The organism is Streptomyces sp. ISL-100 (genome assembly GCF_018614615.1).
In the GTDB taxonomy this organism is placed as follows: domain Bacteria; phylum Actinomycetota; class Actinomycetes; order Streptomycetales; family Streptomycetaceae; genus Streptomyces.
In genome coordinates this window covers 1-43,243 of the sequence record NZ_JAGGOK010000141.1, presented here as the reverse complement: position 1 = coordinate 43,243, position 43,243 = coordinate 1, and the positions used below count along the sequence as shown (strand labels likewise).

The 43,243-nt window shown below is 68.6% G+C and carries 40 protein-coding genes and 4 pseudogenes; 23 read left to right on the top strand and 21 right to left on the bottom strand.

Translation table 11 applies throughout. The annotated features are described in order from the left end of the window. Window positions 1-51: 51 nt before the first annotated feature. Window positions 52-1,143 (top strand): IS630 family transposase, encoded by a 1,092-nt coding sequence (locus tag J7E89_RS39800; RefSeq protein ID WP_214981344.1) that lies wholly within the window; start codon window positions 52-54, stop codon window positions 1,141-1,143. A gap of 234 nt (window positions 1,144-1,377) precedes the next feature. On the opposite strand, the gene J7E89_RS39795 is transcribed toward J7E89_RS39800, so the two are convergent. From J7E89_RS39795 to J7E89_RS42595, 4 genes and pseudogenes are all read right to left on the bottom strand, one after another. Continuing rightward, window positions 1,378-2,994 carry a cation acetate symporter gene (locus tag J7E89_RS39795; protein WP_214981342.1) on the bottom strand — a complete coding sequence of 539 codons (1,617 nt, stop codon included), beginning with the start codon at window positions 2,992-2,994 and terminating at the stop codon, window positions 1,378-1,380. Then, a complete protein-coding gene (locus J7E89_RS39790; RefSeq protein WP_214981340.1) occupies window positions 2,991-3,515 on the bottom strand; it encodes a DUF485 domain-containing protein in 525 nt (174 codons plus the stop codon). Before J7E89_RS39790 ends, J7E89_RS39795 begins: the two co-directional genes overlap by 4 nt. A gap of 1,011 nt (window positions 3,516-4,526) precedes the next feature. Continuing rightward, window positions 4,527-4,880, bottom strand: coding sequence for a DUF1801 domain-containing protein (locus J7E89_RS39785; RefSeq protein WP_214981337.1), 354 nt, complete (start codon window positions 4,878-4,880; stop codon window positions 4,527-4,529). A gap of 17 nt (window positions 4,881-4,897) precedes the next feature. Then, window positions 4,898-5,098 (bottom strand): annotated as a pseudogene (locus J7E89_RS42595) (hypothetical protein); the annotation flags it as partial. A gap of 386 nt (window positions 5,099-5,484) precedes the next feature. On the opposite strand from J7E89_RS42595, the gene J7E89_RS39780 reads away from it, so the two are divergent. The 3 genes from J7E89_RS39780 to J7E89_RS39770 all read left to right on the top strand — a co-directional run bounded on the left by J7E89_RS39780 (window position 5,485) and on the right by J7E89_RS39770 (window position 8,216). Beyond that, complete coding sequence (locus tag J7E89_RS39780) at window positions 5,485-5,676, top strand: hypothetical protein (RefSeq protein WP_308315773.1); 192 nt, start codon at window positions 5,485-5,487, stop codon at window positions 5,674-5,676. A 1,006-nt stretch (window positions 5,677-6,682) separates the two neighbouring features. After that, window positions 6,683-7,357: a polysaccharide deacetylase family protein gene (locus J7E89_RS39775; RefSeq protein ID WP_374196996.1), complete on the top strand. Its 675-nt coding sequence runs from the start codon at window positions 6,683-6,685 to the stop codon at window positions 7,355-7,357. 391 nt (window positions 7,358-7,748) lie between these two features. Next, complete coding sequence (locus J7E89_RS39770) at window positions 7,749-8,216, top strand: DUF6083 domain-containing protein (protein WP_308315772.1); 468 nt, start codon at window positions 7,749-7,751, stop codon at window positions 8,214-8,216. Window positions 8,217-8,422: 206 nt separating this feature from the next. On the opposite strand, the gene J7E89_RS39765 is transcribed toward J7E89_RS39770, so the two are convergent. Beyond that, entirely contained in the window at window positions 8,423-9,283 is an 861-nt protein-coding gene (locus tag J7E89_RS39765) for a hypothetical protein (RefSeq protein WP_214981333.1), read from the bottom strand. 375 nt (window positions 9,284-9,658) lie between these two features. Here J7E89_RS39765 and J7E89_RS39760 point away from each other — a divergent pair, with 375 nt between their 5' ends. Next, window positions 9,659-9,892, top strand: coding sequence for a hypothetical protein (locus tag J7E89_RS39760; protein ID WP_214981332.1), 234 nt, complete (start codon window positions 9,659-9,661; stop codon window positions 9,890-9,892). 179 nt (window positions 9,893-10,071) lie between these two features. Here the strand turns inward: J7E89_RS39760 and J7E89_RS39755 are convergent, their stop codons facing one another. Beyond that, entirely contained in the window at window positions 10,072-11,058 is a 987-nt protein-coding gene (locus J7E89_RS39755; protein ID WP_214981331.1) for an LLM class flavin-dependent oxidoreductase, read from the bottom strand. A 351-nt stretch (window positions 11,059-11,409) separates the two neighbouring features. On the opposite strand from J7E89_RS39755, the gene J7E89_RS39750 reads away from it, so the two are divergent. The 4 genes from J7E89_RS39750 to J7E89_RS39735 all read left to right on the top strand — a co-directional run bounded on the left by J7E89_RS39750 (window position 11,410) and on the right by J7E89_RS39735 (window position 15,468). Beyond that, a complete protein-coding gene (locus tag J7E89_RS39750; protein ID WP_214981330.1) occupies window positions 11,410-12,132 on the top strand; it encodes a response regulator transcription factor in 723 nt (240 codons plus the stop codon). After that, window positions 12,116-14,212 (top strand): ATP-binding protein, encoded by a 2,097-nt coding sequence (locus tag J7E89_RS39745; protein WP_214981329.1) that lies wholly within the window; start codon window positions 12,116-12,118, stop codon window positions 14,210-14,212. Before J7E89_RS39750 ends, J7E89_RS39745 begins: the two co-directional genes overlap by 17 nt. A gap of 115 nt (window positions 14,213-14,327) precedes the next feature. Beyond that, window positions 14,328-14,747, top strand: coding sequence for a hypothetical protein (locus tag J7E89_RS39740; protein WP_214981328.1), 420 nt, complete (start codon window positions 14,328-14,330; stop codon window positions 14,745-14,747). Between the two features lie 85 nt (window positions 14,748-14,832). Continuing rightward, window positions 14,833-15,468, top strand: a complete 636-nt coding sequence (locus J7E89_RS39735) for a class F sortase (RefSeq protein WP_214981327.1) — start codon at window positions 14,833-14,835, stop codon at window positions 15,466-15,468. A 235-nt stretch (window positions 15,469-15,703) separates the two neighbouring features. Here the strand turns inward: J7E89_RS39735 and J7E89_RS39730 are convergent, their stop codons facing one another. Next, entirely contained in the window at window positions 15,704-15,949 is a 246-nt protein-coding gene (locus J7E89_RS39730; RefSeq protein ID WP_214981325.1) for a hypothetical protein, read from the bottom strand. A 203-nt stretch (window positions 15,950-16,152) separates the two neighbouring features. Here J7E89_RS39730 and J7E89_RS39725 point away from each other — a divergent pair, with 203 nt between their 5' ends. The 4 genes and pseudogenes from J7E89_RS39725 (at window position 16,153) to J7E89_RS39710 (ending at window position 22,452) form a co-directional block, all read left to right on the top strand. Then, complete coding sequence (locus J7E89_RS39725) at window positions 16,153-18,234, top strand: SpoIIE family protein phosphatase (RefSeq protein WP_214981324.1); 2,082 nt, start codon at window positions 16,153-16,155, stop codon at window positions 18,232-18,234. A gap of 530 nt (window positions 18,235-18,764) precedes the next feature. After that, entirely contained in the window at window positions 18,765-21,116 is a 2,352-nt protein-coding gene (locus tag J7E89_RS39720) for a collagenase (protein WP_308315771.1), read from the top strand. A 47-nt stretch (window positions 21,117-21,163) separates the two neighbouring features. Then, window positions 21,164-21,402: pseudogene (locus tag J7E89_RS39715) on the top strand (hypothetical protein); the annotation flags it as partial. Between the two features lie 342 nt (window positions 21,403-21,744). Further along, complete coding sequence (locus J7E89_RS39710) at window positions 21,745-22,452, top strand: GntR family transcriptional regulator (RefSeq protein ID WP_214981322.1); 708 nt, start codon at window positions 21,745-21,747, stop codon at window positions 22,450-22,452. A gap of 142 nt (window positions 22,453-22,594) precedes the next feature. On the opposite strand, the gene J7E89_RS39705 is transcribed toward J7E89_RS39710, so the two are convergent. Next, window positions 22,595-22,846, bottom strand: coding sequence for a hypothetical protein (locus tag J7E89_RS39705; protein WP_214981321.1), 252 nt, complete (start codon window positions 22,844-22,846; stop codon window positions 22,595-22,597). 175 nt (window positions 22,847-23,021) lie between these two features. Further along, window positions 23,022-23,285 (bottom strand): hypothetical protein, encoded by a 264-nt coding sequence (locus tag J7E89_RS39700; RefSeq protein WP_214981320.1) that lies wholly within the window; start codon window positions 23,283-23,285, stop codon window positions 23,022-23,024. Window positions 23,286-23,737: 452 nt separating this feature from the next. Here J7E89_RS39700 and J7E89_RS39695 point away from each other — a divergent pair, with 452 nt between their 5' ends. Continuing rightward, a complete protein-coding gene (locus J7E89_RS39695) occupies window positions 23,738-25,399 on the top strand; it encodes a hypothetical protein (RefSeq protein WP_214981318.1) in 1,662 nt (553 codons plus the stop codon). Between the two features lie 197 nt (window positions 25,400-25,596). Then, window positions 25,597-25,712, top strand: a pseudogene (locus tag J7E89_RS41620) (carboxymuconolactone decarboxylase family protein); the annotation flags it as partial. 471 nt (window positions 25,713-26,183) lie between these two features. Here J7E89_RS41620 and J7E89_RS39690 read toward each other — a convergent pair. The 4 genes from J7E89_RS39690 to J7E89_RS39675 form a co-directional block, all read right to left on the bottom strand. Continuing rightward, entirely contained in the window at window positions 26,184-26,783 is a 600-nt protein-coding gene (locus J7E89_RS39690; protein WP_214981317.1) for an RDD family protein, read from the bottom strand. A 261-nt stretch (window positions 26,784-27,044) separates the two neighbouring features. After that, window positions 27,045-27,686, bottom strand: a complete 642-nt coding sequence (locus J7E89_RS39685) for a hypothetical protein (protein ID WP_214981316.1) — start codon at window positions 27,684-27,686, stop codon at window positions 27,045-27,047. Between the two features lie 300 nt (window positions 27,687-27,986). Next, the gene (gene nadE, locus J7E89_RS39680; protein WP_308315769.1) at window positions 27,987-28,817 is read right to left on the bottom strand and encodes an ammonia-dependent NAD(+) synthetase; all 831 of its coding nucleotides are present in this window, start codon (window positions 28,815-28,817) and stop codon (window positions 27,987-27,989) included. 60 nt (window positions 28,818-28,877) lie between these two features. Further along, complete coding sequence (locus J7E89_RS39675) at window positions 28,878-29,564, bottom strand: SMI1/KNR4 family protein (RefSeq protein ID WP_214981315.1); 687 nt, start codon at window positions 29,562-29,564, stop codon at window positions 28,878-28,880. 134 nt (window positions 29,565-29,698) lie between these two features. Between J7E89_RS39675 and J7E89_RS39670 the strand changes: the two genes are divergently transcribed. Next, entirely contained in the window at window positions 29,699-30,130 is a 432-nt protein-coding gene (locus tag J7E89_RS39670) for a GNAT family N-acetyltransferase (RefSeq protein WP_214981314.1), read from the top strand. 48 nt (window positions 30,131-30,178) lie between these two features. Here the strand turns inward: J7E89_RS39670 and J7E89_RS42215 are convergent, their stop codons facing one another. The 3 genes from J7E89_RS42215 to J7E89_RS39655 all read right to left on the bottom strand — a co-directional run bounded on the left by J7E89_RS42215 (window position 30,179) and on the right by J7E89_RS39655 (window position 32,719). Beyond that, complete coding sequence (locus J7E89_RS42215; RefSeq protein ID WP_374196995.1) at window positions 30,179-30,379, bottom strand: AzlD domain-containing protein; 201 nt, start codon at window positions 30,377-30,379, stop codon at window positions 30,179-30,181. 177 nt (window positions 30,380-30,556) lie between these two features. Next, on the bottom strand, window positions 30,557-31,855 hold the full coding sequence (locus tag J7E89_RS39660; protein ID WP_214981312.1) for a M20 family metallopeptidase: 1,299 nt from the start codon (window positions 31,853-31,855) through the stop codon (window positions 30,557-30,559). 183 nt (window positions 31,856-32,038) lie between these two features. Then, a complete protein-coding gene (locus J7E89_RS39655; RefSeq protein WP_251061724.1) occupies window positions 32,039-32,719 on the bottom strand; it encodes a bifunctional 2-polyprenyl-6-hydroxyphenol methylase/3-demethylubiquinol 3-O-methyltransferase UbiG in 681 nt (226 codons plus the stop codon). A gap of 19 nt (window positions 32,720-32,738) precedes the next feature. On the opposite strand from J7E89_RS39655, the gene J7E89_RS41615 reads away from it, so the two are divergent. Continuing rightward, complete coding sequence (locus tag J7E89_RS41615; RefSeq protein ID WP_251061723.1) at window positions 32,739-33,083, top strand: hypothetical protein; 345 nt, start codon at window positions 32,739-32,741, stop codon at window positions 33,081-33,083. On the opposite strand, the gene J7E89_RS39645 is transcribed toward J7E89_RS41615, so the two are convergent. Continuing rightward, window positions 33,056-33,502, bottom strand: a complete 447-nt coding sequence (locus tag J7E89_RS39645; protein ID WP_214981306.1) for an NUDIX domain-containing protein — start codon at window positions 33,500-33,502, stop codon at window positions 33,056-33,058. The genes J7E89_RS41615 and J7E89_RS39645 overlap by 28 nt on opposite strands. Window positions 33,503-33,887: 385 nt before the next feature. Between J7E89_RS39645 and J7E89_RS39640 the strand changes: the two genes are divergently transcribed. Next, the gene (locus J7E89_RS39640) at window positions 33,888-34,247 is read left to right on the top strand and encodes a DUF952 domain-containing protein (RefSeq protein ID WP_214981304.1); all 360 of its coding nucleotides are present in this window, start codon (window positions 33,888-33,890) and stop codon (window positions 34,245-34,247) included. 567 nt (window positions 34,248-34,814) lie between these two features. Here the strand turns inward: J7E89_RS39640 and J7E89_RS39635 are convergent. Then, window positions 34,815-35,174, bottom strand: coding sequence for a WYL domain-containing protein (locus J7E89_RS39635; RefSeq protein WP_214981302.1), 360 nt, complete (start codon window positions 35,172-35,174; stop codon window positions 34,815-34,817). A gap of 51 nt (window positions 35,175-35,225) precedes the next feature. Between J7E89_RS39635 and J7E89_RS39630 the strand changes: the two genes are divergently transcribed. From J7E89_RS39630 to J7E89_RS39620, 3 genes are all read left to right on the top strand, one after another. Continuing rightward, entirely contained in the window at window positions 35,226-35,393 is a 168-nt protein-coding gene (locus J7E89_RS39630) for a hypothetical protein (protein WP_251061722.1), read from the top strand. Window positions 35,394-35,637: 244 nt separating this feature from the next. Next, the gene (locus tag J7E89_RS39625; protein ID WP_214981300.1) at window positions 35,638-36,111 is read left to right on the top strand and encodes a carboxymuconolactone decarboxylase family protein; all 474 of its coding nucleotides are present in this window, start codon (window positions 35,638-35,640) and stop codon (window positions 36,109-36,111) included. A gap of 111 nt (window positions 36,112-36,222) precedes the next feature. Next, on the top strand, window positions 36,223-37,146 hold the full coding sequence (locus J7E89_RS39620) for an RNA polymerase sigma-70 factor (protein WP_214981298.1): 924 nt from the start codon (window positions 36,223-36,225) through the stop codon (window positions 37,144-37,146). 39 nt (window positions 37,147-37,185) lie between these two features. Here the strand turns inward: J7E89_RS39620 and J7E89_RS39615 are convergent. Both J7E89_RS39615 and J7E89_RS39610 read right to left on the bottom strand, forming a co-directional pair. After that, a pseudogene (locus J7E89_RS39615) lies at window positions 37,186-37,369 on the bottom strand (hypothetical protein); the annotation flags it as partial. Window positions 37,370-37,816: 447 nt separating this feature from the next. Continuing rightward, the gene (locus J7E89_RS39610) at window positions 37,817-40,216 is read right to left on the bottom strand and encodes a sel1 repeat family protein (RefSeq protein ID WP_214981296.1); all 2,400 of its coding nucleotides are present in this window, start codon (window positions 40,214-40,216) and stop codon (window positions 37,817-37,819) included. 192 nt (window positions 40,217-40,408) lie between these two features. On the opposite strand from J7E89_RS39610, the gene J7E89_RS39605 reads away from it, so the two are divergent. Beyond that, window positions 40,409-40,600, top strand: a complete 192-nt coding sequence (locus tag J7E89_RS39605; protein WP_214981292.1) for a hypothetical protein — start codon at window positions 40,409-40,411, stop codon at window positions 40,598-40,600. Window positions 40,601-40,811: 211 nt separating this feature from the next. Here the strand turns inward: J7E89_RS39605 and J7E89_RS39600 are convergent, their stop codons facing one another. Continuing rightward, window positions 40,812-42,164, bottom strand: a complete 1,353-nt coding sequence (locus J7E89_RS39600) for a YncE family protein (RefSeq protein ID WP_214981289.1) — start codon at window positions 42,162-42,164, stop codon at window positions 40,812-40,814. A 318-nt stretch (window positions 42,165-42,482) separates the two neighbouring features. On the opposite strand from J7E89_RS39600, the gene J7E89_RS39595 reads away from it, so the two are divergent. After that, window positions 42,483-43,127, top strand: coding sequence for a TetR/AcrR family transcriptional regulator (locus tag J7E89_RS39595; RefSeq protein WP_214981287.1), 645 nt, complete (start codon window positions 42,483-42,485; stop codon window positions 43,125-43,127). Window positions 43,128-43,243 lie beyond the last annotated feature (116 nt).

The following is a 43,243-nucleotide window of genomic DNA, read 5'->3' as shown; positions in this document are numbered from 1 at the left end:
CTAACAAACCACCGCTAGTGACCTGAGTCGGAGATTCGTCGTTGGTTTGGTATGAGTCGTCCGGGTCCGAAGATTCCGCCGTTGTCAGTGACCGATGCCCAGCGGGCTGTTCTGGAGGGCTGGGTGCGTCGGCGTACGACGGCCCAGGCTCTGGCCCAGCGGTCGCGGATCGTGCTGGAGTGCGCCGAGGGGCACTCGATCATGGAGGTGTCACGCCGGCTGGGTATCACTGCGGACACGGTCCGCACCTGGCGGCGGCGTTTCCTGGAACGCGGTCTGGACGGCCTGTCTGACGAGCCACGGCCCGGTGTTCCGCGGAAGATCACCGACGCGGATGTCGAGCGGGTCATCGTCAAGACGCTGGAGGAGAAGCCGAAGAACGCGACACACTGGTCGACCAGGTCGATGGCGGCGGCCACGGGAATGTCACAGTCGGCGATCTCGCGGATCTGGCGGGCGTTCGCGCTGGCTCCGCACCGGTCGCAGACCTTCAAGCTGTCCACGGATCCGCTGTTCATCGACAAGGTCCGTGACGTCGTGGGCCTCTACCTCGACCCGCCGGAGAAGGCCCTGGTCCTCTGCGTGGACGAGAAGTCGCAGATCCAGGCCCTGGACCGGTCCCAGCCCGTGTTGCCGATGGTGCCCGGCGTTCCCGAACGCCGCAGCCACGACTATGTCCGGGCCGGCACCACCACCCTGTTCGCCGCTCTGGAAGTCGCCACCGGCAAAGTGATCGGCTCCCTCCACCGGCGGCACCGGGCCGTGGAGTTCAAGAAGTTCCTGGCCAAGCTCGACAAGGAAGTGCCCGCCGGCCTCGACGTGCATCTGATTCTCGACAACTACGTCACCCACAAGACGCCCGCGGTGAAGCAGTGGCTTCTGGCACACCCGCGCTTCCACCTGCACTTCACGCCGACGAGTTCGTCCTGGCTGAACCTGGTGGAGCGATGGTTCGCCGAGCTCACGCAGAAGAAACTCAAGCGAGGTGTCCACCGCTCCGTCCAGGCCCTCGAACGAGACATCCGGGCCTGGCTCGCCGACTGGAACGACCAACCGAGGCCCTTCATCTGGACGAAGACCGCCGACGAAATCCTCGACAAGGTCGCCGCTTACTGCCGACGAATCTCCGACTCAGGTCACTAGTTTTGGGGCCTTCTCATGCTCTGTTGTCCGCGGAGACCCAACACGGCATGGTCCGCGAATGTCTCGAGCCTGGCCGCTTTTTGCCGCCTTGAGCAGCGCCTGCGCCCCAGCCTTCTCGACGGGTTTCCTTGCTCTGCATCCTTGCTGAGCATTCGTGACGCGTCGCTGAAGACTGTGAATGGGCGCCCGGCCTCCTGACGCGCCGGGCGCCCTTCCGGTGCGGGGGTAGCGGGCTCAGGAAGCGTTGCCGCCCGCCGTCGCCGGTGTGCCGGCCAGGATCGTCGGTTCCAGCTCTTCGTAGCGGCGGCGCTGGTCGGCCGCGTCCCGGCCGTAGAGGACCGTGGCGAGCCAGCCGGCCAGGAAGCCGAGCGGGACGGAGACAATGCCGCTCGTCGTGAACGGGAACCAGTTGAAGTCCTGGTCAGGGAAGATGGACTGCGGTGATCCGGACACCAGGTTGCTGCCCGCCGTCAGGATGATGCTGGCGGCGGTGCCCACGATCAGGGTGGCGAGCAGGCCCGTGCGAGTATAGCGGCGCCAGAAAAGGCTGTAGACGAGCGCCGGGGCGATCGCGGATGCGCCGACGCAGAAGGACAGGGTCAGGAGTGCCTGAAGGTTCAGGTGCCGGGCACCGGCCGCGAAGGCGATCGCGATGAGCCCTACGCCCGCCGCGGCGGCCCGGGCGATGGCCATCTCCGTGGAGTGCTTCAGGGCCGCCTGGCGCAGCCCGTGCGCGATGAGGTCGTGCGCCAGTGTGTTGGCGCAGGCGAGCGTGATCCCGGCGACCGAGGCAAGCAGGGTGAGGAAGATCGCCGTGGCCACCGCCGTGAACAGCAGTGTCTCCACCGTGTTCGGATCCGTACCGATGAGGGCCTGGCTGACCATCAGGAACGCCGTCTGGCCTTGTGGGTCACCGGCGACAAGACCTTCGTGCCCGACAATCGCGGCCGCGCCGAAGCCGATCACGGCAAGCAGCAGGCAGGTCACGACGACAGTCGAAACGGCCCAGGACAGCGAGCGCCGCACGGCTGTCGCACTGCGCGAACTGAACATGCGCATCGTGATGTGCGGCAGCACCGCCGCGCCCATCACAACCGTCAACTGTGTGCCGATCATGTCGAAATCGTCGCCGCCGAACTGCAGCCCGGAGGCGAGATACGCGTCTCCCGCCCCGCTCCCCTTCTTGGCGGCATCCAGCAGCACGGGCAGGCTGAAGTCGAACCGATTGAGGACGAGCACCGCGATGGCGGTGGCCGCGCCGAGCAGGACGACGGTCTTGACGATCTGGATGAACGCGGTGCCCTTCATCCCGCCAATCGCCGCGTACGCGATCATCAGCAGGCCGAGGAACACGATCGCCCCGGTCTTGAACCCGTCGCCGTGGAAACCGAGGACGACGGCGAGCAGATCACCCGCGCCCGCGAGCTGGAAGATCACCAGCGGCAGCAGCGCGGCCAGGGTGACCATGGAGGCGATGATCCGCACGAAGGGGCCGGGGGCACGGTGGGTGAAGATATCGCCCATCGTGAACCGGCTGGCGTTGCGCAGAGGTTCGGCGAGCAGAAACATCATCAGGACCAGCGACAGCACGGTGCTCAGGGTGAGCGTGATGCCGTCGAAACCAAGGAGCGCGATGATGCCGATGGTGCCGAGCACGGTGCCGGCCGAGATGTAGTCACCGGCGATGGCAAGGCCACTCTGTACGGGCGACAGCGAGCGGTAGCCGGTGTAGAACTCGCCCAGGTCCTCGTGATCGGGCCCGGTCATCACGCACACCAGCAGTGTGACCGTGATGACCGCTATGAACGCGACCAGCGACATGGTCTGGGCGTCGGAGCTGAACTCGGTCATGACCGGCCGCCTCCCATGGGCCCGTCCGGCCACTGCCACTGCCCTTGCCCCACGGGGTACGCGGGGACATCCGCCCGGGAGCGGCCGCGGAGCCGGGGACCGCGGGTTTCCTGTGCCGCTTGCAGGGTCTGCTCCCGGATGGTCGCCGACAGCGGGTCGACGCGGTCGCGTGCGATGCGCTCGTACAGGGCGATAGCCGCGAGCGCCACCGGCAGCTGGCAGAGCCCGAGCACCAGGCCGATGTTGAGCCCGCCGGTGATCTCGCTGGTCATCAGCCCGGGTGTGAAGGCCGAGAGGATGAGGAAGAGGACGAAGTACGCGAGTGCGGTGAACGTCGAGACGCGGCGCAACTTGCGGTATCCGGAGTGGAGCGCGTCGAGGTCACCGTGAGGGCTGTGCGGGTGCTGCTGCTCGCGGTGGTCTTCATACAGCGGCGGCGGCGCGTCCCAGGTCTGCGCGGCTGCGTCCCTCCAGGCGTTGCGGGAGGGGGGTGGGTCCGGGAAGGGGTGTTGGTACGACATCGACTTGCTCCTTGGCGCCGCGGGGAGGCGGGCGTGTGGTGCCGGGCAGTGGGCGCATGTTACTCACGGGTAGGGCGATGGTGTAAGAGGCGTTCCACGGACTGGATGGCAGCGTCGGCAATCCCCCGGGCGAGCGGGAACGAGCCCCAGGCTCTATGGCCAGGCGACCCGGAATACCGCCGCGCCGGACCGGCGAAGCCCGCCACCTTGCGCCGGCAGCACCAAGTAGGGCTTGGGGCTCTGGGTCCCCGTCCCTTCCGCTCGCTGTCGCACGCGCAGTCCGAGACGAGTCCAAGGCGCCAGCAGCGCCGCCCCGTCCCGGTCCACACCGCGGAACGCTGAGCAATGGTCGGATGCGGGCCCCCCGTCTGCCCAGTCAGGTCACCTTCCGCAACCACGTTCGTACGGTGAGTCGGCCTCCTGACGGAACTGGCAGAGTTAAGATTGCTGGGCCCACGGCACCTTCGCACGTACGCGGGCCCAGCAGTCCGCCTCGCGTGGCCAGACCCGCTCTCAGCTGCGCCAGTCAGGTGGGGGCGAGGTGGCGTTCCAGGGGTGTGCGAAAGCGGGGGGTGATGGGTGTGCCGGCGAGGAGGTCCTGCAGGCGGGCGGCCTGCGTTCGACGGCGGTGCTGCCGTCCTGGCCGATGTCTTCCAGCAGGCGTCAGCGGAGGGCACCGTCTTGGCGTGGCCCAGGCGCCGATGATGCGGCCGTTCCACCACAGGGTGGGGCCGATCGTCCAGAATCAGGGGTGGCATTGCGCCCGCGCCGCACTGTCAGGGTGCGCCGTTGCTGCCGGCGAAGAGCGTGCGCGAGTACGGAGCGACAGTCAGTACGGCAAAGGGCCCGGGTAAAGCGCAGTTGGCCTTCCAGCGAGGCGTGCAGGCCCTGACGCAGTGGGTGGAGCAGGGAGGCAAGGACCGGCCAGGCATTGATGCGGAACTGCATGGTGCGGGTGGTGTTCAGTGCGTTAGGAATGCGTGCCAGGCCCAGAGCCTGACATGAAACGGATCACGGCCTCTCTGCCACAAGATGCTCGACCACGCGCGTGATGAGGGTATAGGGCACGGGCTCGTTCAGCGGGAACTTCAGCGTCCCCTTGCCTGACCGGTACGGTTGGATGTCCCGCTGGAATTCTCTGTCGCCCTCGGGCACGGGATAGACGCTGACGTGCTGCTTCCAACCAGCGAAGTACACGAGGTTCCGACCATTGAGCGTGACCGCCGGAATCCCGTAACTGATCTTCTCGCCCACGCCCTCCGGCGCCGCCTCGTGAATCGTGCGCCGGACTCGTTCGAGGATGCCCCGCACGTCCTGGGGGAACGAGGCGATGTAGTCGTCGACGGTTGCGAATTGTTCTGCCACTGCAATGCCTTTCGTTGTTACGACGCCACGCGGCCCTGCGCCGAGCTCACTTCGTCAACCTGCCCGCACCTCGCTGGTCGGTGCCACCGCCAGGTCCAACCGCAGCATTTTCGACCAGGACGGGTGAATCCGTAGACCTGTGCGAGCCGGCCGCTGGACAGTGACTGCCCGTTCCACCGGGTCACCCGGGGGTCGACTGCCACAGCGGCGGCAGCCCGCCGACATAGGACGCGGTCGGTCTTGGCGAGGTCGCCGACGAACCAGACTCGGGTGGGTGTCCTGGTTGTACTGGGCGGTGCCGTCGGTCGTCTCGTCACCAGCCCGCCTTGCTTGCGGGATGGCCTGGTGGCTGGTGATCGCGTGGTCTCCACCGCCAGCCGTAGCTCGGTCAAGGGGAATCGCCCAGTCCCGTCGGCACTGTTCAAGGTGCGATGGGTTCATGGCGCAGACCATTGCGAAGTGTCGATCTCGCGGGGTCCGGTGGGCCGCATCCGGTCCCGTTGCCCCAGGTCCACAACGGATGCGGAAGCGGCAGGGTACGGCGGATCGGAATCCCGTACGACGAATTAGCGCCTCGGTGAGCGAGTTCTCCAGGGCTGGGCATGTGGCGCGAGACAGTTGCCGAACGCCCGGCCTTCCACCTCCGCCGAAACAGCGCGTCGACGTCTTCGACTTCCGGCTCACCGAGGACCAGATGTCCCGGATCACCACCCTGGACACCGGTACGTCGCTGTTCTTCGACCACCGCGACCCGGCCATGGTCAGCCGGCTCGGCACGACCCGCCTCGACGACTGACCCAGCCCGCAGACTCGCAGTGCGCCATCACTGCCGACACGCGTCCCCGCCGCCGCAACCGGGCAGCAGCTACAGAACGGGTCCCGAGGCTCAACGAACCTCCATCACTTCACGTCACACCACACCAGATCGATCCCTAGGACACCGTGCCTGTCGACGGCGTTGGGGGCCGCCGGGGCAACGGAGCGGAGGTGTCCGCGGTTCTTCGCCGTCGCCCTGGTTGCATTCGCCGATGACCCGGTCCCCCTCGATCCGACCCGATTGCTGGTCGCCGATGCCGTGCTGTCCGTGACGATGGCCGCCGAGGCGGCCGCCAGCCGGTGGCCGGCCGTCTCCACCGTGTCGCAGTGGGAGTTCGCTTCCCGCGCCCTCGGCGGACAGCTCTGGCCTGCCCATCTCCTGCCAACTGAGCAACATGAGCCGCCACACCAACACCAAGAGCCCGGCGGCCCACCGGCTGCCGGGCTCCATTCACATCACTTCGACTCCACTGACACCGTCGAGTACGTGTTCATCTTCAACGTCGCGCAACGATCACGACCCGCAGGAGAGCCTCAGGCGAGTGCCGGACTCTGCGCCATTGTGAGAGACGGGCGGAGCATCCCCCGTGTCCGCAAGGACCCGGAGCTCGTTGTCAGCCCGTGACACGACGGAGCTTGGCGGCGGCAGCACTGCTTGTGTCGGCCGCGCCCCCTCGCCCGCCCACAACGCCCCGCGTCTGGCGGACTTCTCCACCCGCCGTTGTGTCCGACCTCGTACCGCGGGCTTTACCGGCCAAAAGGGCCGTGGCCCGGCCCGCGCCGAGTACGTGATCGTCTTCACCGGCGGCGACGGTACGCCGTGCTGCGATGACAGGCGCCATGGAAAGGGAGTGACCGTAGTGGAGATGGGACGACGCGCTGCGTTGGCATCGCTGGTGGCCGCGGGGCTCGCCCCGCGTTGCCGCGCTGTAGCGGCGGAGCGCACGGTGCAGCCCCCGGGTGCCCTTCTCGCGGGGCCGGCCACTATGCCTGGAGAGCACGAGGGCCCTCGCCTGCCGGATGCACTCCTCGGCGATGAGATCCGCCTGATGCCCACGTCCGGAAGAGTCATGGCACTCACCTTCAATGCCGCATGGGACGAAAGCGGGATCGACACCGTCCTGGCCGAGTTGCGGCGGCGGAAGGTACCCGCCACCTTCTTCCCGACCGGCCAGTTCGCCGACGCCCATCCGGCAGCCGTTCGCGCCATGGCTGCCGCACACGGCCTCGGCAACCATTCCTACAGCCACCCCTATTTCGACCATCTCAGCACCGCGGAGCGTTCGGACGAAGTTTGTCGCGCGGATGCGGCGATCCGTAACGCGTCAGGTACTGAGCCCCTGCCGTTCTTCCGTTTCCCCTACAGCAGCACCACCGCAGAGTCGATCGCCGACATCAACGACCTCGGCTACGCGGCGATCGAGTTCACCGCCGACACCAACGGCTACCTCGGCCCGTATGGCGGCATGAGTGTAGCCAAGGCGGTCAAGCGGGCAGTTGACGCCTTCACTCCTGGAGCGATCCTGCAGATGCACGTCGGAAGCACCGGCGACGACATCGTCATCGACGCCCAAGCGCTCCCCAGGATCATCAACGCAGCCCAAGCCGAACGCTACGAGATCATCGACCTCCGCCAACTCCTCACCCCAGCAGCCGGCTGAAAGCCCCCTGCCAGCCAGTGCACTCTCTGTCCCCCTCCATGCCGCGTCGAGAGGGCCCCACGCTCCCCAGTGCAGGGCCCTCACTGCCTGCCGTCTCCCCACGCCCAACGGCGTGCTGCACGACTGGTGAGGCGGTGTTCCGGTGTTCCGGTCGCCGACACCGACGGCTCGTACGCCCTTACGAGTTGACGGCGGCGGCAAGGATGGGCCGCCGGACTGTCGGGGCCGAAAAGTGGTCTCTTCCAGCTCGGTTCCGGCCGGGTGAGTTGTGGGTGTCGCGCCACCAGGAGCACCGTGGGGCGTCTGGTAGCGCACCAGGCAGCAATGGCCTCGCCGGTACCGGCCGGATCGCGCCCTACCCGCCGCCCGTACATGCCCGGACCCTGACGTTATGGGGGACACAGGAAACGCTCAGCCCTGCCCGGACAGCCCTGACCACCAGCCCGGACGCCACTGCTCAGACCCGGAGGTGCAAGCGATGCTCGAAGGGGCCACTGCCCCCGGGCCACCCGCACCCGCCACCTGTGAACACTGCGACCTGCCCCAAGACCGCTACCCAACCCTCTACCCCGGCAGTTGGGTGTTCCTAGAGCCCCGCAGTGCCGTCCCTGCCCATCACCTGCCACCCCGCCGACGCTGGTTCATCACCCCGGACGGCGTCGCCTGGAACCTGTGGGACGCCGAACCCACACCCGGCGCCGTGTGCCGGATCGTCCACCGCCTCGTCTGCCCCCACCTCGAACCAGAGGACCCGTGGCCATGGGGGACCGCCCTTCGTCTCGAGAACGGCCGGCGGGCGCAACGACTGTTCAACGTGCCGGAACTCCCGGACCTGCGGGGTCTGCCGGACGCCGGCTGACCACAGATTCGGCCCGGACCGTTCTGGTTCGCGGCGCAGCTGTGCTTCCAGCCGACCGGTTCGCGCACTTGGCGGTACCTCGAGCCCGCCACACCGTGCTCCGCGGACCAAAGGGAGAGGACTGGTATGGCCAGGCGCAGACGACCGGGAGGTTCACGTCGAGCGGGATGCCTGTGGCTCGCTCCCGAAGCATGAGCCCCAGGGATCTACTCCCCGAAGTCCTCCCATTGCCCTCTGACCACTCCGTCGGCGTCCGGTACCACGGCGCACAACTGGGAGAGTACCGAGTCGCTGAGCATGAACGCATAGCCCTCGGCCGTCACTTCGGCGAGACAGTCGGCGCCGAACGAATAGGCACAGTAGGCCAGTTGCCCCGGTACTAGCGGAGCCTCGAAGGCGGTGAAGCCGTCATCCAGCAGATCTGCTCGGAGCCGCAGGTCCGGGTCGGCCACAACGCAGAGCAGGGACCGGGGCGAGACGGCCTGCGCTACCTCCGAGCAATTCTGTGAGTTCAACCGAAACCAACGGTAGCCGAAAGCCCCGTGCGCCCAGCGCTCGCACAGCAGGGTCACCTCCTCCCCGAGGCCGGCACGTACCGCAGCCCAGAATTCGCTGTCCGCGGCGGTATCGACAAGTGTCGACACCTCGGTCGGCTCGGGGTCCACGGTGCACCAACCGATGCTCAGATCACGGCTGCGGAGCCCATCCAAATCCACGGTGACTTCCGGTCTCACGGAGAGGTGTATGGCGCCGTCCCATCCCGTCTCGATGCGAATCCCCGCCCCGGCGAGGCTGCAGTAGGGGCCGTCCCCCGCCGCCATCCCGACAACAAGATTCAGCGCTTCCGCGGGATCGACCTCCACGCCGTTGCGGAGCCTCCCGTTGCCGTCAGGCAGCGGCTGGCCGACGTACAAAGCACCGACTTCGAGGGTCTCCGTACGGCTGGCCTCGATCATCATTCCGATCGCACTGCGCAGCTGCGAAACGTAGGCACCCCATCCCTGTGCCTCGGCCAACTCGGATCGCATGCTCTCGTCACGAGGGCTCAGAACGATTTCCAGGGGCATTCTGCTTTTCCTCACCCGAAGGGCTGGACCATTGGTGCTCTGCGTCTGATTCAACGGCCGTCGGCGAGAGCCAGGTATGCGAGCCCGGACAGAGAGCACGAGCGCCTGGTCGTGCAGAGCATGACTGCCGATCAGACCGAACAATGCCTGGCATCCGTGTTCGATGTCCAACCCGTTCTCGGCCCCCCGCAGGCTTGGCCTTCTGCCCAGCCCCATGGGAGGGACACCGCCGAGTGCCGATCTACAGCGTGGGCCTGGACCTGCCCGAGTCCTTCATGGAACACCCGACCATCGAAAAGCGCCTGTGGGCCCTGACCGAGGCTCGCCCTCCCCAGACGCGCTGACCACCACGTCATCACCACCGACGGAGCCGGCATGGGGATCGTGCTCACCACGGCCCCGATGCTCACCGTCGGCCTGGGCCTGGGCCTGGGCATGGTCGGCGCCGCGCTCGCCGACCTCACCTTGGGCAAGGTGGCCCACGACCACGCCGGCTCCGCCTCTGGCCTCTTCAACACCTCAACACAGCTCGGCATCGCGCTCGGCACTGCCCTGACCACCGTGGTCCTCTTCGACCAGCTTCAGGTGGGCCCCGCGGCCCCGCGATAAAAACTGCCTTCGCCGGGAGTCTCTGGTACGTCATCGGAGCACTGGCCGCCATGTGGGCGCTGATGTTCCTCCTGGTCCGGGCCGGTCGGCGGGTGCCGTCCGGAAGGGACCTGGCTCTCCGGTCGGCCGGTCAAGCCAGGTCAGCGGGTGCAGGCCGTGGCGGGGCCAGTCCCAGCTTCCTACGGTGCTGTCATGGCCTCGGAGTATTTCTTGATGAGTTCGTAGGAGTGAATGCGGTCGCGAAGGTCGTACACGGGTGTCGTCAGCATCAGTTCGTCTGCTCCGGTCTCACCAACCAGTTCTGTGAGCCGGTGTACGACGGTCTTGGGTGTCCCGACGGCTTGCTGTGCACGGAAGCCGGCCAGCGCCTCTCGCTCCTGCGCCGTGAAGGGGTGGCCGGCCGCCTCCGCGGGTGTGGGAAAGGGGGTCTCACTCAATCCTTTGAGGAGCCCGGCTTTGATGACTTCCATCGGTCCGACTCGCCACGCGGCTTCTTCCTCCGTGTCGGCACACACCGCCTCCACGCACAACAGCACCCGAGGTTGCTCGCACCAACGGGATGGGGTGAACGCCCCCCGGTAACGTTCGAGTGCCGCGAGGGTGTTGTCCGGTCGGATGTGGTGTGCGATGGCGATCGGCAGGCCGAGTTTCGCGGCCAGAGCGGCACCTGCGGTGCTGGAGGCCAGCAGCCATGGCTCCGGCAGCGGGTCAAGTGCGACTTCGTCGACCAGAAAGGACAGGATCGCGGCTACGTCGCCCTCGTACTCCGCATCCGTCGCTGGTGCGACTCCGCGGCGAAGTGCCCGTGCGGTCGCCTCGTCAAAGGTGCCAGGACCGCGGCCGATGCCCATGTCGATGCGGTCCCGGTGCAAGGCGGCCAGCGTTCCGAACTGCTCCGCCAGCGTGATGGGTGCGTGGTTGGGGGCCAGTACTCCGCCCGAACCGACACGAATGACCGAGGTCGAAGCGGCGGAGTGCGCGGTCAACACGACTGGCGGGAACGCGCCGATCGCGGGCGAGTGGTGGTGCTCGGCGTACCAGATCCGGTGGTAGCCGAGCCGTTCCAGTTCCTGTGCAAAGGCCGCGGTGTCCCGCAGGGTATCCACGGCTCGGGCGCCCGTTTGGACCGTCGCGACTTCCAGCGCTGAAAGAGCTATGTCGACCATGTCGCCAGCATAGAGCGGGCGTTGTCGGGATGTGGTCCACCACGATGCCAGACCAGGCCAGAGCGGCGGCGAGCTGCTCACGCTCATCGACCGCGAGCTCGTCCGCAATCCACAAGATCCACTCGAATCGGGCCGCGACTCTGCCGGCCGCTTTCAGTCGGGGCGTGCGCCGCTCGGCGCTATGCCCCCCCGCGTACTGTTCCGCCACATCCAGGAGTTCACGCCCGCGGGTCGCCGCAATCCCGAGATCGCGTCGGTCCTCAAAGGAACAGGCCCCTCACGCCTTCCGCTTGCTCGAACCGGCCCTCATGCCCCGGCCCTGGCCAACACGCACGGTCTACGATCGTCCGTGTGTGCGCAAACGTGATAGTCGCGGAAGGCGACGCGAAGCAGGCCGAACTCGTCCGCCGCTACCTGGAACGCGAAGGGCACGCGGTCACGGTCGTCGGGGACGGCCTCGCAGCACTCGAGCAGGTCCGGCACCATGCTCCCGACCTGCTCGTCCTGGACGTGATGATGCCGCGGGCCGACGGACTGGATGTCGTACGTGTACTACGTGCCGAGTCGCGTGAGTTGCCCGTCCTCATGCTCACCGCCCGGACCACCGAGGACGACCTGCTGCTCGGACTGGACCTGGGCGCCGACGACTACATGACCAAGCCGTACAGTCCACGCGAGCTGATGGCACGGGTCCGTACGCTCCTGCGGCGCACCCACCGGAGCCGGGAGCCGGCTGACGATCACGTGCTGCGGGTCGGGACCCTCGTTGTGGACCCTGTCCGGCACGAGGTGTCGGTCGGCGGCGGGCACATCGAGTGCACGCCGGGTGAGTTCCGAATCCTCGCTGCGATGGCCGCCGAACCCGAACGTGTCTTCACCCGGCAGCAACTGCTGGAAGAACTCCACGGCTTCGGCCGGTACATCAGCGACCGCACTGTCGACGTGCACGTCATGAATCTGCGGAAGAAGACCGAGCCCTCGCCGCGGCGGCCGGTCCGGCTGCTCACCGTCTTCGGTATCGGCTACAAGCTGACGGACCCCACGAAGGGCGCCCCGCGTGCGTCGGCGCACTGAGAACTGCAAGAACAGCAAGAACAGTGAGAACAGCGGGCACAGGCTGCCGCTCCGCAAGAGTCTGCTCGGCCGGCTGCTGGCCGTATCGGCGCTCGTCGCCGCGTGTTCGGTGGCCGCCACCGCCTGGCTGGCCGTGCAGACCACGTCCGGGGCGATCAAGCAGGAGCAGGGCCGGAACCTCACCGCGGACACCCGGATCTACAACACACTGCTGGGTTACGCGGCCGGGCATCCCAAGTGGGACGACGTAGAGGCGACCGTACGCCAGCTCGCGGACGAATCCGGCCGCCGGATAACGCTGACCACCCAGAACCGGGACCTCATCACCGACTCGGCGGACACGGCGGACACGGCCGGCCAGGCAACCCCGCAAGCGTCGGCCCTCCCGCCGCAGGCCTCGGCCGTCGTCGACCCCCTGTCCGTGGACACCGCCGTGTCGGCGGGGCCGACCGGTGCCGCCGGCACCGGCGTCGGCGCCACGGGCATCACCGCGGTCGGCGCCTCCGCCGACCGTGTCGACCCGCGCGCCGTCGGGCCGTTCCGGCTTCCCACCGCCGAACGTACGACATTGAAGCGCGCCGCCGACCGGGCCGTGGAATGCCTCAGCGAGAACGGGATCGCCGCCGACGTCGTCCAGGGGCCGAGCGGGCGTCCGCGCATCCAGGTCGTGGGCAACGATCCCGACCGTACGCAGGGCACCCGGTGCGGTGGGGGTGTGCTGGACGAGCCGACCGCGACCGAGAGGAAAGCACTCGGCGAGCTCAACAAGCTGGCCGACGCGTGTCTGGACCGCCAGGGCCGGGAGGGCGTGACGCTCAACCTGGATCTCGCCTGGGGTGCGGTGCCCGAGTCGAGTCCTGCCCCGAGCGTCGCGATCCCGCAACCGGTGCCCGCACCGAGCACCCGTCGTGACAGCGAGGAACGGGCCGCCGCCCCGACCGAGCGTCCGAGCGCCCTCAACGGGGATGCGGACCGGGCCATTGCCTCCTGCGTCGGCACCGCACGCCGCGAGCAGCTGAGTTCCTACGTCGCCTCCCCCGCACTGCTGTTCATCGGCGACCCGGGCGACGCCACCGTCCCGGGTTTCGACATCTCCCCCGGCAACACCGCAAAGATCGCGGGTGTCGCGGCCCTCGTCCTCGCTCTCACCGTGGGTGCCTCCGTGCTCGCCGGGGCACGGCTCGTACGGCCGTTGCACGCGCTCACGGGCGCCGCCCAGCGCATGCGGGACGGTGAGGACACCGCGCCGGTGCTGGTCACCGCGGACAACGAGATAGGGCGGTTGGCCGCGGCCTTCAACGACATGTCCGCGCACCGCACGCGCCTCGAGCAACAGCGCAAGGTGATGGTCAGCGACGTCGCGCACGAACTGCGTACCCCGCTGAGCAACATCCGGGGCTGGCTGGAAGGGGCGCAGGACGGCATCGCCGATCCCGACGCGGCCTTCATCTCCTCACTCCTGGAGGAGGCGTTGCAGCTGCAGCACATCATCGACGACCTCCAGGACCTGTCGGCCGCCGACGCGGGAGCACTGCGTGTGCATCCCGAGGCGGCGGTACGGGTCGAGGAGCTGCTCAGCCATGTCGCGGCGGCGCACCAGGCGCGGGCCGACGCCTCGGGGGTGTGCCTGACGGTGACCGCTTCGGCCTCGGAAGGTCCGGCTCTGACCGTCACCGCCGATCCGGTCCGATTGCGGCAGGCGGTCGGCAACCTGGTCTCCAACGCCGTACGTCACACCCCTGCGGGCGGCCGTGTAACGCTGCGCGCGTATGCCACTGGGTCCGGGTCGGGGTCCGGGGCCGGGTCCGGGGAAGACGGGCGATGGGTGGCTCTGGAGGTCGCCGACACCGGCAGCGGCATCGCTCCGGAGGATCTCCCGTACGTCTTCGAGCGCTTCTGGCGGGCCGAGAAGTCCCGTAACCGGCGCAGTGGCGGCAGCGGATTGGGGCTGGCGATCGTCCGTAAGCTCGTCGAAGCCCATGGCGGCACGGCGAGCGCTGTCAGTAACGTCGGAGAAGGTTCCTTCTTCACGCTGCGGCTGCCGGCCGGAGGCACCGGTGCAGCAGACCTGTTGCTATGACCACAGCGTTCTGACAGGTTCCTCATAACTTCACTCCAGTCTGTCGGCATGCCCGGCGCCTGATGCGAACCGGCATCCAGGCACCACCAACGCCGAGCTGGAATCGGAGTCATCCATGTCCCACCGTGCGACCCTGCGTACCGCACTCTTCGCCGCTGTCGCGGCCGCCGCGGTGCTCGTCCCGTCCACCGCGGCCTTCGCGTCCGACGCCACGCCCACACCCACGCCCAAGCCGGAGGCGCCCGGCGTCGAGCGGCCGGCACCCAGCGCGGTGCCCACCGTGGCCGACGAGCCGATGCCCCGGGGCGGCGTCGCCGCAGGCGACAAGCCCAGCGCCGTCCCGGAGCCCGCCTCGGAGTCCGCCTCGGAGCCGCCCACCGTGGTACCCCGTGGCGGTGTCGCCGCCGGCGAGCGCACCGCCGGTAACGGGAGCGACACCACCTCCATGTACGGGACCGCCATCGGCGCGGTCCTGCTCGCGGGCGCGGGCACCGTCGTGATGCGCCGCCGCACCGCCGCCCACCGCAACAACTGATCCGCCGCAGTGGCGCCGCCCTTCCGCGGGCGGCGCCACTGCTCGTTCCTGCCACCCTCCCTCCCCCCATCGTCCTGGAGCCACCATGTCCCGTACACAGCAAGCCATACGCCGGACCGTCACCTTGCCGGCGACCGCCTGCCTGATCGTCGCCGCCCTCACGAGTTGCTCATCCGACCCGGCGGAGGGCGGAGCCGCTGGCGAGGTGGGATCTCCCTCCAGGGCCTCCGCTGCCGCCGACAACCCGGACGCGACCACGGCGGACGACAAGACGACGACATCGGCTCCCGCCCAGGTCACCATCCCCTCCATCGGGGTGAGCAGTTCCCTGATGCGGCTGGGTCTCAACGCGGACGGCACCGTCGAGGTCCCGCCCGAGGAGAAGGGTATGACCGCCGGCTGGTACACGGGCGGTCCCGTCCCCGGCGAACCCGGGCCCGCCGTCATCATCGGACACAACAGCACCCGTCTCGGCAAGGCCGTCTTCCATGACCTCGAAGACATCGCCAAGGGCGCGGACATCGCCGTACGTAACAAGCAAGGAAAGACAGCGCACTTCACCGTCACCGGGACCGAAACAGTCAGCAAGAACGCCTTTCCCACGGCCAAGGTTTACGGCGAGAGCAAGGGCCGTGTCCTGCGCCTGATCACATGCGACGGCGCATTCGACGCCCAGGGCCACCCCGTGGACAACCTCATCGTCTACGCCACCCTGCGCTGACGGGATCCGTGGATCAGCGGACCGGCCCCCTGAGACCAGCGCCCTGGACACCCGACTTTGGCGGCCACATCCGCACGCCTCGACGGCCGCCCCATCGTGGGGCGCGTTGCCTGTCGAGCGGGGCATTCTCAGGAGGGCGTGCGGATGCTTCTCCAGCCGTGCCAGCAGAGTCCAGCTCAGCATTAATCGAAGCCGATCACCGATATGAGTCGGCGCCGAAGCCACGGAGCCAGAGTCAGGACCGACCAGCGCCGTCTCGCTCGTATGCCCGGCACGCGGACAGTAGCCGACCCGGCTGGGAGCCCTCCGGTCCGGCCGAGGGAGCGGTGACCCAACCGGTCAGGGACACCTCGGGGAAGACCACCAGCCTGACCCCGGTTGTCGTGATCACTTCCGCCTCGGCGGCGGCGTTGGCCGCGACGTCCTGGTCGGCGCAGGCGGGCTGGACGACGGCGACGGTCAGCGGTTCGGGTACACGCACTCCAGGTCATCGGGCGAAAACGGTCAGCTGTCGCCCCGTCGCCGCACGCGGCGTGGACAGGAGCCTCGGGCGCGGCCGGGGCGGTCCGGAGGGACGCAGCCGCCCGATGTCCGCACAATGGAGGCAGAGGGCCTGAGCCGCGTGCCCGGCGTGCCGTCCGCGCGGACTCGGACCAGCCGTGGCACGCGTGGAAGGGGCCGCTGGTGCCGTCAGGTCGGTCGGGGGGCGAGAAGGCTCCCGGTCCGCTCTGGTCCGAGCCCGGGACACTGCTGGAACATGTCCGGGTCGCGGTCTTCGGCATCGACGAGGACGACCGGATCTGTTACTGGGGGCCCGGAGCGCACGACCTCTTCGGGCACGACCCGGCGGGAGTGCTGTCCCGGCCGGCCGACGTCCTCTTCGCGGGTCCGCCCCAGGACGCCTCCGACTCCGCGATGTCGCTGGCAGAGCGAGGCCGCACGCTCGGATACTGGCGCGGCCGACTGCGGGCACGGCATCGGGACGGCACGGTCTTCGACTGCGGTTTCCGGGTGTTTCCGGTGACCGGAGCGGAAGGGTCGTCCGTGATCATGGCGCTGGCCAGCCGGAGCGACCAGCTCGACCGGGTGAAGACCAATCTGGCCTTCCTCGACTCCCTCTTCGAGACCTGTCCCATCGGTCTGGTCATGCTGGACGAGGACCTGCGCTACGTCCACCTCAACCAGGCGCTCGCCGACATGGACGGAATGCCCATAGCCGATCACCTCGGCCGGCGTATGGACGAGATCATGATCCCCTCGGACGGCGACGAGTACCAGCGGATGCTGCGGGCGGTCGCCGAGGAGGGCCGGCCGGTGGTGGGCGCGCTGGTGGGGGTCCGCACGCCGGGGCACCCGGACCGCGATCAAGTACGGTCCGTGAGCTTCTTCCCCCTCAGCGGGGCGGTCGGCAGCCGGCCGGGCCTGGGCGGCCTGGTGGTGGACGTGACCGACCGCGAGCAGGCGATCATGGAGGCGACCGCCGGCCGCCGGCGGCTGGCCCTGCTGAACCGAGCCGCGGCCACCATCGGCACCACCCTGGACGTGAACGTCACCGCCCGAGAACTGGTCGACGCCGCGGTGCCAGACTTCGCCGACGCCTCCGTGGTGGAAGTCGTGGAGTGGATGGACGAGCCCGAGGTGTTCGACCCGGAACGCCCACTGATCACCCGCCGGATCGCCTCCGGCACCATCCTGCCTCCGCCCGCCACCGAGCTCGTGAGCGGACTGGAGCACGTGACCTACCCGACCGGTTCCGCGATCCACCGGATGCTGGGAACGGGCAGCGTCGTCTCCGTCCAGGTGGACGACGAGTTCGTGACCCGGACCGTCCTGCACCAGGACCGCGCCCAGTTGCTGAGAGACAGCGGCCTGACCTGCATTCTCCTCGCCCCGCTCATCGCCCGGGGCACGGTCCAGGGCTTCGCCATGTTCGGCCGCTCGGCAGCCCGTCCCGCCTTCACCGAGCAGGACCACGGCCTGGCCGGTGAGCTCGCCTCGCGCGCCGCGCTCTGCTTGGACAACGCGCGCCTCTACAGCCGGGTGCACGACATCGCGCTCACCCTCCAGCGCGCGCTGCTGCCCAGCGCCCTGGCGACCAGCCCCTATGCGGAGGTCGCTCACCGCTATGTGCCCGGCAGCCACATCACCGAGGTCGGCGGCGACTGGTACGACGTGATCAGCCTGCCCGGCGGCCGGGTCGCTCTGGTCGTCGGTGACGTCATGGGGCACGGTGTGCCGGCCGCCGCCGCCATGGGACGGCTGCGCATCACAGCCAAGGCGCTCTCCCGGCACAACCAGGAACCGGGCGACCTACTCGCGGAGCTCGACGTCTGTGCCCAGGAAGCCGGCATCGAGCTGGCGACCTGTCTCTACATCCTGTACGACCCCGCCACCGGGCGCGCCCTCATCGCCAGCGCCGGGCATCCCCCGCCCCTGGTACGGCACCCGGACGGCACGGTCGAGACGATCAGCGATGTCCTGGGCGTCCCCCTCGGGGTGGGCGGCCAGCCCTTCGCGACCACCGAGACCGACCTCGCCGAGGGTGACGTCCTCGCCCTGTACACCGACGGCCTCATCGAGGCCCGCGGCCGGGACATCGAAGAGGGCCTGGACGCGGTACGCGCTGAACTATCCTGCGACTCCGGTGACTTGGAGGCAGTGGCGGACCGCATGCTGGCCAGTCTGCTGCCCCGCCCGCCCGACGACGACACGGTGCTCGTCCTCGCCCGTGTCCACCGCGCACACCGCGTCCACCCCGCCCCATAGGCCCGGCCAGGTCTGGATCTGACGGGCGTTCGCGCACCGATTCAGGCGGGCGCGCACCACCTGCGCACCACTTGGCCCCCATTTTCCCAGTGCTGTCCGGATCCTTCTCGTGCCGTTGAGCGCGCCCCGGAACGCGTGGACCGATCTCAGCGGCCGCGTCATGGTCGCAGTCGTTGCATCGAACGCGCATAGGCAAGCCCTGCCTGCCGAGGTGACGGTGTGTGAGGCTTGGGGGTCGGACGTCGGCGCGCATTAGAACTGCTGCCCAGTCTGCGCTCATGCATGCGACCGACTCCGGGCCCACGGGGGAGGTCGTGGGGCTTCCGGTGTGGAGCGTGCGAGGTCTTCCGTGCGGCGGTTCCCTCAGATTCAGAGGTGCACAAGGGTTGCCAGTGCAATTTCACATTACTATGTTACGGGTCACATCACGGAGGTCGGTACCTCTCAACTCCCGCGTGCACTACGGCGTTTCACCGATTCCGCACCGCTGTCACACCCCCCTTCTTTCACCTCCCACACAGGAGTCACCGGTGTCCCAGCTCAGGACCGCGCGTACATCTCTGCTCGCCGGCGCCATCGCGGCGACGCTCCTCGCCACGGCCGCGCAGACCGTCCAGGCGTCCGAAGACCAGCGGGTCGCCCCCGCCGCGTTCGGCGGCCAACCGGCCGCGGCGGCCGCTCCCGACGCCCATGGCGACAACCCGTTCGACGAGGTCCAACGACTGGCCGAAGCCCCGAAGCCCGGAACACGCCCCGCCCCGGCTCCCGGCGACGGCCGTATCCCGGCGGGCCGCATCCCGGGGCCGCAGACCGCCCCTGCCGCCGCCCCCCGTACCGCCGTTCGTGCCGCCGGAGTCCCCTGCACCCTCGACGGTGTCAGCGGCCTGAGCCCCGAGCGCTTCGCCGACTTCCTCGCCGGCCCGGCGGTGACCGCCGACGGCTGCCTGCGCACGCTCATCTGGACCTGGGACCCCAGGCTCGGCCAGGTCATGTCGGACGCCCACGTCCAGGCTGTCGCGCGCCGCGTATCCGCGCTGGCCGCGTCGCACGACGGAAAGAACGGCAGCCACCTGTACGAGATGTTCACGTACCTGCATGCCGCGGCGTTCCACGACTTCTCGCGTGACGAGATCGACCTCACCGACACACCGACCGTCGAGGCGATACGCCGAGCCGTCAACGCCTTCGGTACGGCCGCCCGTACCTTCGACGTCACACGCGCCAACGCCAACACCCTGCGCGAAGCGCTCTACGCCGCCAGCGCCCCCGGCCTGCGTCACTCACAACTGGGGCTGATCAAGAAGGTGCTGGCCACGATGGACCCGTACCACCCCACCACCAACAAGGACTCCGCCTGGGGCAACGCAGCCCTGGCCGCGCTCTCCGTGAACTACCTGGGTGTCTACCCGGGCAACAAGGACACGGCCTTCCACAATGTGGTCACGCAGAACGCCTCATACCGCAACGCGTTCAAGGCGTTCGCCGGTTACATCCACCTCAAGGGCACCGCCAATGAGTGGGTCGTGCGCGACGCCGTCGGCGAGTACGGCCGCTTCGGGCAGATAGCGGCGCTCAAGTCGACGATCGTGCCCGACCTGGGCGCGCTCCTGGGTACGACGGAGAGCAACTTCGGTCTGGGCAGCGAGCCGTGGGGGAAGACCGTCTCCTGGCTCAACTACTACGGGGCGTGCAAACCGTACAAGGTGTGCACGGATGACATCGAGCGGCGGATCTTCCCGTACACGTACACCTACGACAACGGAGCCATCAAGGTCCGCACCGCGCTCGACCGAGCCACCGTCGACCAGCTCTACTACGCCAGCAAGCAGGTCAAGGCGCAGTTCCACCGGGTCGTCGGCACGGAGCAGCCGCTGACCGGCGACACGAACACAACGCTCAACATCGTGCTGTACGCGTCCCGCAAGGACTACGAGATCTACCACCCGATCCTCACTGGTATGGGAACGGAGAACGGCGGCGTCTACATTGAGCGCGGCGCGACGTTCTACACCTACCAGCGCCGGGTGCCACAGGACTCGTCCCTCACGCTCGAGGAGCTGTTCCGGCACGAGTATGTGCACTACCTCAACGGCCGGTTCGCCGTGCCCGGTTACTTCGGCGAGGGTGCCTGGTACACCGGCGACCGTACGACCGCGATGGACGAGGGTACGGCCGAGTTCTTCGACGGTGCGACGCGGGACGACGGCGTCGCGGTCCGCAAGTCGCTGGTCCGCAGCGTCATCAACGACACGGCCGGCGGCGGCCCTCGGATGACCGTCAACCAGCTGCTGCACGCCACGTACGAAGGAGACGGCTTCCGCTTCTACTCCTACGCGGGCACCTTCTTCGAGTTCCTGTGGCGCGACCGGCCCGCGCTGCTGCAGGAGATGTACAGGCACCTGCGCGCCGACAATCCGACGGCCTTCGACGCCTGGCGGGCCCGGCTGGGTTCGGACGCCGCGCTGCAGCGGGCGTACGACGCGTTCCTCGACGTACAGATCGCCAAGGTGGACGACCTGTTCGTGCCCAACACTTCGTTCTTGCCGACGGCTTCACTGCGGCATTCGACAGCCGAGCAGGTCCGGTCGGCCTTCATCTCCGCCACGCAGTCCACGCCGGAGTGCAAGGACACGGCGGACACCACCGGTAAGCGCCGGTTCGTGTGCACCGGGCGCATTACCGCGAACCTCAGCGACGCCACCAGTCCTGATCTCGTCTTCAAGGACATGTCGGAGACCGTCGACTACTTCGTCCTGGAGCGGAGCGAGAGCGGCGGGGACAACTTCGAGGACATGAACTGTTCGTTCGGCGCGGTCGAGATCTGGCCCAACGGCCGTGCGGGCACGTCTCCTTACGCCTGCGAAGGACCGCTGCGCAGCTGAGATCCAATTGCTCCGAAGCCCTTGGCGGTAAAGGAGCAATGTGACATATTACTGCTGTGCCCACGAGACACTCCCCGGATGTCGTCGACCGCGGCCCCGTAACGGGCGGCACCACCGGCGTCGGGGAAGGGAATCTTCTCGTCTCCGACAAGGGGACGGGTCCCGAGCTCGACCTCGCGCTGCTGTCGACCCGACTCTGGCGCGAACTCGCCCAAGTTCTCCCACCGGAGACCGAGTAGAGCCCAAGGGCGGTCTCGTCATCACACCCGACGAGGCCGCCTTCGCCGCCCCGCGCACCTTCGCGGAACACTAACGCGGGAAGCCACGAGGCGTACGAGATCCCGCCGACCACTTCCAGGACCTCGAGCCCAACCTGACAATCGGCCACCCAACTGCTGTGTGCCGCCGCCGAGTCGGGCATCGGCATCCGGATCGGCAAGCCCGTCACGGCGGCCTCACCGGCCCGCGGAGCGCTTACGTCGCCTCCCGTTCGGCCACTCGCTCGGGAGCGTGGGCATGGCCTGGGAGGACCTGGGTTGTCGCGGCGGCCGCGTATCGCACGATCAGCCCCGGACTGCGGAACGTGACATTGTACGCTGGCACCTCGCAGAACCACGGAGGAAGTGCCATGGCGGATCTGAAGCATCTCATCACCGCCCAGGAGCGCCTGCGCGATCAAGTTGCTCACGCCCTGCGAGCCGCCCTCGTCGCCGGCGAACTGCGCCCCGGCAACGTCTACTCCGCGCCGGGCCTCGCCGCCGACTTCGGTATTTCCGCCACCCCAGTGCGCGAGGCGATGCTGGATCTGGCCCGTGAAGGCCTGGTTGAACCCGTACGCAACAAGGGTTTTCGCATCACCGAGGTGAGTGAGCGCGACCTCGACCAGTACATGGAACTCCGCGCCATGATCGAAGTTCCGACCGTCGGCAAGGTCACGCAGCTCGCGAGCCCCGAGCGGCTGGAGGACCTGCGGCCGATTGCCGAGGAGATCGTGGCCAGTGCGCGGGACCACGATCTCATCGGCTACCTGGAGGCCGACCGCCGTTTCCATCTCACGCTCCTGGGCATGGCCGGCAACGAACGGCTGGTGGAGACGGTGGGCGATCTGCGTAAGCGTTCCCGGCTGTACGGCCTCACCGGTCTCGACAAGCGCGGCCTGCTGGTCTCCTCCGCCGAGGAGCATCATGAGTTGCTGGACCTGATGACGGCCGGTGACGAGGTGGGCGCCGAGGCGTGCATGGCACGCCATCTCGGCCATGTCCGGTCCCTGTGGGCACAGGCCCGCGACGAACCGGTCGAACCGCGCCCGAAGCTCCGCCTCGGCAACCACCAATAGTGCTTCGTTGGCTCTGCCGATCTTACTGGTCGGGGGCATGGTGGAGGGATGGGGCTTGGGTAGCTGGAGCGGCTCCGTGGTGAGTTGTCAGAGTTCCGAGGCCCGTGAGCTGGCCGAGCCATGTGAGCAGTGCCTCGTCGCGTTACGAGCGCGGGATCAGCTCCGATTCCCCGGTGATGACGTGGCCGCCGAGTGTGGTCATGTGGCGGGGTGAATGATTCATGGACGCCATGGTGAAGTCCCGCCGCACCGCCAGCTTCTCCAGCCGCTCCACCTCTGCCACCAGTGCAAGAAGCGTCTCGGGTGGTACCAGCGAGGGCATCGGCAAGTAGCCATCGGTGCCAAAACGATCACGCAGGGCGGGGGTGAACTCAGGTAAGGACAGCACCGCCACCGCCTACCCCGCTCCGCCGCAGATCAACCCGTACCCTGCGAGACGTGGCAGCAGCATGTCACTTACTGAGTACATGGAATGAAGCGTGAGTGGTCGTCCTTCAGACTTGTCCGAGCGCGACGGGCGCCGACGACGGAGTGCATGTGGAGATGCCGGCCTGGCGGCAATTGCGGTTCTAGACGCTCCGAGTGCCTCGCAGCCGCTGTGCGATCTCGATGTCCCGTTGCAGTGCGCTCATCCTGGGAGGTTCACGGTCGGCGTCCAGGACGACGACATGAATCTCGTCGCCGATCCGGGGCGGGGCGACGCTCTCGTCCCACCACGACGCGTGCATCACCTGATCGATGAAGCCGGCGACGCCGCCCACCTCGACTCTCGCTCCCACGGGGGCGACCGCGACCACAGTCACATCCAGCTCCTGATGATCGCTGAATGTCACTTCGGCCCTCCGTCGGCACTGTCCGGTTTGGTTTCAGGCGATCATGCGCTGGAACCACTTCAACATCGCGTGAGAGGAGGGTCTCACTGTGGCGCGCGGGTTGACTGCCGAACACGGGCACTGCTGGCCCCGCCGCACGCCACGTTCCGGGTGGCGAAGGTCGAGATCTGGCTGAAGAACGCACGGGCGGCTGCCCAGGCTGCCGAGATCGAGCAGTGGCGTGCCGTGCCGAGGCCTCCAGGTGGAGTCGTCAGCCGGGGCGTTGTCGGCTGAGCGGCGCCAGCCGCTGAAAGAGACCGATGCACCCCCGTCATCACCTGACACGGCGTCACTGACGGTCCTCACGCACACCACACCGGCTACGCGCGCGTAGTAATTGCCGCGCCTCACCCTCCACCCCGGTGAAATGATGCCCCGGACGCGGGACGCACCCGCGAGAAACAGGCGGGGTCATGCTGGAGGGGCTGGGGGCAGTGGACTGGCGCGAGTTGGAGCCGGTACGGCCAGACCGGCCGGCCACCGACGTGCCGAAGGTGCTGCGCCGGATAGCGCGGGCGGACGCCACCACCGGGCAGAACGCCGTGGACCGGGCGTACGGCGATCTGCAGGACCTCCTCGTGGCCCCGGACCGGGTCACCGACGCGGGCACGGCCGCGCTGCCGTTCCTGGTGGACCTCGCCGTTGACCCGGACACGGTCGCACGGCCGGACTTGGTCGACGTACTGGCGGGCCTGGCCGACAACGACGCGACCGGTGAGGCCGGGGCGTTGGACCCGGAGTGGAACGCGGCCTGGCGGCGGCAGTGGCCCCGCCTGCGAACGCTGCTCCGCGACGAGGATCCGGTGATGCGGCGAGCCGCGCTGCAGCTGATCGCCGGCCGGACCGTCCCCCTGCTGGAGCAGTGGCGCGAGGAGACGGACCTCTCGGTCCGGGTGACCGTACTGCTGGCGCTTGGCGAGGCCGCGGCCGCCGAGGGCCTCACGGGTGCGACGGTCGCCGAGGTACGAGCGGTGCTGGACCACGTCCACCACGGCGAGGATCCGGTGCTGCGGGTGGCGGCCGTGATCGCCACGGCGCACCTGGACCCGCAGGCGCCGCTGCGCGCCTACCCGATGCTGCTGGAGCTCCTCACCGATCCCCCACTCGCCCCGGAGTTCGGGAGGGTTTGGTACACCCTGAACTGCGAGTATCCGTACAACCGCGAGGACGTCGCAGCCTGGGTCGTGGACCTTCTGGGGCACGACACGGCGGTGGCGACCTCGTTCGTGGCCGACCTCGCCGAGGCGGCCGGCCGGACGGACGACGCGGGGCTGCGCCGGTGCGCGCTGGACGAGGCGTGGCGCCTGCTCGTGGTCCGGCCGTCCGCGGCCGCCGCGCTGCTGCCACTGGCGGCCGGGCTGCTGGCCGACCCGGACGACGACGTGCGCTACAAGGCGGCACATCTGCTGGCGGTGCTCGGCCGCCGGGCGGCCCCGTACGCCGACCGGCTCGCCGCCTTCCTCGATGACCCCGGCGAGTCGCGGTTCTTCGACGGCACTGTCGGGGACCACGCGCGGTGGGCACTGACCCGGATCGGGGACCCGCGCGGCCTGCCGGATCTCGTCGAGCGGCTCGTGGCGCCCTACCGGGACATGCCGGGCCGGGGTTACTGCATCGGTGACCCGCGGCAGCCGGATGTCGCCGACGTACTCCGGCCGTTGCGCGCACACGCCGGAGTACTGCTGCCCGCGGTACGGGAGGCGCTGCGGGACGAGGTCGCCCGCGCGGGCTGGCTGGTCGGGGATCTCCGGGAGGTGCTCCAGGCGTGGGGAGAGAACCCGATGCTCCCCGGTGAGACGAAGCCGTACCAGCAGCCGTGGGAACCACCGCTGGTGGAACCGGCGCAGGCGGAGGCGACCGTGGTGGCGTCCGTCGCCGACGGCAAGCTGCACTGGACGTTCAGCGCCGCTCTGGCCTCGCTCACCCGCCACGGACGCCTCGCCCCGCCGGTCCGGGACGCGCTGACCGCGCTCCGGGCCGAGGACCGCAGGCTGTCGGAGTACGGCGACTACCGGGCGTTTCTCCAGGACGAGGAGATCCGCGCGCGGATCGACGCGGTGCTCGCGCTGCCGTAGTGCCGCCCTCTCCGGCACCGACCCCGCCCCAGCCGGCTGCTGTCGCCCAGCACGAATCTCCAGTGACCTCCGCCTTCCCGAGACCAGGGAAACCGCGCAGTGCGCAACCCACTTGAGCAGGCCACCCACGGCCGTACTTCCATACCGGCCAGCCACACGGCACGAAGGCGCCGCTCGCAGCCAAGTTCGTTGGACACATCACCTCTGCCGGCAAGGTGGTCGCGGACTCGACGCTGCCAGCCGCGGCGCAGAACTGGTGAAGATCCGTGCCGGTCAGATCAATGGCTGCGGTTTCTGCACCGCCATCTTCACCGACGCGAGCTCGCCGCCCTGGTGTGCACCATCCCGCTCATCAGCGCCGGTCCCCGAGGGGGATGCGTGCCACGTAGAGCCCGGTCAGGTCGATCGTGGCGGGTCAAGGTCGGGCCGTCTGCCGCCTCGACTGCACTCGCCTCAGCCCGTGGGACCACTGGTCGGCCGAGACCGGGATGACCGTACGGATACCGCGTCGCCGCAGGCTTCCGGCGCGTCGGCCGGGGCCCCTTTTTTACGGGCCCCGGCCGCATGCTGGTGGGCGGGATCGGTGGAGTGCACCGCAGCGACCCAGTTCAGATGCTCATCGTCGTCGGCCCGGGCGAGCAGCGGGTTGAGGGGTTCAGCGCACCATCCGACCCGTGTGCAGGGCAACTTGTGCAAAGCACGCCGCCTTCAGCTCCACCGGCGGCATGCAATACCTGGACGTACGACAGCCCCGTGACGGCACCTGATCATTTCGGCCGGCGGCTCAGCCCTTGTCGACCTTGATGACAACCGTGCTGCACACCTTGTCGGCGAAGGTCTGCTTCTTGCTGTCCCACAGCGGCCACAGCCAGCCGAGGTAGCACGCAAGGCTGTCCAGGGCATGCGCGAGCTTGCGCACGAACGCCATGCCGAAGCCGAGCGTGCTGCCGTCGGCCTCCCGGCGCAGGCTGATGCCGAGGACCTTCTTGCCAATCGTCTGACCGGTCTTGCCCTCCTTGTAGAGCTGGAAGATGCCCATGCCCAGTGCGTAGACCATCCCGACCGCGAAGAAGGGCCCAGGGCCGGCGGTCGCCGGGTCGTCGCTGTTGGCAAGGTCGATGAACCCCAGCGCGTACATCGGACCCAAGATGATCAGCAGGTCGAGGAGGTACGCCCCCACGCGCTGCCCCCAGTGAGCCAGCGGCGGCATCCCTGCCCCCGGCATGCCGGGCATTCCGGCCGACGGGTACGCCCCGTACGGCTGCTGGGCGTACTGCGGGTAGCCGTACTGCGGGGGCACGCCCTGCGGCGCCTGCTGCGGATAACCGGGCTGGCCAGGCGAAGGCTGCTGGCTGTAGGGGTTGTTAGGGGCGCCGAAGCTCATGGCGAAGTTTCTCCCGTTCCTGTAATGGGGACGAAGCGGCCTGAGCGGAGGGTTACTTCGGGCATAAGCGGTTTGCCCCCCGTGCAGCCGCGATCTTGCGCGCCCATCGTGTTCGTAAAATCGACTGCGTGTCCAATCCGATCAGCAGAGTCCGCATGTGACGATTCACGTCGAGCCGCCACAGCAGCAGCTCACACCGCTCCGGGCGGGCGTCGGACCTGAGGCGATGGCGAGATCCATCGCTCGGTCGGACCGCGCACGTCACTCGTCCTGGTCTCCCTCACAGGCGGGCTTACCGAAGTAGTCCGGCTCGCGTTCGCTTTCGCCGAGCCAGAGTTGCGGAGCATACTGCCGGATCGCCCCGATCATGGGCTCGCGGTACGGGCCGTTGGCGACGATGCGGTAGCGCAGGCGAGGAAGGCCCGGGCGGAGGGGATCCTCGTCGCGGACCAGGCCTCGCAGGATCGGGTCGTCGCGGTCGACGGGGAGGCTCGGGCACAGCTCGATCGAGTAGTTTTTCCCGGCCGGGTTGTCCGCGTTGCTCCAGTGAAGGGCGACTGCGGCGAGGCTGTCCCAGCGGATGACGTTCTGCCCCGAGCTGTTGTGCACCCACAGGCCGGCTTCGTCGACGCTCACGAACAGCTTGTGGTACTCCCGGCCTGTGCGGAACTGCTTGAAGCCCGGGTAGCCGATGAAGGACGCGCAGAGCAGCAGCACCAGGCCCGCCCAAGGGGTGAACTCTTTGCCATGGAGCTCAAGGGTCCATACTGCGGCCATGGTCGCGATGAGCGCGCCTATCCCCATGCAGATCCCCCCGTGGATCATGAATCCCCGGGCGGCCCTCTGGGAGACGCGTATGACTGTGGCCGTAGGGGCGGGACCGTACCCAAGGGAAGTCGACATGATCAGGAGTCTAGGGACGCTGCCCTGTCCGCAGCGCGGTGACCTGCTCATCCCTTGTGGCGGGACCGCTCCCGATGGCCCGCCCTCGATGTCGGGCAGGCCTGGGCTGCCACGCAGTGCTGTATCCACGGCGATCACGGAGTACAGCGCCGCCATGGTGGAAACCCGTAGCAGTGGTAGGAGTGGGCCCCAGCTCGCGCAGGTGCGCAGTACCGTCACCGGCGCACCGAGTGCTCATGCCGCGTGCCGAGTGCAGCGCTCGCAGGGAGCGGCCTCAGGGCGCGGCCTCAGGGCGCGGCCTCAGGGCGCGACGGGCAGCTGGCGCTTGTGGTCGGTGAGGCGGTAGCGGCGGACGATCGTTTCGAAGGCCCGCTCGTCCACCGGCTTGCCCTCCAGGAAGTCATCGATGTCGTCGTAGGTGACCCCGAGCGCGTCCTCGTCGGCCTTGCCCGGGTCGAGGGTCTCCAGGTCGGCCGTCGGGGTCTTCCACACCAGCTCAGCGGGCGCGCCCAGCGCGTCCGCGACGGCGCGCACCCGGCGCTTGGTCAGGCCGGTCAGGGGGACCAGGTCGGCGGCGCCGTCGCCGAACTTGGTGAAGAAGCCGGAGACCGCCTCTGCGGCGTGGTCGGTGCCGACGACCAGGCCGTCGTGCGCGCCGGCCACCGCGTACTGGGCGATCATGCGCTGCCGGGCCTTGATGTTGCCATGCACGAAGTCCTGCTGGTGGGCGTCGCGGAAGCTCACGCCGGCGGCCAGCGAGGCCTCCAGCGCGGCGTCGCTCGCGGGCTTGATGTCCACGGTCAGCACGTGGTCGGCACCGATGAAGGAGAGGGCGAGCTGGGCGTCGTGCTCGTCGGCCTGGACCCCGTAGGGCAGCCGCATCGCGTAGAACCGCGCCTCGTGCCCGGCGGCCCGGGCCCGCTCGACGGCGAGCTGGCACAGCCGGCCGGTAGTGGTGGAGTCGACGCCGCCGCTGATGCCGAGCACGAGGGAGCGAAGACCGGTGGTGGTCAGCCGCTCGGCGAGGAAGGCCACCCGGCGTTCGATCTCCCGCTCGGCCTCGAAGGTCTCGGCGACCTCGAGTTCCCGGGCGATCTCCTGCTGCAGGGCGATGGACGCCGGCTCGCTCACGTCTGCTCCTTGTTCCGGTTCACGATGTGCTGTCGCGCGGCCACCCTACCCAGGGCTGCGTCACAGGTCCGACGACGCCGGCAGTACCGCCTGCTCGGCCTTCTCCAGCCAGCCGGTGTACCAGCGGGCGAAGGTCACCGGTTCCCCACCGTCGTCGAGAAGGGGCACAAGGTCGGAGTCGTCTGCCCGGCCGTCGGACCAGATCGTGCCTCGGTGGCTGCCACTGATGACCAGCCACTCGCGCAGGGCGCAGCCGAGGTGGCAGATCACGATGGCGCCGGCGGTGCGCTCCGGGGCGAACATGAGGGCGTCCCATCGCTCGTCCCACGCCTCGATGGCGTCGTCGAAGTCCTCGATCTCCTCGAAGTCTTCCTCCTCGGGACGCTGTATGAGGAGTTCGTCAAGGGTTTTGGGGTCCGGTCCGTGCTCAGGGAACGGCTCGGCGAGCATGGAGAGGTTGGCCAGGTCGGCGCCGTCGCCTTCCCAGCGCCACCTGCCCTGTACGCGCCGTACGGGAAAGAGGCCGTACGCAGGTCCTGCGCCGCCGGCGGCGACGTGGAGGAGGAAGGTCCGGTACTCCTCGGGCAGCCTCGCGCCTATCTGGTCTTCGAGTTCAGCAAGCCCGTCCTCAGTGAGCGGCTCCTCCAGGACCCACCGGTGCCCGAAAAAACCGAACACCTCACTGCTCGTCGACTGGGCGCCCAACGCCACGACGCGTTCCCGTACCCCTGCCCACTGATCAACCATGCCCAGACCGTACGTGCCACCACTGACAACGGGGCCCGGTCGCCCCGCACGCGGGACTGAGCGCCGTCGTGGCGACCTATCGCGCTCAACGGCCAACTGGCTCCACGGCTGTGCCCACAACTACCATGGCGATCATGATCGTTCGCAGGGAAGACGGATACGAGGTCGCTACCGATTCAGACCGTCTCGACATCGACCTGGTACACCACTGGCTTTCGACCGACGCATTCTGGGCCCTGGGCAGGAGCCGCGAGACAGTCGAGCAGTCCATCCGCGCGTCTCTGAACTTCGGCCTCTACGACGCCCACGGGACCCAGGCTGGTTACGCACGTGTCGTCACAGACTTGGCGACCTTCGCCTGGCTCTGCGATGTCTACGTCGAGCCCACGCACCGCGGCAACGGTCTCGGCACCTGGCTTGCTGCTGCGATCCGCGACCACCTGGCCCCCTACAAGCTCAAGCGGGTGCTCCTGTCCACCCTCGATGCACACGAGGTCTACGCCAAGGTCGGTTTCGTTCCTTTCCCCGATCCCGAAAAGCTGATGATCATGGGTCCTGAACAGTGAGAGCGAAAGCATGACGAATGCTCGACATGCCGCACGACTGGGCGGGCCTCAGTGAGCGAAGACCGTAATGACCAAAACCCCATGGACCGTCGTGCCGCCGAGGATGCTCAGGAGCGCGTTCCCGCGCCATAGGTGCAGGCCGGTGGTGACGGCCAGGGCGGCCAGCAGCCATGGCGCATGATGTCTCGCTCCGGCCCAGTAAAGGTGCATGAAGAACTGCGACCAGAGGATCCGCAGCCAGGAGATCAAGGGGAACGGCTGAGCCCGCGGCAACCCACATGTTCGCCGAGGTGAGCCTGGCCGGAGCCCGGCGGGAGCCTGGCCGGGATCACCTGCTCTTCCGCCCAACCCGCCGCGCCACATCCCCCCTCCCCCGTCCGCGGAAGCGGCCCGCTGGAGCGGTGGAGGGGCCTCAGCTCCGGTCGCTCACGAACGGGCGCGCGCGGCGAGCCAGCCCGACATCGCACGGACGCCAATGCCGACGGCCCGCTCATCCGGATCGAAGTCGCCGTAGTGCGGATAGCTGCTCGTAATGCCGGCGCCGGGTGCACGGACACCGAGGAAGGTGTAGGTGCCGGGTATGCGGTCGAGGAACAGCGCGAAGTCCTCACCGTTGAAGGGGAACGCCGCGTGCATCACTGTCACCCCACCGGGGCCGAGCACCCGGCGCAGATGCCGCGCCACGGCGTTCGCCTCCTCCTCCGGGCAGACCATGGCCGGGAACGGATCGGCGGGGAAGCTCACCAGGGCCCTGGCGTACGGCTTCGCCAGCCGGCGGATCTCCTCGCGCACCTCGACGTACTGCTCCTCGGGCCAGCAGCGGTACGACACCTGCACCTCGGCCCTGCCTTCGACGTCGGCCTCCTTCGCCCTGGCGCGTACGACGACGAACCGGGCCAGCGGCCCGTCCTGCGTCTGCACGTCCGCGACCATCCGCTCCAGGTCCGCGGGCGTCTGCGGGGGTGCCACCGTGGCTAGTCCACCGATCTCGGCGGCAAGCCGCCGCGCCGACTCGGTCGCGTCCGGGCCCGTCAGTGTGATCACCGCACGGTCCTGGCCCGGCAGTCCGCTGCCTGGCGTCACGGCGAACTGCCCCACCGGAAACGGGCCGCAGTGCAGGGCGTGAATCTCCTCGGCGCCGGTCCGCTCCAGCACTCCGGCGTCGATCATCGCGCGAGCGCCGACCAGGGCCTCCTCACCGGGCTGGAAGAAGAAGACCACCGTGCCGCTGAGCCGGTGCCTCAGCTTCGCCAGGACCTGCGCGACGCCGACACCCACCGTGGTGTGGATGTCATGCCCGCAGACGTGGGCCGCCTTGGTGCCTCCCGTGACGATCCCCTCCGGCGGCACCGCGTCCGTGTCGGCCCTGTAGGCCACCGTACGTCCGGGGCGCGCGCCCTTGAGTACGGCGACGACCCCGTTGCCGCCCACGCAGGTGGTCACCGCAAGCCCGGCGGCGCGGAGCCGGTCGGCCACCACAGCGGCGGTGCGGAATTCCTGCCCCGCCGTCTCGGGATGCTCGTGCAGATCACGCCGCAACGCGATCAAATCGCTGTCGAGCCGCCCGGCGACGGCGTCGATCGCAGCCTGGTCCAGTGGACCGTGGCGGCGGCCGGAATCCGCTGCGGCAGCGCTGCCGGAGGCCAGCACCGCGCCGGCTCCGGCCGCTGCGGCACCGCCGAGCATGGTGCGGCGGGTCAGGGCGAGCTTGCTTGGACGGGTCATTCTTCCCCCAGTGACATGCGGTGTCGTCCCCGCGTGACAGTTTGCCCCCAAGTGCCCACCAACATAGGGAAATTGAGAGAACGCTTCCATATTCAGGGAGCGTGGAGCGGGACGGGTCCAGCGAAAGGGAGACGGAGGCTGCTCCCGCGCACGCGGGGATGGTCCCGTGAGCCTTCCCTTCGGTCAGCGACGGGCCTGGAAGAGCCGGTAGGAGACCGCGTTGTCGTCGCTGGGCGCGTCCAGGGTATCTACCCGCTCCACAAGCAGCCCGTGCTCGTCGAGCAGGCTCTCCCACAACTGGGTTGTGAGCACCCACATCTGGACGGTCTGGGCTTTCCCTCCGGCGAGCGGCAGGACCTCCGGGCGGGGAGCGACCGTCGTGGAGGGACCATGGCCGGCGGAATTGGTGTGCAGAGTGGTGAAGCACAGCAGGCCGCCCGGTTTGAGCCCGTCGGCGAGTGCTGGTAGGACCCGATGAGGGTCGAGGTAGGTCAGCCCGTGCATGGAGTAGATGACGTCGTAGGGGTCGGCATGAGCGAGGTGGTCGACGGCGTCTGCCAGGACGAGGCGCAGTCCCGCAAGGTCGGGGTACCGGGACCTTGCGCGAGCGTGCTGGCTGGGTGAGGAGTCGATGGCGTCGACCACGGCGCCGTGTTCGCGGACGAGATGAGCCGCGTGGCGGCCCGTGCCGCAACCCAGGTCGAGCACGCGTTTGCCGGTGACGTCACCGAGGACTTCGGCTCCTGGTCCGGTTCCCCACCACCCCCAGTCGAAGCGGTCCAGCTCTTCCAGCGCGGTCCGCCGGTGGACGTGGTGACGTCCATAGGCCTCCCAGGCGGTGGCGTTGCTCGATTCTGCGGTCAACTCGTCTCCAAGGTCATGGTTGTCGGTTCTCGGAACCGTCGTGTGCGAAGTCCATCCGGCGCAGATCGAAGTGCGGGTGGCGAAGCCGACCAGTGGCCGGAGCAGTTGGTGCACAGTCGACCCCGGCGACTTGGAAACCGAGACCGTGCAGGTGCTGCGCATGCACTCCCTCGCCGCATCCGATGTCCAGCGCTGGTCGCTCGCAGCTTGGGCCGGCGTGGTGGCGCAGATGCTCGGCTTCGTGTGCGTCGAAGCGCCGGTAGCGGTGACCGGCGCGCCACAGCGGGTCCCAGTACGCCTCGGCGTTCCCGGCGCCGTCCGCATGAGGCGCGGGCTTCACGACGGCCAGCCCATCTGCGTGTAGGTGCTGCCTCGAGCGATGCCCTTCAGGGCCACCCGGGTGTACTCGACCAGCTGGTCCGGCAGGGCGTTCAGCGGCCACCAGCGCCACTCTGTGCAACGGTCGGGCTCCCGCAGTTCGGGCTCTCCCGTCCAACGGGTCGCAGCGAAAAACATCTGCAGGCGTGGCTGCGTGCTGCCGGGGTCGAGAACGTGAACCGTGTGCACCAGCCGCAGGTCCTGCTCGTCGATCTGCAGGCCGGATTCCTCGGCCGCTTCACGCGCGACGCAGGTACGGACCGCCTCGAACTCGCAGTGGCCGGCGAGCAGGTGCCAGGTGGATGGAGCGAAGGCCGCGTCCGGATGGCGTTTTCCAAGAAGTACGGTGCCTTCCCGTTCCAGGTAGAGATGGCCGCCGATGACGTTACGGACGACGGTGTCCATGCGAGGGCTCCCCGAGGAGTGTGGAGGTGGTCGTTCATCAGTCCTGTGCCAGAGCCAAGAGCTTGATGAAGAGGCCTTCACAGTGACCAGGTCGTCGTAATACCAGCCCTGTTCGGTGATGCGGCCGCCTACGGTGTTCATGCTCTTCGCGCCAACGATGCCATTTCTGGAACCTCCTGCCAGGATGCGGTGAACACACCGACGATGCACGGGTAAACGACAAGAGCCGCGATATCGACCGTACGTATTTCGGACGGTGTCCCACTCTTGACCAAGCTGGGTGCGGCGCCAGCCCCCTTGGGCTGCGGCTCATGGGCGCGGCCTGGGCCCGTGACGAGGCCAACGGGCTGGAAACTGCCGCTGGCGCTCCGTGTATAACAAGGTCATGATCCACCATGTTGTTACGCTCAGCGATTGGAACACCCTCCCGAACCACGCATACGCACCCGCTTCCCTCGCGGAAGACGGTTTCGTCCATTGCTCCCCCGACGAGGCAACTACTTTGGCCATCGTCAACGCCTTCTATCGGAGTGCGCCGAGGCCGTTGTTGGTGCTGCTCCTCGACGAGGGCCGCCTCGCCTCGAGAGTGGAATGGGAGGAGGCGGTTCCCGCCCCACCGACCGGGGTCGCCGAGGGCACCTTGTTCCCCCATGTGTTCGGGCCCATCAACCGCGATGCCGTCGAACGCATCCTGGAGATCCAGTGGGATGGGAAGGGCCGCGCGACAGGGCTGAAGGAAGGCTAGGCGATGCGCTGGCCACCCCGGGCGTCGTCATGATGACCAGCGGTCTGCCCAGCTTGCGGCGCAGCCGGCCGATTGTGATGGGTCACCGTGCTGGCGAACGGGTCGGCGTTCTCGTTCCACACCTGTTGCAGGAGGTCCTCAGCCGGCAAGTCGCGGTCGAGTAGCAGCAGGTGAGCGCGAGTCGCACCGCGCAACCCCGGAAACGGCCCAGGGGCTGGCCGCCGCTGCGACCAGCCACTGGAGGCCTTGTTCTGGCCGTTCCACTCACATCAGCCGGGTGCCCACAAGACACGTCCCCTAACAACGGAATCTCACGTCGCTCCAAGGCGGGGCATCCGGGCAGACAGCGACCGTGACGCCCTGGCGGTCATTGTTTCACCGCCCCTGAGGAGTACCTGGCCGCGGATGTCGCGTCGTCGCGGGTGTTACGGACGTTCGGTGGTAGCGACACGGGGCCTCGGCTTCGTCCGCATCCTTGCTGTCATGAGGGCACCAAGGCACCGGGCTCGCCGAGGCGGCTGGGGAAGTCTGGGGCGCATCGAACAAGGCAGACCCGAATCCGGGGGGTCAGGCAGTGCCGTAGAGTCCGGCCAACTCGGCGACGGCGCGGGTCATTTCCGCGCGAGCCTCGGAAGGGCCGACGACCTGGACGTCGGTACCGAACTGCAGCAGGTGGCGGACAGCCTGGACAACGGGGTAGGCCACCTCCACCCGCAGCCACTCGTCGGTGCCGGCCTCGGGGACAGGTGGACCGGTGAAGTAGCCCCCGGCGATGCGGGTCACCATATCCAGCCGCTCCCGGCGCAGGCGGACGGCGATCGTGACGCCGCCGCTGCGCTCTTCCACCTCGCGGCGCAGGTCGTTCCAGACCTGGTTCAACTCCACGCCGGGCCGGCGGCGCACTTCCGCCTCGACGACACTGACCACTCCCGGCTGCACAGCGCCTGTTCGTCGGAGACCCGGTTCCAGCTCGTCAACGTGTCCCACTGGGAGAGCCGGGAGGCGTGGGAGGCCGCCACTGCGGACACCGAGTTTCGGGAGCGCACCCGAGCCGCGCGCGAGGACCCGCAGACGCCGATCACGTCAAGCCCGGGCCTGTACGACGTCGCCGTCGAGTTCTCTGCCGCAGCAGCGGAGCGGAGGTAGTCGTGTAACGCCCGCCGTGTCGGCCGCCCCGTGGGGCGGCCGACACAGGCGGCATAGGGGAAGCTCGCGCTTCAGCAGCGGTGCGCTTCCTCAAGGACGCCGTGCTCACCGTGGACGGCGAGCACTCCGTCGGCTGACGTGCGCCGACGGCAGTGAGACGCAGGTCACATTTGTCCATGTCACAGGGGGTCGAGCTACCCCGTCTCAAGGGGTGTAGCCACTGACGACCACAGAGGAGCACACCATGGACGCGCGACTGAACTACTTCGCCGACCCGACCGCCGGCAAGGTCCTCAAGTACTTCATGTCGGCCGGCAAGGCGCTCAAGGACTCGCCGCTGCCGGCCGCGACGCAGGAGCTGGTGGCGCTTCGCGTGAGTCAGATCAACGGCTGCGCCGTCTGCATCGACATGCACACAAAGGAGGCCGCCGCTGCCGGCGAGACCTCGGTGCGGCTGAACCTGGTCGCGGCGTGGCGGGAGGCCACGGTCTTCACCGAGGCCGAGCGTGCCGCGTTCGAGCTGGCCGAGGAGGGGACCCGGGTCGCGGATGCGGCCGGTGGGGTCAGCGACAAGGTGTGGGCGTACGCCGCCCAGCACTTCGACGAGGAGCAGCTCACCGCGCTGGTGATCCTGGTCTCCTTCATGAACGCGGCGAACCGGCTGAACATCATCAGCCGGCAGCCGGCCGGGGACTACGAGCCCGGGCAGTTTCACTGAACGGCATCAGCAACTGGCTCGGGGTCCGGCTGCGGGCTCCGGGCCCTGGGCTCGCGGGCGCCTGCGCGGCGAGTACGGCCGGGTGAGGGCTTCAAGAGGAGGGAATTCGACGTGAGCAAGGTCGAGGAGTTCGAGGAGCTGCGGCCGCTGCTGTTTTCGATCGCCTATCGGATTCTGGGCAGTGTGAGTGAGGCCGAGGACGCGGTACAGGAGACGTGGCTGCGCTTTGACGACTCGGCGACCCGGCCCACGTCGACCAAGGCTTTCCTTTCGGCCGCGGTGACGCGTGTCTCGATCGATGTGTTGCGTTCTGCGCGGGTGCGGCGGGAGGAGTACGTGGGCCCGTGGTTTCCCGAGCCGCTGCTGAGCGATCCGTATCAGGATCCGGCGCGGTCGGTGGAGTTGGCCGACTCGGTGTCGATGGCGGCGCTGCTCCTGCTGGAGCGGCTCAGCCCGCTGGAGCGGGCGGTGTTTGTGCTGCGGGAGGTGTTCGGCTTCGGGTTTGACGAGGTCGCCGCGGCGGTGGGGCGGTCGGAGGCGGCGTGCCGGCAGCTGGTGGTGCGGGCACGGCGGCATATGGAGGCCGGGCGGCCGCGCTTCGCAGCGGACCGGCGGGAGCGGCAGGAGCTGGCGACGCGGTTCTTCGACGCGCTGAAGGACGGCGATGTGGGCGGGCTGCAGGATCTGCTGGCCGCCGATGTGCAGCTGGTCGGAGATGGCGGCGGCAAGGCCCCGCAGCTGGCCAGGGCCATCATCGGCGCCGAGAACGTGGCCCGGCTGCTTGCCTCCGTCTTTCCCCGGCTGGCCCGGATCGACGTGACGTTCGAGCCGCACGAGCTCAATGGCCAGCCGGGCGCGATCTTCCGTGACCGGGACGGCAGGGTGCTCCACACCCTCGCGCTCGATGTACTCGACGGACAGATCCAGACGATCCGCTCAGTGATCAACCCCGACAAGCTCGGGCACGTCGGCCCAGTAGCGGACGCCTGGGCAATCGACCGCGAGGTGAAGCAGGCCCGTCGGCAGTCGAAGTGACCTCGAGAAGTGGTCCAGCCAGGCTCGTTCGCCGGCAACTCACGTCGGCGGCCGCAGGAGGCCGGTTCTCGCGTGCGCGGCGTGCATCGCGTGGTGCACGCCGTGGCCGCGGAGGCGGCAGTCGGGCAGGATCTTCAGGGTCTGCATGCGGGCGAAGATTCCCGACGGCGCCCTTGGCGCCGGGCTCGGACCAGGCCCGGCAGTCGTTGCGGTTGCCGCACAGCCACCACCGCGCCCCCGCGAACCCGAAGACCTGGAGCGCCGCGAGATAGCAGGGGTCCTCGACCACGACCACGTCGCCGGCCTCGACGAACACGTCGGCGAGCAGCGAGAGACCTTGCTGCGACCCGCTGGTGACTATCAGGGCATCCGGCTCCGTGGGCAGGCCCCGGGCACTGATCCGCTCCGCGATCGCGGCCCGCAAACCCGGGTCCCCCTCGGTCGTCGAGCCGACCCGCCGAAGGCCGGCCTCGACGTAAGCGACAGGACCCGCTGCTGACCAGCCGGACACGCGCGCGAGGAAGGGCCGCCGGGCATGCCCCGTTTGTGGACATCTTGGCAGCAGGTGAATGAGTGGCCTTCGTCGGGGTCAGGCGGATGTTCTCGCCGACACAGTCTCAGTTTGCGGTCCGACAGGTCCCGACCCCGCAATCGCGTCACTGCTCAAAAGCTACTGACCGCCGGTTCGCTTTCGTCTCCGGTCAAGTCTGCGCAGAGCGTCCCGGTCTCCGGCGTCCGCGGCAAGTCGGGCAAGGCGCTCGGCGCCCTGGTGGTCACCAGCCCGTTCCCGCATCTCGGTCAAGCTGCGCAGAGCGTCCGTATCTCCAGCGACGGCGGCCATTCGCGCCAAGCGCTCGGCCCCCTGCGGGTCTCCGGCGCGCTCCCGCAGCTCGGCCAGTTCGCGCAGGGCATGCCGGTCTCCGGCGTCGGCGGCGAGTCGCGCAAGGCGCTCGGCGCTCTGGTGGTCCCCCGCCCGCTCGCGCATCCAGGCCAGTGTGGTGTAGCAGCGGGGGCTTCCCGTATCGGCGGCCAGCCGGGCCGTCTCCTCTGCACCTTGGCTGTTTCCCGCCCGCTCCAGCACTCTGGCCAGGGCGTTGTAGGCGCGGCGATCTCCCGCGCCGGCGGCCAGTTCGTAAAGGCGCTCAGCGCTCTCTGCGTCCCCGGTTTGCTCCCGCCCGCGGCCAAGTCGGCGGAAGGCGGCCCGGTCTCCGGCCTCGGTGGCCATTCGGGCCAGCCGTTCGGCGCCCTGGTGGTCCCCGGCCTGTTCCCGTATCCCGGTCAAGCTGCGCAGAGCGTCCGTATCTCCAGCGACCGCGGCCAGTCGGGCCAGGCGCTCGGCCCCCTGCGGGTCTCCGGCGCGTTCCCGCATCCACGCCAACGCGGCGCAGCAGCGCGGGTCTCCGCCGTCGGCGGCCAGTTGGGCCAGGCGTTCGGCCCCCTGCCGGTCTCCGGCGCGCTCCCGCAGCTCGGCCAGCATGGCGTAGGCGCCGGCGTCACCGGCGTCAGTGGCCAGTCCGGCCAGGCGCTCGGCGTCGTGGTACTGGCCCCTTGCCTCGGCTTCCCGGCTCAGCCGGGCAAGATGGCCCGCGTTCTTCGCATGGTCGGCCGCGGCGGTCCAGAACGACTGCGGAGGGGCAGCGTGTTCCCTGGTTGCGCGGCCGTGGGCATCGAGGTAGTCGGCCAGGTGCGAGACACCCGGCTGCGCGCCCATCCCCCCGGCCCGGGGGACGGGCTCCAGGGCCGCGGCAACGCGCTGCACCCGGGCTCGGGCGTCCGTGAGGGCCGACGCGAACCAGTGGGGGCCCGCCCCGGTGCGCTGCTCGTCCGTGAGGTAGCCGGGAGCCGCGTCGCGCAGGAAGCCGTCGGGCAGGGGCGCGTCCCAACCCAGCCGGTAGGCGTCCATAGCGGCAGTGACCAGGGCACGCGTGTAGCAAGCGGGGGGCTCCTGGGCGGATTCGTAACGGTCCACGAGCTGGAGGCCCGCGGCGAGGGTCTGGGTGATCTTCCCCTCCCGGGAGGCGCATCTGGCCGCCGCCAGCGCGGGGTCGACCTCGAGGCCGTCCAGCGCCCGCAGGTCTTCCGCACCGAAGGCGGGCGGGACACGCACGACGGTTGTGGCACCGGTCAGAAGTGCACGGGCATGGCGGTGCGGGTCAGCGCTGCCGAAGGCGCGTTCACGCGGGGGCGAGGTCAAGTCGGTGAAGGCGGCGTCCCACAACGTTGCTACGACGATCACAGGACCCGGCTGGGTCAGGCGGGAGAGCAGGCCGGCTGCGAGGTCTTCCCCCTCGCTCCCGGAGAGAAGCTGGTGAGCGTCGTCGAGCCACAGGATGGTGCGCGGGACGAGCGCTCGAACGGCCATCACTTCAAGCGCACTTGACGCGGTACGGGGGAATACAAGTTCCCAGTCGTCCAGACCCCTGACGTGCCGGACGGCTTCGTAAGCGGCTCGGGTCTTGCCCGTGCACGAGCTCCCGCGCACCACCACCAGCACGGCCTCGACGCCCCCGGCCGCTGTGCGCAGCGCCTCCCGCAGCTTCTGGTCGTGCGGACGCTGGACGTACGAGGGCAGAACGAACCCTGGGGCGTGCGAACCCATGCCGGAGATTGACGGATGAACCCGTAACCCGGCCGCCGTCCAGCGGTCCAGGCGCTGGGGCGGGTCGGCCAGAGCACCGGAGCGGGCCCGCGCCTCGGCACCCATCAGGTCGGCGCCTGCCTGCTGGCCGCGCCGCGCTCTTTCGGCCTCCCGTACCCTCGCCCGGTTGACCGCGTCATGCCGCTCGCGCCACCGTCGGGGATCGAGCAACACTGCGTCATTGCCGAAACCGGCGCGCGTGGCCGCCTGCCCGATCACGGCTATGACGCCGGCCAAAACGTCAACGTCCGCCGGGAAGGCTTTGCCACTCAGCCAGTTGTCGATGGTGTTGTGCGAGCGCTGCGCGTGGTTGGCAAGGTTGCGCAGGGAGGGGCGTACCCCCACCGGTAACTGTCGGCGCAGGTGTTCCACGCGCTTGAGATCCTCGAAGAATGCTTCCTCCAGCGCGGCCTCGCTGCCGTCCTCGGTCATGGCGCTACGGCCCGTCCCTCTCCACCCGTCCAACACGTCCACCGCCGGCGCATCAGGAGGCTGCCAGCCTAGGCCCGCCACCTGCAAGTCCGGAACACTGCCCGTCCAGTCTGTGGTGGGAAGTCGATGGACATGCCGCTGGACAGGCGCAATGGGAAAGTCCGTTCCACGGCACGTCCATCGGAGTAAGCGATGACCACTTCCCGTCTCCTGCTCGACCTACTGACCACGCACGCGGTCACCGTGCTGTTCAGCTGCACAGTGACCGCGTCAACGGTGCTCGTGATCATCCGTCGGGCCCTGGAGGGAACCGAACCGCAGCACCGTGCCGCCATTCTCCGCTCGGTCGCCGAAATTGCCCGCGCACTGCGCGGGCGGCCGTAGTGGCTGGGTCATTGGCCGGACTTTGACTGGCGGAGTCAGGCGCACAGGTCATGGTCCGTACGGGAAGAGGCGTCCGCATACACCGGATGGTCGCCGGGGCCGGGGCGTCTCCGTGTGGACTCCTTGCAGGAGACGTCGTGACGGTCCAAGTAGTGGGATGCGGTCGGGGGGTTGACTGCGGCCATCGGGCACGGTGTGCGCTCTTGCTGTGTCATCCAAGCGTGGCCGGGCTGGTCCAGTCGGTCGGCACGTGCGCGATGCGGACACGTTGTGGGTGGTCTCCGACGGGGACCGAGACGGTCTTCTTTCCGGTGGTGAAGTCAATGGCCGTGACCTGGTCGCTTCCGCTTTCTGAGATGACGCAGGACTTCCCGTCGCCGCTGACTGTTGCCCAGTAGGGCTTGGAAGCGGTGACCAGCGGTCCTTCCTGCAGGGTCGCGCGATCGACGATGGTGGCGTAGTCGTCCATGGTTCCGGCGACGCAGAGTTTGTCGCCCCGCGGGCTCATCGACATGCCGTGGTGGCGGGAGTCGTTGACCCAGGTGGTGCGGTCCTCGCTGGTGTTGGGATTCTTCGGAAGGGTCTTGACGCGGGTGATCCTGTCGCTGGCAACGTCGTACTCGAGGAAGCCATTGAAGAAGGAGACCTGGAAGTAGAGCTTGGATTCGTCGGGGGTGAACGCCACCGGGCGCACGGCGTCGTTAAGGTCCTTGCGGCCGACGGCGTCGAGCCTGTCGCGCATGTCGATGACCTTGACTTCCTTGAAGGTGTCCGCGTCGACGACTGTGATTTTGCGGTCGCCCTTCGTCCAGTCCAGGAACGGGGCGTCGGTGTCAGTGTTGACGTCGCCGATGGCCATGTTCCAGATGTACTTGCCGCCCTCCGTGAAGACGTTCTCGTGAGGCTTGTCGCCGGTCACGAACGAACCGACTTCCTTCCCAGTGGTGATGTCGAGGACGTGGACAGTGTTGGAGGTTGAGGCGGAGACCGCTACGCGCTTGCCGTCGGGGGAGACTGCCATGTGGTCGGAGCGGTAGCCGGAGACGGGGAAGCGCCATTTGATGTTCCCGGTCGCCAAGTCGATGGAGACGACGTCGGCGAAGCTGGGGCGTGAGACGACCATGGCCGTCCCGTCCGGGGTGGAGTACATGTCGTCGACGAACTGGTCGTGTCCCTCACCCGGCCCGTTGCGGATGCCCAGGAAGTAGATCAGCTTCACGGGGTTGGTGTAGATCTCCGCCAGGCGCTTCCGCTTGTCGGGGATCACGTTGATCCGTCCGATTTTCGCGAAGGTGCCGCTGGACTTGATCACGTCGGCGGTGCCGTCCCAGTTGTTGCCGACGAACATCACCTCCTGGAGAGCTGCGGCGTCCTGGGCCGTGCCCTCGGGCTCGACAGCTGATGCGCCGGTCGTGGTGACTGCGACAAGGATTGCTACGGCAGCGGCCAGAGGGAGCCTGCGCTTGCGGCGCAGTGGGTGCGCTGTGTCTGTGTCCGCGTCCGTGTCCGTTGTCCGGGGTGCAGACGCTCCGGTGTCCGCGTGAGGGTTTTTGGATTCGCGCATGGCTTTCCTCCGCGTAGCGACTCGGCTTCGGTTTGGCTGACGTACAAGAACTTGCGCTGCTCATGACATCCGCGTGGTGGTGCGATCCGGCGCTCTCCGAGGTGAGGCAGGTTCGGACGGTGCCGGGCAGCGACTTCCAGCGGTTGGGGAGGGGGTGTGCTTGGGGCTGCGATCGGGCGTCTTCCGTGCTGGGCGTCCCGGCCGCACAATGTGAAAACGCTGCGCTTCACTTTTGGCTACTTGAAGGTAACGACGAGGGCGCGGTTCCTCAACCCCTCGGACGGGAGAAGATGGCCGGGAGCGCGGTGAGGGGGATCGGTGAAGGAGCGGCACAGGCAGTCGACCGGTCGTTACGCAGGCAAGACGGCCACCGAGCGGCACGCCGAGCGACGTCAGAAGCTCCTTGATGCGGCACTGCAGCTCTTCGGGGCCGGCCCCGGCTACCGATCGACGACCGTCGCTGCCCTCTGCGAGGCGGCCGGCCTGTCGACCCGGCAGTTCTACGAAGAGTTCCGCACCCTTGAAGACGTGCTTGCTGCCTTGCACTTGCAGGTCAACGACTGGGCGGAGAGCGCTGTCGTAGAAGCCCTCGCCCAGACGGAGGGCCTGCCCCTCGCCGAACGCTACGGATCCGTTTTCCGAGCGTACGCGGCAAGCATCGCCGTGGATCCGCGCCGCATACGCATGACCTTCACCGAGATCGTGGGTGTAAGTCCTCGAATGGACGAGCAGCGACTGGCCCGCCGGGCGCGGTGGATTGACCTGATGTGCGCTGAGGCAGCGGCCGCCGCGCTGAGAGGTGAGGCCGCTGATCGTGACTACCGCATCGCCGCGGCCGCGTTCATCGGCAGTGTGAACGGTCTTCTGCACGACTGGGCTGCGGGCTGGGTGGACGGCACTCTGGAGGAGGTCGTCGAGGAACTCGTCCGCCTGCTGCTGGCCTTGCTGCGCCCCGCGGCCTGAAGGGCCCTGGGGATGGTGCGGGTGTGCGCGAGGCATCAACCCCCTGAGGCAGTGGCGCGGCATCGCCACCCCGCTACGAGAAGACCGCAACCATCTGCCTAGAAGACTCATGAAGA

Bases quoted from the DNA above. Each gene is read 5' to 3' on its own strand.
- J7E89_RS39640 (WP_214981304.1), top strand. From the start codon at position 33,888: ATGATCCACCATGTTGTTACGCTCAGCGATTGGAACACCCTCCCGAAC.
- J7E89_RS39600 (WP_214981289.1), bottom strand. From the start codon at position 42,164: ATGCGCGAATCCAAAAACCCTCACGCGGACACCGGAGCGTCTGCACCC.
- J7E89_RS39740 (WP_214981328.1), top strand. From the start codon at position 14,328: ATGTCCCACCGTGCGACCCTGCGTACCGCACTCTTCGCCGCTGTCGCG.
- J7E89_RS39735 (WP_214981327.1), top strand. From the start codon at position 14,833: ATGTCCCGTACACAGCAAGCCATACGCCGGACCGTCACCTTGCCGGCG.
- J7E89_RS39695 (WP_214981318.1), top strand. From the start codon at position 23,738: ATGCTGGAGGGGCTGGGGGCAGTGGACTGGCGCGAGTTGGAGCCGGTA.
- J7E89_RS39645 (WP_214981306.1), bottom strand. From the start codon at position 33,502: ATGGACACCGTCGTCCGTAACGTCATCGGCGGCCATCTCTACCTGGAA.
- J7E89_RS39675 (WP_214981315.1), bottom strand. From the start codon at position 29,564: ATGGTTGATCAGTGGGCAGGGGTACGGGAACGCGTCGTGGCGTTGGGC.
- J7E89_RS39800 (WP_214981344.1), top strand. From the start codon at position 52: ATGAGTCGTCCGGGTCCGAAGATTCCGCCGTTGTCAGTGACCGATGCC.
- J7E89_RS39755 (WP_214981331.1), bottom strand. From the start codon at position 11,058: ATGGTCGACATAGCTCTTTCAGCGCTGGAAGTCGCGACGGTCCAAACG.
- J7E89_RS39710 (WP_214981322.1), top strand. From the start codon at position 21,745: ATGGCGGATCTGAAGCATCTCATCACCGCCCAGGAGCGCCTGCGCGAT.
- J7E89_RS39775 (WP_374196996.1), top strand. From the start codon at position 6,683: ATGCCTGGAGAGCACGAGGGCCCTCGCCTGCCGGATGCACTCCTCGGC.
- J7E89_RS39670 (WP_214981314.1), top strand. From the start codon at position 29,699: ATGATCGTTCGCAGGGAAGACGGATACGAGGTCGCTACCGATTCAGAC.
- J7E89_RS39795 (WP_214981342.1), bottom strand. From the start codon at position 2,994: ATGACCGAGTTCAGCTCCGACGCCCAGACCATGTCGCTGGTCGCGTTC.
- J7E89_RS39610 (WP_214981296.1), bottom strand. From the start codon at position 40,216: ATGACCGAGGACGGCAGCGAGGCCGCGCTGGAGGAAGCATTCTTCGAG.
- J7E89_RS39770 (WP_308315772.1), top strand. From the start codon at position 7,749: ATGGGGGACACAGGAAACGCTCAGCCCTGCCCGGACAGCCCTGACCAC.
- J7E89_RS39625 (WP_214981300.1), top strand. From the start codon at position 35,638: ATGGACGCGCGACTGAACTACTTCGCCGACCCGACCGCCGGCAAGGTC.
- J7E89_RS39605 (WP_214981292.1), top strand. From the start codon at position 40,409: ATGACCACTTCCCGTCTCCTGCTCGACCTACTGACCACGCACGCGGTC.
- J7E89_RS39660 (WP_214981312.1), bottom strand. From the start codon at position 31,855: ATGACCCGTCCAAGCAAGCTCGCCCTGACCCGCCGCACCATGCTCGGC.
- J7E89_RS39765 (WP_214981333.1), bottom strand. From the start codon at position 9,283: ATGCCCCTGGAAATCGTTCTGAGCCCTCGTGACGAGAGCATGCGATCC.
- J7E89_RS39760 (WP_214981332.1), top strand. From the start codon at position 9,659: ATGGGGATCGTGCTCACCACGGCCCCGATGCTCACCGTCGGCCTGGGC.
- J7E89_RS39690 (WP_214981317.1), bottom strand. From the start codon at position 26,783: ATGAGCTTCGGCGCCCCTAACAACCCCTACAGCCAGCAGCCTTCGCCT.
- J7E89_RS39790 (WP_214981340.1), bottom strand. From the start codon at position 3,515: ATGTCGTACCAACACCCCTTCCCGGACCCACCCCCCTCCCGCAACGCC.
- J7E89_RS39685 (WP_214981316.1), bottom strand. From the start codon at position 27,686: ATGTCGACTTCCCTTGGGTACGGTCCCGCCCCTACGGCCACAGTCATA.